At 71.8% G+C, this 56599-nt stretch carries 56 protein-coding genes and 1 pseudogene (2 of these 57 only partly in view); 28 read left to right on the top strand and 29 right to left on the bottom strand.

The window, feature by feature from the left end; genetic code table 11:
• The 3 genes in view from ABD295_RS13290 to ABD295_RS13280 are tightly spaced (at most 30 nt apart) and all read right to left on the bottom strand, a layout consistent with a single transcriptional unit that may run on beyond the window.
• Nucleotides 1-376 carry the beginning of a M4 family metallopeptidase gene (locus ABD295_RS13290; protein ID WP_344304231.1) on the bottom strand. The gene continues 956 nt to the left of window position 1, outside the view, so only the first 376 of its 1332 coding nucleotides appear in the window; the start codon lies at nt 374-376; its stop codon lies beyond the left edge, outside the window.
• A gap of 30 nt (nt 377-406) precedes the next feature.
• Nucleotides 407-1483 carry a PqqD family protein gene (locus tag ABD295_RS13285; protein ID WP_344304230.1) on the bottom strand — a complete coding sequence of 359 codons (1077 nt, stop codon included), beginning with the start codon at nt 1481-1483 and terminating at the stop codon, nt 407-409.
• Nucleotides 1467-2174, bottom strand: coding sequence for a nitroreductase family protein (locus ABD295_RS13280; protein WP_344304229.1), 708 nt, complete (start codon nt 2172-2174; stop codon nt 1467-1469). The genes ABD295_RS13285 and ABD295_RS13280 overlap by 17 nt, the downstream gene beginning before the upstream one ends.
• A gap of 315 nt (nt 2175-2489) precedes the next feature.
• On the opposite strand from ABD295_RS13280, the gene typA reads away from it, so the two are divergent.
• Nucleotides 2490-4388, top strand: a complete 1899-nt coding sequence (gene typA / locus ABD295_RS13275; RefSeq protein WP_344304228.1) for a translational GTPase TypA — start codon at nt 2490-2492, stop codon at nt 4386-4388.
• Nucleotide 4389: 1 nt separating this feature from the next.
• Here typA and ABD295_RS13270 read toward each other — a convergent pair whose 3' ends face one another.
• Entirely contained in the window at nt 4390-5019 is a 630-nt protein-coding gene (locus tag ABD295_RS13270; protein WP_344304227.1) for a hypothetical protein, read from the bottom strand.
• A 122-nt stretch (nt 5020-5141) separates the two neighbouring features.
• Between ABD295_RS13270 and ABD295_RS13265 the strand changes: the two genes are divergently transcribed.
• Together ABD295_RS13265 and ABD295_RS13260 are read left to right on the top strand one after the other, a co-directional pair.
• Complete coding sequence (locus ABD295_RS13265; RefSeq protein ID WP_344304226.1) at nt 5142-6314, top strand: acyl-CoA dehydrogenase family protein; 1173 nt, start codon at nt 5142-5144, stop codon at nt 6312-6314.
• Nucleotides 6311-7321 (top strand): MauE/DoxX family redox-associated membrane protein, encoded by a 1011-nt coding sequence (locus tag ABD295_RS13260; RefSeq protein ID WP_344304225.1) that lies wholly within the window; start codon nt 6311-6313, stop codon nt 7319-7321. The genes ABD295_RS13265 and ABD295_RS13260 overlap by 4 nt, the downstream gene beginning before the upstream one ends.
• Before the next feature lie 16 nt (nt 7322-7337).
• On the opposite strand, the gene ABD295_RS13255 is transcribed toward ABD295_RS13260, so the two are convergent.
• On the bottom strand, nt 7338-8450 hold the full coding sequence (locus ABD295_RS13255) for a glycosyltransferase WbsX family protein (protein WP_344304224.1): 1113 nt from the start codon (nt 8448-8450) through the stop codon (nt 7338-7340).
• A 103-nt stretch (nt 8451-8553) separates the two neighbouring features.
• Between ABD295_RS13255 and ABD295_RS13250 the strand changes: the two genes are divergently transcribed.
• Nucleotides 8554-9267, top strand: coding sequence for a polysaccharide deacetylase family protein (locus tag ABD295_RS13250; protein WP_344304223.1), 714 nt, complete (start codon nt 8554-8556; stop codon nt 9265-9267).
• 66 nt (nt 9268-9333) lie between these two features.
• Here the strand turns inward: ABD295_RS13250 and ABD295_RS13245 are convergent, their stop codons facing one another.
• A complete protein-coding gene (locus tag ABD295_RS13245) occupies nt 9334-10290 on the bottom strand; it encodes a class I SAM-dependent methyltransferase (protein ID WP_344304222.1) in 957 nt (318 codons plus the stop codon).
• Nucleotides 10291-10378: 88 nt separating this feature from the next.
• On the opposite strand from ABD295_RS13245, the gene ABD295_RS13240 reads away from it, so the two are divergent.
• Entirely contained in the window at nt 10379-11449 is a 1071-nt protein-coding gene (locus tag ABD295_RS13240; protein ID WP_344304221.1) for a glycosyltransferase family protein, read from the top strand.
• Nucleotides 11450-11476: 27 nt separating this feature from the next.
• Nucleotides 11477-12991 carry a lipopolysaccharide biosynthesis protein gene (locus tag ABD295_RS13235; RefSeq protein WP_344304220.1) on the top strand — a complete coding sequence of 505 codons (1515 nt, stop codon included), beginning with the start codon at nt 11477-11479 and terminating at the stop codon, nt 12989-12991.
• Here the strand turns inward: ABD295_RS13235 and ABD295_RS13230 are convergent.
• The 5 genes and pseudogenes from ABD295_RS13230 to ABD295_RS13215 form a co-directional block, all read right to left on the bottom strand.
• A complete protein-coding gene (locus ABD295_RS13230; RefSeq protein ID WP_344304219.1) occupies nt 12988-14094 on the bottom strand; it encodes a DegT/DnrJ/EryC1/StrS family aminotransferase in 1107 nt (368 codons plus the stop codon). The two genes, ABD295_RS13235 and ABD295_RS13230, sit on opposite strands and share 4 nt — an antisense overlap.
• Complete coding sequence (locus ABD295_RS13225; RefSeq protein ID WP_344304218.1) at nt 14091-15062, bottom strand: glycosyltransferase family 2 protein; 972 nt, start codon at nt 15060-15062, stop codon at nt 14091-14093. The genes ABD295_RS13230 and ABD295_RS13225 overlap by 4 nt, the downstream gene beginning before the upstream one ends.
• Complete coding sequence (locus tag ABD295_RS21210; RefSeq protein WP_425574080.1) at nt 15055-15429, bottom strand: sugar 3,4-ketoisomerase; 375 nt, start codon at nt 15427-15429, stop codon at nt 15055-15057. Before ABD295_RS21210 ends, ABD295_RS13225 begins: the two co-directional genes overlap by 8 nt.
• An 87-nt stretch (nt 15430-15516) precedes the next feature.
• Nucleotides 15517-15615: pseudogene (locus tag ABD295_RS21205) on the bottom strand (sugar O-acetyltransferase); the annotation flags it as partial.
• A gap of 381 nt (nt 15616-15996) precedes the next feature.
• Nucleotides 15997-17052, bottom strand: a complete 1056-nt coding sequence (locus ABD295_RS13215) for an acyltransferase family protein (protein ID WP_344304216.1) — start codon at nt 17050-17052, stop codon at nt 15997-15999.
• A 95-nt stretch (nt 17053-17147) separates the two neighbouring features.
• Here ABD295_RS13215 and ABD295_RS13210 point away from each other — a divergent pair, with 95 nt between their 5' ends.
• From ABD295_RS13210 to ABD295_RS13160, 11 genes are all read left to right on the top strand, one after another.
• Nucleotides 17148-18230: an acyltransferase family protein gene (locus tag ABD295_RS13210; protein WP_344304215.1), complete on the top strand. Its 1083-nt coding sequence runs from the start codon at nt 17148-17150 to the stop codon at nt 18228-18230.
• Between the two features lie 9 nt (nt 18231-18239).
• Nucleotides 18240-19256 (top strand): CgeB family protein, encoded by a 1017-nt coding sequence (locus ABD295_RS13205; protein WP_344304214.1) that lies wholly within the window; start codon nt 18240-18242, stop codon nt 19254-19256.
• Nucleotides 19247-20263, top strand: a complete 1017-nt coding sequence (locus ABD295_RS13200) for a prephenate dehydrogenase (protein ID WP_344304213.1) — start codon at nt 19247-19249, stop codon at nt 20261-20263. The genes ABD295_RS13205 and ABD295_RS13200 overlap by 10 nt, the downstream gene beginning before the upstream one ends.
• The gene (locus ABD295_RS13195; protein WP_344304212.1) at nt 20260-20946 is read left to right on the top strand and encodes an acylneuraminate cytidylyltransferase family protein; all 687 of its coding nucleotides are present in this window, start codon (nt 20260-20262) and stop codon (nt 20944-20946) included. The genes ABD295_RS13200 and ABD295_RS13195 overlap by 4 nt, the downstream gene beginning before the upstream one ends.
• A gap of 43 nt (nt 20947-20989) precedes the next feature.
• Entirely contained in the window at nt 20990-23245 is a 2256-nt protein-coding gene (locus ABD295_RS13190) for an N-acetylneuraminate synthase family protein (protein ID WP_344304211.1), read from the top strand.
• A 41-nt stretch (nt 23246-23286) separates the two neighbouring features.
• Nucleotides 23287-24312: a glycosyltransferase family 4 protein gene (locus ABD295_RS13185; RefSeq protein WP_344304210.1), complete on the top strand. Its 1026-nt coding sequence runs from the start codon at nt 23287-23289 to the stop codon at nt 24310-24312.
• Entirely contained in the window at nt 24309-25490 is a 1182-nt protein-coding gene (locus ABD295_RS13180; RefSeq protein ID WP_344304209.1) for an O-antigen ligase family protein, read from the top strand. Before ABD295_RS13185 ends, ABD295_RS13180 begins: the two co-directional genes overlap by 4 nt.
• Nucleotides 25487-26530, top strand: coding sequence for a glycosyltransferase family 4 protein (locus tag ABD295_RS13175; protein WP_344304208.1), 1044 nt, complete (start codon nt 25487-25489; stop codon nt 26528-26530). The genes ABD295_RS13180 and ABD295_RS13175 overlap by 4 nt, the downstream gene beginning before the upstream one ends.
• Nucleotides 26527-27477 carry a glycosyltransferase family 2 protein gene (locus ABD295_RS13170; protein ID WP_344304207.1) on the top strand — a complete coding sequence of 317 codons (951 nt, stop codon included), beginning with the start codon at nt 26527-26529 and terminating at the stop codon, nt 27475-27477. Before ABD295_RS13175 ends, ABD295_RS13170 begins: the two co-directional genes overlap by 4 nt.
• Complete coding sequence (locus ABD295_RS13165) at nt 27477-28598, top strand: glycosyltransferase (RefSeq protein WP_344304206.1); 1122 nt, start codon at nt 27477-27479, stop codon at nt 28596-28598. The genes ABD295_RS13170 and ABD295_RS13165 overlap by 1 nt, the downstream gene beginning before the upstream one ends.
• A gap of 243 nt (nt 28599-28841) precedes the next feature.
• Nucleotides 28842-30206 carry a sugar transferase gene (locus ABD295_RS13160; protein WP_344304205.1) on the top strand — a complete coding sequence of 455 codons (1365 nt, stop codon included), beginning with the start codon at nt 28842-28844 and terminating at the stop codon, nt 30204-30206.
• Nucleotides 30207-30256: 50 nt separating this feature from the next.
• On the opposite strand, the gene ABD295_RS13155 is transcribed toward ABD295_RS13160, so the two are convergent.
• Both ABD295_RS13155 and ABD295_RS13150 read right to left on the bottom strand, forming a co-directional pair.
• Nucleotides 30257-31144, bottom strand: coding sequence for a hypothetical protein (locus ABD295_RS13155; RefSeq protein WP_344304204.1), 888 nt, complete (start codon nt 31142-31144; stop codon nt 30257-30259).
• A complete protein-coding gene (locus ABD295_RS13150; protein WP_344304203.1) occupies nt 31141-32715 on the bottom strand; it encodes a tyrosine-protein kinase domain-containing protein in 1575 nt (524 codons plus the stop codon). The genes ABD295_RS13155 and ABD295_RS13150 overlap by 4 nt, the downstream gene beginning before the upstream one ends.
• A 49-nt stretch (nt 32716-32764) precedes the next feature.
• On the opposite strand from ABD295_RS13150, the gene ABD295_RS13145 reads away from it, so the two are divergent.
• The 3 genes from ABD295_RS13145 to ABD295_RS13135 are packed head-to-tail and all read left to right on the top strand — an operon-like array spanning nt 32765 to nt 35036.
• The gene (locus ABD295_RS13145) at nt 32765-33649 is read left to right on the top strand and encodes a nucleotidyltransferase family protein (protein WP_344304202.1); all 885 of its coding nucleotides are present in this window, start codon (nt 32765-32767) and stop codon (nt 33647-33649) included.
• Entirely contained in the window at nt 33646-33945 is a 300-nt protein-coding gene (locus ABD295_RS13140) for a PqqD family protein (RefSeq protein ID WP_344304201.1), read from the top strand. Before ABD295_RS13145 ends, ABD295_RS13140 begins: the two co-directional genes overlap by 4 nt.
• A complete protein-coding gene (locus tag ABD295_RS13135; RefSeq protein ID WP_344304200.1) occupies nt 33942-35036 on the top strand; it encodes a hypothetical protein in 1095 nt (364 codons plus the stop codon). Before ABD295_RS13140 ends, ABD295_RS13135 begins: the two co-directional genes overlap by 4 nt.
• Nucleotides 35037-35075: 39 nt before the next feature.
• Here ABD295_RS13135 and ABD295_RS13130 read toward each other — a convergent pair whose 3' ends face one another.
• From ABD295_RS13130 to galE, 7 genes are read right to left on the bottom strand one after another with little or no spacing between them, the layout of a single operon-like run.
• Nucleotides 35076-35486, bottom strand: coding sequence for a VanZ family protein (locus tag ABD295_RS13130; RefSeq protein ID WP_344304199.1), 411 nt, complete (start codon nt 35484-35486; stop codon nt 35076-35078).
• Between the two features lie 29 nt (nt 35487-35515).
• A complete protein-coding gene (locus ABD295_RS13125; protein WP_344304198.1) occupies nt 35516-36178 on the bottom strand; it encodes a dihydrofolate reductase family protein in 663 nt (220 codons plus the stop codon).
• Complete coding sequence (locus ABD295_RS13120) at nt 36175-36678, bottom strand: class III extradiol ring-cleavage dioxygenase family protein (RefSeq protein ID WP_344304197.1); 504 nt, start codon at nt 36676-36678, stop codon at nt 36175-36177. Before ABD295_RS13120 ends, ABD295_RS13125 begins: the two co-directional genes overlap by 4 nt.
• Nucleotides 36675-37562 carry a dihydropteroate synthase gene (gene folP / locus ABD295_RS13115; protein WP_344304196.1) on the bottom strand — a complete coding sequence of 296 codons (888 nt, stop codon included), beginning with the start codon at nt 37560-37562 and terminating at the stop codon, nt 36675-36677. Before folP ends, ABD295_RS13120 begins: the two co-directional genes overlap by 4 nt.
• Nucleotides 37562-38419, bottom strand: coding sequence for a glucosyl-3-phosphoglycerate synthase (locus ABD295_RS13110; RefSeq protein ID WP_344304195.1), 858 nt, complete (start codon nt 38417-38419; stop codon nt 37562-37564). Before ABD295_RS13110 ends, folP begins: the two co-directional genes overlap by 1 nt.
• Nucleotides 38420-38423: 4 nt before the next feature.
• The gene (locus tag ABD295_RS13105) at nt 38424-39644 is read right to left on the bottom strand and encodes an acyl-CoA dehydrogenase family protein (RefSeq protein WP_344304194.1); all 1221 of its coding nucleotides are present in this window, start codon (nt 39642-39644) and stop codon (nt 38424-38426) included.
• A 28-nt stretch (nt 39645-39672) separates the two neighbouring features.
• Complete coding sequence (gene galE, locus ABD295_RS13100) at nt 39673-40713, bottom strand: UDP-glucose 4-epimerase GalE (protein WP_344304193.1); 1041 nt, start codon at nt 40711-40713, stop codon at nt 39673-39675.
• A 62-nt stretch (nt 40714-40775) separates the two neighbouring features.
• Here galE and gmd point away from each other — a divergent pair, with 62 nt between their 5' ends.
• Both gmd and ABD295_RS13090 read left to right on the top strand, forming a co-directional pair.
• Entirely contained in the window at nt 40776-41756 is a 981-nt protein-coding gene (gmd, locus tag ABD295_RS13095; protein WP_344304192.1) for a GDP-mannose 4,6-dehydratase, read from the top strand.
• Between the two features lie 19 nt (nt 41757-41775).
• Nucleotides 41776-42711: a GDP-mannose 4,6-dehydratase gene (locus ABD295_RS13090; protein ID WP_344304191.1), complete on the top strand. Its 936-nt coding sequence runs from the start codon at nt 41776-41778 to the stop codon at nt 42709-42711.
• A gap of 15 nt (nt 42712-42726) precedes the next feature.
• Here ABD295_RS13090 and rfbA read toward each other — a convergent pair whose 3' ends face one another.
• On the bottom strand, nt 42727-43611 hold the full coding sequence (gene rfbA, locus ABD295_RS13085; RefSeq protein ID WP_344304189.1) for a glucose-1-phosphate thymidylyltransferase RfbA: 885 nt from the start codon (nt 43609-43611) through the stop codon (nt 42727-42729).
• Nucleotides 43612-43687: 76 nt separating this feature from the next.
• On the opposite strand from rfbA, the gene ABD295_RS13080 reads away from it, so the two are divergent.
• Nucleotides 43688-45121 (top strand): sugar nucleotide-binding protein, encoded by a 1434-nt coding sequence (locus ABD295_RS13080; protein ID WP_344304188.1) that lies wholly within the window; start codon nt 43688-43690, stop codon nt 45119-45121.
• Here ABD295_RS13080 and ABD295_RS13075 read toward each other — a convergent pair.
• The 6 genes from ABD295_RS13075 to ABD295_RS13050 all read right to left on the bottom strand — a co-directional run bounded on the left by ABD295_RS13075 (nt 45091) and on the right by ABD295_RS13050 (nt 48566).
• Nucleotides 45091-45444, bottom strand: coding sequence for a phosphomannose isomerase type II C-terminal cupin domain (locus ABD295_RS13075; RefSeq protein ID WP_344304187.1), 354 nt, complete (start codon nt 45442-45444; stop codon nt 45091-45093). The genes ABD295_RS13080 and ABD295_RS13075 overlap by 31 nt on opposite strands.
• A gap of 156 nt (nt 45445-45600) precedes the next feature.
• Nucleotides 45601-45891, bottom strand: a complete 291-nt coding sequence (locus ABD295_RS13070; RefSeq protein WP_344304186.1) for a DUF2516 family protein — start codon at nt 45889-45891, stop codon at nt 45601-45603.
• Between the two features lie 121 nt (nt 45892-46012).
• Nucleotides 46013-46648 carry a hypothetical protein gene (locus ABD295_RS13065; protein WP_344304185.1) on the bottom strand — a complete coding sequence of 212 codons (636 nt, stop codon included), beginning with the start codon at nt 46646-46648 and terminating at the stop codon, nt 46013-46015.
• 27 nt (nt 46649-46675) lie between these two features.
• Nucleotides 46676-47083, bottom strand: a complete 408-nt coding sequence (locus tag ABD295_RS13060) for a helix-turn-helix domain-containing protein (protein ID WP_344304184.1) — start codon at nt 47081-47083, stop codon at nt 46676-46678.
• Between the two features lie 38 nt (nt 47084-47121).
• Nucleotides 47122-47586: a VanZ family protein gene (locus ABD295_RS13055; RefSeq protein ID WP_344304183.1), complete on the bottom strand. Its 465-nt coding sequence runs from the start codon at nt 47584-47586 to the stop codon at nt 47122-47124.
• Complete coding sequence (locus ABD295_RS13050) at nt 47577-48566, bottom strand: asparaginase (RefSeq protein ID WP_344304182.1); 990 nt, start codon at nt 48564-48566, stop codon at nt 47577-47579. The genes ABD295_RS13055 and ABD295_RS13050 overlap by 10 nt, the downstream gene beginning before the upstream one ends.
• Before the next feature lie 42 nt (nt 48567-48608).
• On the opposite strand from ABD295_RS13050, the gene cysC reads away from it, so the two are divergent.
• Both cysC and ABD295_RS13040 read left to right on the top strand, forming a co-directional pair.
• Complete coding sequence (gene cysC / locus ABD295_RS13045) at nt 48609-50489, top strand: adenylyl-sulfate kinase (protein ID WP_344304181.1); 1881 nt, start codon at nt 48609-48611, stop codon at nt 50487-50489.
• 13 nt (nt 50490-50502) lie between these two features.
• On the top strand, nt 50503-51507 hold the full coding sequence (locus ABD295_RS13040) for a sulfite exporter TauE/SafE family protein (RefSeq protein ID WP_344304180.1): 1005 nt from the start codon (nt 50503-50505) through the stop codon (nt 51505-51507).
• Here the strand turns inward: ABD295_RS13040 and ABD295_RS13035 are convergent.
• Both ABD295_RS13035 and ABD295_RS13030 read right to left on the bottom strand, forming a co-directional pair.
• Entirely contained in the window at nt 51504-53411 is a 1908-nt protein-coding gene (locus ABD295_RS13035) for a DUF4012 domain-containing protein (protein WP_344304179.1), read from the bottom strand. The two genes, ABD295_RS13040 and ABD295_RS13035, sit on opposite strands and share 4 nt — an antisense overlap.
• On the bottom strand, nt 53404-54261 hold the full coding sequence (locus tag ABD295_RS13030; protein WP_344304178.1) for a beta-keto acid cleavage family enzyme: 858 nt from the start codon (nt 54259-54261) through the stop codon (nt 53404-53406). Before ABD295_RS13030 ends, ABD295_RS13035 begins: the two co-directional genes overlap by 8 nt.
• Nucleotides 54262-54301: 40 nt before the next feature.
• Between ABD295_RS13030 and dtd the strand changes: the two genes are divergently transcribed.
• The 3 genes from dtd to ABD295_RS13015 all read left to right on the top strand — a co-directional run.
• Nucleotides 54302-54739, top strand: coding sequence for a D-aminoacyl-tRNA deacylase (gene dtd / locus ABD295_RS13025; RefSeq protein ID WP_344304177.1), 438 nt, complete (start codon nt 54302-54304; stop codon nt 54737-54739).
• Between the two features lie 88 nt (nt 54740-54827).
• Nucleotides 54828-55748, top strand: coding sequence for a sulfate adenylyltransferase subunit CysD (gene cysD, locus ABD295_RS13020; protein ID WP_344304176.1), 921 nt, complete (start codon nt 54828-54830; stop codon nt 55746-55748).
• Nucleotides 55748-56599, top strand: partial view of a sulfate adenylyltransferase subunit 1 gene (locus ABD295_RS13015; protein WP_344304175.1) — the 5' portion only. 471 nt of this gene lie beyond the right edge of the window; the window shows 852 of its 1323 coding nt (coding positions 1-852); the start codon lies at nt 55748-55750; its stop codon lies beyond the right edge, outside the window. The genes cysD and ABD295_RS13015 overlap by 1 nt, the downstream gene beginning before the upstream one ends.

Genomic DNA, 56599 nt, shown 5'->3' with positions numbered 1-56599 from the left:
TCGCCCGGACCGTGCCCCCGCCGCCGTCGTAGGACGCCCGGCCGAGGTCGGCGGCCAGCGCGAGCGAGGCCTCGAGGCCCGCCGCCGCCTCGTCGACCGCGACGTCGCCGGACGTGGGCTCTTCCGACGAGCGCACGCGGTGTCCAGGCAGGGTCTCCCGGTTGTCTGCCGAGAACACCACCCATGCTTCAGCCGCCGCCCCTGCCTGCGTGGGACCCGGCGTTCTCGGCAGCCGTCCCGCCCGGGCGTCGCGCAACCGGTGGTCGAGCTCCAGGGTGCGGGCGCACCCGGGATCCGACGCAGCCAGGTGCCGCAGCAGGTAGGGCGGGACGAACCCGCAGGTGGCTGCGCGTGCGGAGGTGTCCCGAGAGGCCATGGTGCCGAGCCTACGACTGACGGCCGACGGTCACTCGACCTTGATGAGCCCGCACGAGGCCAGGTCGTCGAGGGCGGCCGAGACCAGCTTGCGTGCGTCTGGGTGATGCCCGACCCGGCCGGCCACAGCCGCCACGAGGTCGTCGAAGGCGACGCCACCGAGCGCCGCCCGCCAGACCTCCGCACCGACGCCGGCCAGGTGGACCTGGCCGTGCTCCGAGAAATCGGCGAGGCCGCCGTCCACCGCCAGCGCGTCGCGCACCGGGGAGGCGAACACGCGCAGCGAGGACGGTGCCAGACATGGCGCCGGTGCGAAGTCATGGGCGAGAAGTCCCTCCAACACAGGAGCTGCCTCCTCAATCTCTGCATAGCGCAACCTGCGCAGGCCGCCCACGGCGAACAGCGTTGACTCCAGCCTGCGCAGCGGAGTGGGCAATCGCCACAGCGAGCTCGACTGTCCGACGAGCAGCGTGATCGCCTCGGCCGTCGACATCGGGAGCAGCTCGGACCTGGAGCAGGACGGATCGCGCTCAAGGGCGACGAGCCGGGTCAGCCGGAGCTGACCGGCGAAGCGGCCGAGCCCCAGGTCGTCTGGTCCGCGCAACCGCTTGGGCCCACCCCATGGGTCCACCAGCGCGAGCGGCTTGGGCCACGGGCGCACCCGGAGATCCGCGCCGATCGCCAAGGTCTCGTCGGTGACGTAGCCGAACCCGTTGGTGGACAAGTGGATCGCGGCGGTGGTCTTGCCCGTGCCGCTGGGTGCGACCAACCCGAGCACGGAGCCGTCGGCGGCCGCCAGTCCGGCGGCGTGCAGCAGCACGTGATCGGTGGCCGCGTGGGCGATGCCGGCCAGGTTGACCCGCTCGGTGAGCCGCTGCTCCATCTCCGGGCTCAACGGCAGGTCCGTCTGCGGCAGCGTCACCTCATCGACATGGACCGCCCCCGTCTCAGGACGGCAGCGTGCCCACCGTTCGTCGAGCGTCGCTCCGGCAGCTGCGCCCAGCACCACCCGGACGCGTGCCCCCAGCACGCCCAGCTCGACGGTCGTGCGGGTCGCAGACGGGAGGACGGGGCCCGGGAGCGCCTCGACGTCAGTCGCCGGAGCCACTGAGCACGGCACTGGCGGCCATCGACTTCGACCCGCCGCCGCTGCAGGAGTCGAAGTTCACGTTGGCTGGCCCGGAACCGTCGTTGCGACGAATCCAGCCGGATCGGCTGATCTGCACCACGTCGGTCCAGGGGCCCGAAGCCGACGGGCCGGTCTGCAGCGTGAAGTAGAGAGTCACGTCGGACTTGTCGGACTTCGACCTGGCCTTGGAAGTGCGGTAGGTCAGGTTGAAGCGCTGGCAGCCGCCGGTGCTGCCGAAGCCCTTGAGGAAAACCGGGTTGCGCCAGCCGGCCGCGGGGCTGTTCTGGTCGATGTGCACGCCGTCGACCTCGATCTGGAACTCGCTGAGGCTGTCGGTCTCGCGCCAGCGGTACCACGCGTCCGCGTTCTGGCAGTTGCAGATCTCGAGGTAGGGCGGAAGCGAGCTGGTGGCGTAGTTCTGGTAGATCGTCCCCGGGTTCAGCCACTGCGACTGCGCATCGCAGATCGCCCGCACGTTCATCGTGATGTTCGGCGCGAGCTGGATGGAGCCCTCGACCGTGCAGGTGCTGACGCCGGCGTGTGCCGCAGGCGCGGTCATGGCCACGGCCGGCACCGACCAGGCAGCACCGAGGGCGACCGTGCGGCGGCGTACGTGCGGCAGAGTGGGAGTGGCGCCTTCTGGGCGCGCGACAGTGTCGTTCGTGTGCATGAGACCCCCCGGTCTTCGGCCACCGCGTGACGGCGGGACCTGGCGTTTAGTAGAAAGCGACAACCCGCATCCCCCCGCGAATGTCGCTTTCCCGACGCTAACGTCACTTAAGTCGCGCGACGATCGTCCCTGGGCTACTTCACCCGCCGACGACAGTCACAGCGACAATTTTTACCTTGCAGCCGGCCGCGAGGAACGAGCAAGCGACACCAGCGTCGCCGAATCGGCGTCCCGACACCACGGCTCCTAGACTTCTCGAGGCCCGGAAGGGTCCTCCACCTCCCCGACAGGGGATCCCCGACTGGAAGCAGCCGCATGTCCTCCGAAGGCCCCAAGACCCGCTCCGACCTGCGCAACGTCGCCATCGTCGCGCACGTCGACCACGGCAAGACCACGCTGGTCGACGCCATGCTGCGTCAGGCAGGGGCGTTCACCGCTCACCAGGCCGAAAGCGTCGCGGACCGGGTCATGGACTCGGGCGACCTGGAGCGTGAGAAGGGCATCACGATCCTGGCGAAGAACACCGCGGTCCACTACGCCGGTCCCGCCGGCGGCGGTCTCCCGATGACGATCAACATCATCGACACCCCCGGCCACGCCGACTTCGGCGGCGAGGTCGAGCGCGGCCTCTCCATGGTCGACGGGATCGTGCTGCTGGTGGACGCGTCGGAGGGGCCGCTGCCGCAGACCCGCTTCGTGCTCCGCAAGGCCCTCAACGCCGACATGCCCGTGGTCCTCGTGGTCAACAAGGTCGACCGGAGTGACGCCCGCATCGCCGAGGTCGTCGACGAGACCTACGAGCTGTTCCTCGACCTGCTCGACGAGCACCACGCCCAGGACGCTCTCGACTTCCCCGTCGTCTACGCCTCGGCGCGCGCCGGGCGCGCGTCGCTCGAGGTGCCCGACAACGGCGGGATGCCCGACTCACCCGACCTCGAGCCGCTCTTCAAGACGATCCTCGAGACGATCCCCGCTCCGACGTACGTCGAGGGCGCTCCCCTGCAGGCACACGTCACCAACCTCGACGCCTCGCCCTTCCTCGGTCGCCTGGCCCTGCTCCGCGTCCACCAGGGCCACCTGCGCAAGGGCCAGCAGGTCGCGTGGATGAAGCGCGACGGCACCGTCCGCAACGTCAAGGTCACCGAGCTGCTCGTCACCGAGGGTCTCGAGCGCAAGCCCGGCGAGGAAGCCGGCCCCGGCGACATCTGCGCGGTCGCCGGCATCCCCGACATCACCATCGGCGAGACCCTCGCCGACCCCGAGAACCCTGTCGCCCTGCCGCTCATCCACGTGGACGAGCCGGCGATCTCGATGACCATCGGGACCAACACCTCGCCGCTCGTGGGCCGGGTGAAGGGCGCGAAGGTCACCGCCCGCCTGGTGAAGGACCGCCTGGACTCCGAGCTGGTCGGCAACGTGTCGCTGCGCATCCTCCCCACCGAGCGTCCCGACGCGTGGGAGGTGCAGGGCCGCGGCGAGCTGGCTCTGGCCATCCTGGTCGAGCAGATGCGCCGCGAGGGCTTCGAGCTGACCGTGGGAAAGCCGCAGGTGGTCACCAAGGAGATCGACGGCAAGGTGCACGAGCCGGTCGAGCGGCTGACCATCGACGCGCCCGAGGAGTACCTCGGGACGATCACCGAGCTCCTCGCCTCCCGCAGGGGCAGGATGGAGCAGATGACCAACCACGGCACGGGCTGGGTCCGGATGGAGTTCCTGGTGCCGGCGCGCGGCCTGATCGGCTTCCGCACCGAGTTCCTGACCGACACCCGTGGCACCGGCATCGCCCACCACATCTCCGAGGGCTACGAGCCCTGGGCCGGCGAGATCCGCTCGCGCAGCAATGGCTCCCTGGTGGCCGACCGCGCGGGTGCGGCCACGGCGTACGCCATGACGAACCTGCAGGAGCGCGGCACCATGTTCGTCGAGCCCGCGACCGAGGTCTACGAGGGGATGATCATCGGCGAGAACTCACGCGCCGACGACATGGACGTCAACATCACCAAGGAGAAGCAGCAGACCAACATCCGGTCCGCCACCTCCGACAACTTCGAGAAGCTGGTGCCGCCGCGCAGGCTGTCCCTCGAGCAGTGCCTGGAGTTCTGCCGCGACGACGAGTGCGTCGAGGTGACTCCGGACTCAGTGCGGATCCGCAAGGTCGTGCTCGACCAGAACGCGCGCGCCAAGACCGCGTCGCGCGCCCGCAAGTCCGGCTGACCTACCTGCTCAGCGCGACGGGTCGCTGCGAGACCTCGTTGGCCGCGACCGCGATGCCGCAGAGGCCTGCGGCCAGCAGCACGGACGGCACGTTCTGCACGGACTCCGGCGCGAACGGCACCACCACGGCGGAGAGCACGTGCAGCACCATCACCACGGACACCCAGCGAGGGACGGCCGGCTCCCACGCCGCCGCGATGGCCAGCAGCAGCTCACCGAGGTAGAACGAGCCGAGCAGGATCCCCAGGAAGACCGCGATGCCGACATCGCCGGTCACGTCGTCCACGGGACCCGCCAGGGCGTCGGTCAGGACGAGGGCCCGGTAGAAGACCAGCAGCATCGCGTAGCCGCACAACGCGATCGTGCCGATGGCGAAGACCCCCACCGCCAGGAGCCCGAAGCGCGGCGAGCGCCGACGCATGAGCAGGTACGCCGCCGGCAGACCGAGCGTCAGCGAGAAGGACGCGAACAGGTACATCACGCAGGCCAGCAACCACCGGCCGCCGCTCTCCTCGACCACTTGCAGCGTCTCCGCAGCCTCGCCGGTGGGCGTCAGGAGTGCGCCGAGGAGCAGCGCGAGGGCGCCGGTCGCCAAGAGGCCGGCGGAGTAGGGCACCCAGCGCACCTCCATGGGCACATGCTAGAGGTCTGGATCGCCGTTCGTGGGTCATCGGGGAAGCCTCACCCGTCGCCAACTGCGGGCCGCGCGCCCGTATCATCCGAGGGGCCAACCGTCGTCTGCGAAAGATCTCCGTGCCTGCCACCCGTGTCCTGCCCAGCGACGAAGCCGTCGACCTCCTCCGACTCGTCCGGCAGGTGGCCACGCAGGAGCTGCTGCCCCTGGCCGCCGAGGCGGAGGCCGAGGGCGTCTTCCCCCGCGAGGTCTTCCGCCTGCTCGGTCGCACCGGCCTGCTCGGGCTGCCCTACGACGAGGAGCTGGGCGGCGGCGGCCAGCCCTACGTCGTCTACCTCCAGGTTCTGGAGGAGATCGCCTCGGTCTGGGCCAGCGTCGGCGTGGGCACCAGCGTCCACGTGCTGTCGTGCTTCGGGCTCGCGACCGCGGGCACCGACGAGCAGCGTCGTCGCTGGCTGCCCGACATGCTGGCCGGCGACCTGCTCGGCGCCTACTGCCTCTCCGAGGCGCACGCCGGCTCCGACCCGGCAGCGATGCGCACGACCGCGCGGCGCGAGGGCGACGACTACGTCATCAACGGCGCCAAGGCGTGGACCACGCACGGCGGTGCCGCCGACTTCTACAAGGTGATGGCCCGCACCAGCGACGACCGCAGCGGGATCTCGTGCTTCCTGGTGCCGGCCGACAGCGAGGGCCTGGTGGCCGATCCGCCCGAGCGGAAGATGGGCCTCACCGGATCGGTCACGGCCACCATGCGGTTCGACGGCGTGAGAGTGCCTGTGGAACGCCGCCTCGGTGCTGAGGGCGACGGGCTGCGCATCGCGCTGGCCGGGCTCGACAGCGGCCGGCTCGGCATCGCCGCCGTGGCCACCGGCCTGGCGCAGGCGGCTCTCGACCAGGCGATCGCCTACGCGCGCGAGCGCGAGACGTTCGGCAAGGCGATCATCGACCACCAGGGGCTGGCCTTCCTGCTCGCCGACATGGAGGCCGCGGTGGCGTCGGCCCGGGCAACGTTGCTCCACGCCGCACGGCTCCGGGACCAGGGCCTGCCGTTCTCGCGAGAGGCGGCGGTCGCCAAGCTGGTCGCGACCGACAACGCGATGCGGGTCACCACGGACGCCGTCCAGGTCCTCGGTGGCTACGGCTACACCCGCGACTTCCCAGTGGAACGGTTCATGCGGGAGGCAAAGGTCATGCAGATCTTCGAGGGCACCAACCAGATCCAACGGCTCGTCATCTCCCGGTCGCTCGCGAAGGGCGACGGGGGCGGTCTCGTGCGGGAGGCACCGTGAGCGGATCGCTCGTCCTGGTCGACCTCGTCCTCGCCGCCGTGCTGCTCCTCAGCGGCGCAGCGAAGCTGGGCGACCGCCGGACCACCGAGGACATGTTCGTCTCCCTGCGCGTGCCGCTGGTCCCCCGAGCCGTCGGTGCCAGGCTGCTTCCGTGGGGGGAGCTCCTCCTCGGCTTGCTGCTCCTGGTCGCCCCGCCGGTGCTGCTGGTGGTGACGGCCGCGCTGGTGCTGGCGCTGTTCCTCGCGTATCTCGCGCTGATCGCTCGCGCGACCCGCTTCGACCCTCCCGTCACCTGCGCGTGCTTCGGCAAGCTGGGCGGCCACCGGGTCGGCGCGACGACCGTCGTACGCAACGCACTCCTGGTGGCCCTGGCCGGCGTCGCGCTGGCGGGGGCGCTCGACGGCCACTGGCTGCCAGGTGGGGTGACCGATCTCGACCGGGGTGGCGTCGCCTGGTTGTTCACCGCGCTCGCGACGGCCGCACTCGCCTGGCTCATCGGTAGGAGCGACACGCCCCCCGGGGCTGCTGACGAGGAGCTCGACTACCTCCGGCTCGAGATCCCTTACGGCGTGCTCCGCGACGCCGCCGGTGTGACACAGAGCCTGCGGGAGCTCGCGGCGACGCGCGCTCGGATCCTCTTCTTCCTCAGCCCTGGGTGCGGCGCGTGCGAGCGGACGGCGCAGCGTCTCGACGAGTGGTCCGCGGCGTTCGCCGGCAGGGTCGCGGTGCACGCCGTCTACACCGCCCCGCTCGAGGCCCTCCCCGACCCGCCGCACGATCCAGCGCTCTCGTTCCACGAGCCCGAGCAGAACGTCACGCGCACCTTCGGGATGCTCACCACGCCCTCGGCGGTCGTGCTCGGCACGGACGGACTGCTCGCAGGCGGTCCGGTGATCGGCGAGAGCGCCGTCGCCGACATGGTCGGCGAGCTGCTCGAGGAGCTGGCCGGCACCGCCTCGGAGCCGTCCCCGGAATCGGCCCAGGAGTCGTCGGCGCCAGTCTCCTGACGACTCCGCGGAGCCGTCAGGTCGTCGGCTCGCGCAGGACCGCCGCGGCCGCGTCGATCATGCCGGTGCCGTGCTCGAGCGAGGGTTCGAGGGTCATGCCCTCGCCCCACTCGTTCCAGGCGTTGATGGCGACCAGCCGTCGTGCCGCGGCTCCCGAACCGAGGGCAGGCGCCTGCGCGGCCGCGTCGCGCAGCGCCTGCTCGAAGGCAGCAGGAGTGGCGTTGGTCGCCGAGCCCCGCCGAACCCGTCGCCCGATGTTGTTCCACGACGACACGACGAGTGGGACGGTCGGCGCCGGGAAATCGGCGTGCGTGTCGCGGAACGTGCCGGTCAGTTCGTCGTAGGACCAGTAGATGTCGCGGTAGCGAGCGAAGCGGGCCGCCTGGGTCGGCGAACGCAGGGCGCGCAGTGCGCGCCGCCGGCGGTTCATGGCGCCGAAGACGTAGCTGGTGCCCTGCACCCACGCGTCCATGCCTGCGGCCGTCGGGTCGCCCACCCCGTGCACGGGCGCGTTGCCGAGCAGCATCAGGTTGTGGCCCCGCCTCGAGCCGACCTCGCGCCACCGGTCGAACACGCGCCTGTGGTCGGTCACGTGGGTGGGGTTGTAGACGAAGAGGAGCGGCCGACCGTCGACGCGGTAGTAGCGCGGATCGTCGACGGACTCGAGCAGCAGCTCGATGTGAGCGTCTGAGGTGTGCTCGTCGTACTGCTGGGCCGAGATGACCTCGTCGGCGCGGCCCTTCCACGCGAGCGTCCAGTCGTGGTTGGCCCACCCGTGGAAGAACGGCACGTCGGGCTCCCCGTCGGCGAGGATCGCGTCCTCGACCACGGGAAGCAGACGGTGTCCGGCGCTGTAGTAGTGGTAGATGCACAGCGCCGTGATGCCAGAGGCGCGCACGAGCGCGGCCTGCCGGGCGCGCACCTCCCGGTCGCGCAGGTCGTAGAAGCCCAGCTCGCCCGGGCTCAACACCGAACCTGCTGGCGAGCGCCAGCCGCGGTGCGCCCGCAGCACCGAGGTCCACTCGGTGAAGCCCTCGCCCCACCAGCGGGAGTTCAGGTCGATGGGGTAGAACTGCGGCAGGTAGTAGGCGAAAGCCTCCAACGGGGGGCGCGCGGGCGATTCCAGCACGCTGGGAAGGGTCCCACAGGAGGACCCGGCACGACGGACATTGCGCACCTGCCGACGCGCCGATCGGGTGTCGCCCGCCCCGTCAGTCACTTAGGGTCAGGTGATGACGAGCCCGCGGCGGGTGGCGGCTCACCTGCTCACCCCACTCCTCGGATCCGGTGTCGCCGTGGCACCGCACGGTGATGCCGTGGTGCTGACGTTCGACGACGGGCCCACGCCCGGGGAGACCGACCGCATCCTGCCCGTCCTGGCCGACCGCGGAGCGACGGCGACCTTCTTCGTGCTGGTCAACCGGGCCCGCCGGGAGCCCGCCCTGCTCCGCGAGGTGCTCGCCGCCGGTCACGAGGTGGCGCTGCACGGGCCGGACCACCGACGGATCACCGGCTTCCGTGCCGACCAGGTGGGCCGACGCACGCGCGGCGCCACACGGGAGCTGGAGGACCTGGCCGGGGTGGGCGTGCGGTGGTTCCGACCGCCGTACGGCCGGCAACGCATGAGCGATGTCCTCGCAGTCCGCGCGGGCGGCGTCGTGCCGGTGCTGTGGGAAGCGGGCATGTACGACTGGGCGGACCTCCCCGACGACGAACGCTTGGAGAAGGGTCTGGGCGAGGCCGGGCCGGGCAGCGTGGTGCTCATGCATGACGGGTTCGCCGGGCCGGACGACGGGGTCGACGACGGGCCCGAGCCCGAGGTGGACCGGCCACTCCTCGTGAGCCGCACGCTCGATCGGCTGGCCGACCGCGGGCTCAGCGCACACTCGCTGCGGGCTGGCCTGACCCGCGGTGACCTGGTCAAGCGTCTGCGCTTCGGACGCTGAGACCCTGCGGTGCCCGCCGAGCCCCGCCGCCGCGCGACTCGCGGAGCCGTTCCCCAGAGGGCGAGCTCAGCGCAGCGGCTCGAGCACGTACCCGGCCTGGTCGCCCCGCCCCTCGGCGTTGAGCCGCGCGGCACGCTGCTCCCACCCGGCCAGCCGGTCCGGATCGACGTCCTGGGCCGCGGCGTCGGCGAACGGAATGCCCCGACGCACCATGTCGGACCACACGAACTGGTAGGCGTGCGAGTCGAAGAACGTGCGGACGACCCGGAAGCCCTCCTCCTCGAAGAGCCGCCGCGCGCCGTCGAGCGTGTACACAACAAGGTGGCGCGGCGGGTCGAGCTGGGCCCAGTCGACGCCGTACTCGTCCCAGGCCTCCTGGCCCATGACGGGCATCCGGACCAGGAGGGACCCACCCTCGGCGAGCACGCGGCGGACGCTCCGCAACGTCGCGCGCGGGTCGGGGACGTGCTCGAAGGCGTGGTGCATGACGACGAGGTCGTAGCGGCTGTCGACGGGCAGGTCCTGGTGGTAGGCCTTGACGATGCGCACCCCGTTGATCGTCTTCTCCGGCACGTCGAGGAAGGGGTCGGCCCCCTCGAGCCGGCGGAAGCCGAGCTTGCGCATCCGCGAGAGCTCGTGGCCGTCCCCGCATCCCAGGTCGAGCACCCGGTCGCCCTGCTTCGCCCCTGCCTCGCGCAGCCAGGGCATGCCGGTGCCGGCCAGGCCGGTCGCCAGGTGCACGCGGCCCCGCAGCGCCCACAGCGCCCGCACCGTTCGTGAGCCCTGCCAGCGCGGTCCGATGACGTCAGGGACGTTGAACGAGCTGTAGAGGCCGGGATCATAGTGCCGGGCCAGGTCCTCGGGCACCACGTCGATCTGCATCGACCCGCAGACGTCGCACCTGTGGTAGTCGAAGCGCTCGCCGCTTCCGAACATCGACTCGGTGAGGACGAAGGGTGTGCTGGGCGCCTCAGGCCCACAGACGACGCAGCCGCCTGCGGACGCGGCGATCTCGTCGGGCATGGCCGCGAGCCTAGAAGACCTCGGGCCGCCGAGGGTGGCTTTGTGGAAGCATGGACGAGGCACCGACGGCGCAGGTCTGGAGGAACGCGTGGGCGATCACGTCCGTTCGCTGGTCCTCACCGACGCCGATCTCGAGCAGTACGCCGCCGAGCACGCGGCTGGCGAGCGCCCTGGCCTTCGTCCGTACGGCATGGAGCGGCTCGAGGACCTGGGGCACCGGCTGCGCAGCGTCCCGATGCGGGCGGGAGGCCGTCTCGTTGAGGCTCTGGAGCACCGGACCGGCCGCCGGTTCGGGCGTGCGCTCCGCGCTGCTCCCGTCGCTCGCGACTCCGACCTGGTGCTGGCCGTGCTCGAGCAGTGGGCCTGGGCGCCCGGGGTGCTGGCCAGGGTGCCGAGAAGTCCCTACTGGCGCCTCCCCCTGGTGTCGGTCGTCTGCTGGGCCGCCGAGGACCTGCGGACCCGTCCCGAGCGTGAGCGCCGCCGCGTGCGGGCGCTTCTCGCCCGCAGCGACCTGGTCGGCTACTGGAGCCGCAACCAGACCGAGACCTATGTCGCGCACGGCATCGAGCCCGACCGCCTGGTCCCGCTGACCTTCGGTGTCGAGACCGCCTTCTTCGACGGAGACCCCGACCGAGAGCGCGACATCGAGGTCCTCTCCGTCGGCGTCGATCGGGGACGCGACTACGCCACGCTGGCCGCCGCGATGAGAGGCAGCACCGTGCAGGTCCAGGTGCTCTCCCGGCCGGCCAACCTGGCTGGTCTCGACCTGCCACCCAACGTGCGCGCCATCGGCACGGTGCCCCAGCGGGAGTACGCCGCCCTGCTGCGCCGCGCCCGCGTCGTCGTGGTCGCGACCCACGACCTGGCGTACCCGACGGGACAGACCGTGGCCCTGGAGGCGGCAGCTGCGGGGGCAGCGGTCGTGGTCACGTGGACGCAGGCCATGTCCGAGTACTTCTCCGACGGCGAGACGGCGCTGATGCCGCCGGTCGGCGACCCGCTCGCCCTGCGCGGCTCGGTCGAACGCCTGGTCGCCGACGACGGCCTCCGGCGGCGGTTGGGGCACGCGGGCCGCGAGCACGTGCTCCGTGGCCACGACTCGGCGCGGATGTGGGACGAGCTGGACCGGGCGCTCGTGGAGCGCGAACTGCGTCGCTAGCACGTCCGCGTCCCTACGATGGCTCGCATGGAGCCACCGGGCGAGGCGGCGCCGAGCCTCGCCGGCACGGCGGTACGCGGCGTCGCCGTGACGACCGCGTCGCAGCTGGGGCGGATGCTCACCCAGGTCGTCTCCGTCATCATCCTGGCCAGGCTGCTCACCCCGACCGACTACGGCCTCGTGGCCATGGTGCTCTCGGTGATCGGCGTCGGCGAGCTGGTCCGTGACCTCGGCCTCTCCCCTGCGGCGATCAGGGCCGAGTGTCTGGATCGGGCCTTGCGCGACAACCTCTTCTGGGTCAACACCGGGCTCGGCGTGCTGCTGGCCCTCGTCGTCGCCGCGGCCTCGCCGCTGATCGCGAGCGCGTTCGGCCGCGACGAGCTCGTGCCCATCACCCTCGCCCTCGCGCCGACCTTCGTGCTCTCGGGGTTGATGACGCAGTACCGCGTGGACCTCACCCGTCGCTACGCCTTCGGCCGCCTGGCGGCGATCGACCTGTCGTGCAGCGTGCTGCCCCTGATGATCGGCATCGTGGCGGCCTCCCTCGGCGCGGCGTACTGGGCCCTGGTGCTGCAGCAGGTCGTCTCGGGCGTGCTCGGCGTGGCCCTGCTGGCCTGGTCCTGCCGCTGGACGCCGGGTCGCTACGACCGCTCCGCCTCGGTTATGCCGTTCGTCCGTCTGGGCTCGTCCTTCCTGCTGGGTGGTCTCCTCGGCTACGTCATGCGCAACGCCGACGCCGTCGTGGTGGGCCGGGCCTTCGGCGCGGACGCCCTGGGCATCTACAACCGCTCGGTCCAGCTCGTGCGGACGCCGCTGACGCAGGTGCAGGCACCCTTCGGGAGCGTGACCTTGCCCGTGCTGGCTGCCGCGCGCGACGACGACGAGCGCCTGCTCCGGGCCGCCGCCCGGGCGCAGGTCGCGTTCACCTACCCCGTCCTCGTCGGCGTCGCCTGGATCGTGGCCGCGTCCGAGGAGGTCGTCCGGATCACGCTCGGTTCCGCCTGGACGGACGCCGCGCCGGTCATGCGGTTCGTCGCCATCGCCGGCGGTGCCGGGTGCCTCGCGTACGTCGTCCTCTGGATCTTCGCGGCGCGTGCCCTCGCCAGCCGGATGAACCTTTTCAACGTGACCTCCGCGGTCCTGGTCGTCGCGGGCATCCTGGTCGGGAGCCGGTTCGGGGTCGAGGGAGTCGCCGCCGGCATCGCCGCGGCGACCGTCGCCGGCTGGCCGCTGGCGCTCACGGTGCTGGGCTGGCGGGGCTACCTCCGGGTCGCCCCCCTCGCCTGGGCGGGAGTGCGCGCAGCCGCCGTCGCCGCGCTGGGGGCACTCGCCGCCGACCTGGTGCTGGCGACGGTCCCGTTCGACGCGGCGCTGCCGCGCGCCGGCGCCGCATTGCTCACCGTCCTCGCCGTCGCGGCGCTGGCCGCCCTGGTGACCCCGGTGCGTCGCGACTACGCCGAGGTGACCGGCATGCTCAGGCTGCTGCGCGGCCGAGGTGTCAAGGCCACGGCCGACCTCACGGTCGAGCGCCCGAGCGACTAGCCCTCGTAGGAGCCGAGGGCCCGGCACACCGCGTCAACCTCGTCGTCGCGGAGCTCGGGGAAGCACGGCAGGCTGAGGATCCTCCCCACCAGGCCATCGGTGACGGGCAGATGGACCGCGGGCTGCGCCCAGGCCGGCTGGCGGTGGTCGGGCACGGGGTAGTGCACGTCGGTGCCGACGCCGTGCGCGTCGAGGTGGCGACGCAGCCCTGCGGCGTCGGCGGTCTCCACCACCGCGAGGTGGGCCGAGTGCCACTCACCGTCCGCGGGCAGCAGCCGTACGCCGTCGGGCGCGGCGGCGGAGTACCGCCCGATGACCGCGCGCCGGCGTTCGTTGAACCCGTCCAGCATCGGCAGGCGGACCCGCAGCAGGGCGGCCTGCACCTCGTCGAGGCGCGAGTTGGTGCCGAGGTCGAGGCGCACGTCGTACTTGGTGCCCCAGCCGTACTGCCGGAGCTGCCGCACCCGTTCGGCCAGCTCGGCCGAACGGGTGGCGACCGCACCGCCGTCGCCGAGCGCGCCGAGGTTCTTCGTGGGATAGAAGCTGAACGTGGCGAGGTCGCCGGTCGCGCCTGCGGCCACGCCGTCACGTCGGGCGCCCACCGCCTGGGCGCAGTCCTCGACCAGCAGGATCCCGCGTTCACGGCAGAGATCGGCGATCTCCGGTAGCTCCGCCTGGTGGCCGTAGAGATGGGTCACCACCACTGCGGAGACCTCGTCGCCACTGATCTCGTCGAGCAGCTCGGCGAGGGCGCCCCCGTCGAGCACGTGAGTCTCCGGGTCGACGTCGCAGTAGTGCACCGACGCGCCCACGAGCCGCGCCGCGACCGAGGTGTACCCGCCCGCGTTGGCGGCGGTCACGACCTGGCCGGGGCGCACCTGCTGGGCAGCGCGCAGCGCCAGCGCCAGCGCGTCCGTGCCGCTGGCGACGCCAAGCACCTCCGGGACCCCGAGGTACGCCGCGAGCTCGCCCTCGAAAGCACGGTGGTGCGGTCCGTGCACGAGCCACCCCGACGCGACGACGTCCTCGAACGCCGCCCGGAGCAGGTCCGCCTGGGTCTGCAGGGCTCGACCGAGGTCGTTGAACGGCACCCGCGTCGTCATCGGGCTCCTCTCGTGCGTCGGCGACCGAGCAGGTGTCCGGGCACTCGCAGCGACGAGGCCGTCGCCAGCGCCAGCGTGGCCGGGGTCGGACGGTGCCGCGCGACCGTTCGGAGGGCCGGGGCCAGCGTCGCCGCGGCGACCCCGCTCAGGTAGGCGTGCCGGAGCTTGCCCTCGGCCTCGTCGAGGATCACCCGATCGGCGTCGCGGTCGATGCCGAGATTCTTCACCCGGGCGCGGGTGAGGTCCACGCCCATCGTCATCGACGCGCTGAGCCCCGCGGTCGCCTGACCGGCAGAGACCCGGTACTCCACCAGCGGTTCAGGAGCCAGGACGAAGTGGTGCCGCCGGCTCAGCCGGAGCCAGAGGTCGTAGTCCTCGAACGACAGCGACTCGTCGTACCCGCCCACGTCGCGGACGGCAGACGTGCGAAGCAGCACCGACGGCGCGGGGATCCAGTTGCCGTGGCAGAGCTCCCCGAAGATCGGACCCTCAGGCATCGCCCGCCCGGCGAAGCGGTAGGAGTCGGAGAAGCGACCACCGGTCCGCCGCCCGTGCTCGTCGATGAGCCAGGCGTCGGAGTACGCCGCTACGGCGTCCGGGCCAGCGGAGCGGAGGAGCTCGACCTGCACCGCGAGCCGATCGGGCAGCATCCGGTCGTCGGCCGACATGACGGTGTAGAACGGTGTCCGCACGAGGGCCAGGGCCTCGTTGAAGGTCCGGCAGATCCCCGCGTTGTGCTCGTGGAAGACCGTCCGGGCTGCGCGGCCGGTCTCGGCGAGCCAGGCGGTGGCGACCTCCGCCGATCCGTCCCTCGAGGCGTCGTCGGTGACGACGAGCGCCACCTGTTCCAGGGTCTGCGCTGCGACCGAGTCGAGCGCCTTCCTCAGGAGCCCGGCGTGGTTGTAGGCGGCGACGACGACGGTCACCTCCACCGTCGTCCCTCCGGCGGGCCCGGGGGGCTCAGCCACCATCGCCTGCCAGCCGGACCTCGGCGAGGAACTGCTGGTAGTCGCGGATGTAGTCGTCCGGGTCGTAGGGGTGTGAGGCGAACACCGCGAGGACCGCGTCCGGGGAGTAGTTGAACTGCGACCCCCAGCTCATCGGCGGCACGTGCAGGCCGGTTCCGGGATCGTCGAGCACGACGGTGCGCCGGTCGGTCCCGTCGTCGACGAGGCAGGACACCGACCCGGCGAGCGCCACGAGGTACTGGTGGCACTGGCGGTGCGCGTGCTCACCGCGCACCTTGCGGGAGGGGACGTCGTAGACGCAGAAGAACCGGCGCGGCGTGAACGGCAGCTGCGTGTCCAGCTCGAGAGCCATCAGCGACCCCCGCATGTCACGGGCCAGGGTCGGTCCGGCCGCGTCGGCAGGCGCCGAGACCTCTCCGGGCGCCGCGACGCGTGAACCGGCGCCGCCGTCGAGGTAGCGCACGATGCGCGCCGGGTTGCCGACCACGACTGCGTGCGGAGGCACGTCGTCGGTGACGACGGCGCCCGCGCCGACCATGGCGCCGGTGCCGATCGTGAGACCCGGCAGGATCACCGCTCCCCCGCCGATCGACGCGGCGCGCTCGACGGTCGTGGTGGAGAACTCCTCGGGATAGGCCTTGCTCCGGGGGAACGGGTCGTTGGTGAAGGTGACGTTGGGTCCGATGAAGACGTCGTCCTCCACACGGAGGCCGTCCCACAACTGCACGCCGCACTTGATCGTGACGCGGTCGCCGACGACCACGTCGTTCTCGACGAACACGTGGTCGCAGACGTTCACGTCCGCGCCGAGACGCGCACCCGGCAGCACGTGCGCGAAGGCCCACACGCGGGTGCCCTCGCCGACCGAGGACGACTCGCAGAGACCCTGCTCATGGACGAAGACCACGCCCGAAGGGTACTGGCCGGTCGCGCCTCAGACCGACGGTTCGGGCATCCTCGCCCGGCGTGCAGGTCTCGACCGGGCCCACCTGAGCACCCGGCGCTCGAGCAGCAGCCAGCTCGCGGTCGCTGCCGCACCTGTGAGCAGCAGGACCAGCGCCAGGTAGACCGGCCACGGCTCCTCAAGCCCGGCTACGGCGAGTGCCTGCGAGAACGGGAAGGCGTAGATGTACACGCCGTAGGAGATGTCGTGCCGCCTGATCACGGCAGGCGACGGCAGCACCCGGGAGAGGCCGAGGAGCGCAACGGCCAGCAGCGGTGCCGCCAGCTGGCTGCCCCAGCGCGGGTCGAGCAGCTCGAGGCCGACGAAACCTGTCGCCGCGACCGCCGACAGCGCCGCGGTCATCCGCTCCATGGGGAGGACGAACTGGACGACCACCCCGCCGAAGAAGTACGGCGCCAGCCTGGCGAACTGGCTCAGCAGCAGCGGCGGCTCCGCGATGACGTGCGGGAGGGCGACGAGGGCGAGCACCGAGCCCAGCCAGACGGCGAGGAACACGAGGCGCGCGCGATGCCGCGGCGTCAGCACGGCCACCGCGCCCAGCACCAGGTAGCACGCCATCTCGTGCGCGAGCGTCCAGAGCGACGCGTTCCACTCGCCGGGATAGGCGATCCCTGACGGGGTGCCGGCGATCCCGCCCTGCTGCTGGACCAGGAACGCGTTGCTGCCGGCGTACCGCAGGGCGCCGCTGACCAGCTCTCCCAGAGGCAACGTGCCCGCGAAGCAGGTGATCGCCAGCAGCCCGGTCACCACGAGGCAGACCCAGTAGGCAGGCATGATCCGAGCGAAACGGTGGAGAAGGTAGGTCCCCAGTGGAAGTCGGTACCTCGACTCGGCGATCAGGTAGCCGGACACCACGAAGAAGCAGGCGACCGCCCAGGCGCCGACCGAGTCGCCTCGGATGACGGGCTCCTCGAGGCCGGCGGTGATGCGCGCGTGCGACACGAGCACCGCCGTCGCGAGCACGAGGCGCACCAGGTTGAGCGAGTTGGCGTGCCGCCCTCGCGTCGCCGTCGTCGCCTGGTCCACCTCACGAGGCTAGCCGCGCGCGCCGCTGGGCGCGGCCGTTCGGCCCACGTCCGGTTTCGGGTACCAGACGCTGCAGGGGCGCCTATCCTCCAGAAGTGCGCGCATCCGTCCCGTTCGCGCAGGTCCTGTCCGGCGGCGACAACGCGCTGAACTTCCTGCGCCTCGTCCTCGCCTCCGGCGTGGTCGTCGGCCACGCCTGGCCCTTCGTCACCGGCGCGGACGGACCGATGCCCGGCGGCATGTCCCTGGGCGTGTGGTGCGTGTCGGGGTTCTTCGGCATCTCGGGCTATCTCGTGACCGGAAGCCGGATGCGCCTCCCGTTCCTCGACTACCTCGGCCGCCGGGCGCTTCGGATCCTGCCGGCGTTCTGGGTCTGCCTGGTCGTCACTGCGGTCGTCTTCGCCCCGCTCTCGGCGATGCTGGCCGGCGACCCCGTGCAGATCGTCGACGCCGGCTCCGCGGCGTCGTACGTCGGGGCCAACGGAGGCCTGTGGATCTTCCAGGCCGGCATCGACGGCACCCTGACCCACGTGCAGATCCCCGGTGACTGGAACGGGTCGCTGTGGACGCTGTCCTACGAGTTCGCGGCGTACCTCGCGATCGGAGCGCTGTTCGGCCTCGTGCGCGGCGAACAGGGTCGCCGACGCGTCTGCCTGGTCCTGGCAGGCGTGCTCGTGGTGGGGAACCTGCTCGGAGAGGTGCGTGGCGTCGCCGCAGGAGTGTTCGTCTACACGGTCTGGCTGGGCGGCGCGTTCCTGTGCGGCGCCGTCATCCGCACGTGGCGAGACCGGGTCCCCTGCGACGCGCGCCTGGCGGCCGGGGCGGCTGCGGTGCTCGTGGTCGCCTGCCTGCTCGACCTGCCGCGCACGTTGGGTGCCCCCGCGCTGACGTACCTGTTGCTCTGGGCCGGCGCCACGTTGCCGATCCGGCTGGGTCGACGCCACGACGTGTCCTACGGCATCTACATCTACGCCTTCCCGGTGAGCCAGCTCCTCGGCTCCTCCGCGCTGGACCCGCACCTCGGTGTGCCGGCCCAGGCGACGTTGACCTTCCTCCTCTGCCTGCCGCTCGCCTGGGCGTCGTGGCTGCTGGTCGAGAGCCCGGCGATGCGCCACCACGCCGCCCTGACCCGGTTCCATGACCGAGCGGCCACGGCACCCGCCGAGCGATCTCAATAGGCTGGCGACGTGACCCAACCCGTCAGGCGGCTGCTGCTCGTGACGCCGGCGTTCCACGGGTACGGCCGGTCACTGGCCGAGGCGCTCGAGCGCAGTGGGTACGACGTGACCTGGTTCCCGTACGACGCGCACCCGGGGGTCCGGGGCAAGCTCGACTTCGCGGTGCGGCACCGCATCCCCACCGCACTGCGGCTCCACGCCGTCGCCGAGCGGTACGTCGAGGAGGTGACCCGCTCCGCGGTGCAGGCGCTGACCGACGCGGACCCCGACATCGTCGTCACCATCAAGGGAGAGGGTCTCGGGCGGGGCTACTGGCAGGCTCTGGACGGCTCGTCGCGGCGCCAGGTCCTGTGGCTGTACGACGAGATCGACCGTTGGTGCCCCGACCCGGCGCTCCTCGCCTCCCGCCCTCTGGTCGTGTCGTACTCCCGCTCGGACACCGAGCGCCTCCGGGCCGAGGGTCTGGACGCGCACTACGTGCCCAACGCCTTCGACCAGACCATCCCGTGGACGCCCCGGTCGAGCAACGAGGTCGTCTTCGTGGGTGCTCGTTACCCCGACCGCACCGACCTCCTCACCGCCCTGGTCGGGCGTGGCGTCCCCGTCCGCGCCTACGGGCGCCAGTGGTCGCGACACGTGCTCGACCGGGTGCGCACCGGCGAGGCGGGGCGGCCGGACGTCCCTGCCGCGCGCGACGTCTCGCGGTCCGAGGCCTACGGCATCACCGCTGGGAGCGTCGCCGCACTCAGCCCGCACACCGGGCAGGGCGGCTTCACGATGCGCACGTTCGAGCTGCCGGGCACGACGTCTCTCCAGCTCATCGACCGTCACGACGTCGAGGAGTTCTACGAGCCGGGTACGGAGGTGGCGGTCTACGACGGCATCGACGAGCTGGTCGACCTGTGCCACCGTGCCGCGAGCGACCGGGCCTGGGCTCGCAGGGTCGGCGAGCGGGGCCGGGCCAGGACCCTCGCCGAGCACACCTTCGACCACCGCGTGCCGTTGCTGGAGCAGCTGTGGGCCTGACCCATCCCCGCGACCTCGACGCCTGGCGGGCCTGGCAGGCGCGGCACGAGCCGTGGCCCAGGAGGCTGCGCCGAATGTGGGGCGGTCGGCTGGTGCGCCGACCGACCCCGGCGCCGGTGCTGACGCTCACCCCCGGTGCCGCAGGGGCGCCGGTGCTGGTCGTGCTCGACAGCCGCACCCCGACGAGCCGGATGGCGCTGCTGGACCCGGTTCGGCACCTCGCGACGAGCCCCGCCGTCCTGGAGGTCGGCGGGACGGGCCGCGTCGTGGAGCCCGGCGCTCTCGGTGCGGACCCCGACCTGGACTCGGTGCGCGTGGTCGTCGCCCTCGGCAGCTATCTCCCAGCGGGCGCGGCCGGCCAGGCGTTCGCACGGTCACGGGGCCTTCCCTTCGTGGTGGTGCAGCACGGCCTGCTCACCCCCCACATGGCACCGCTGCCGTCCGCCGCCCACCTGTTGGCCTGGAGCGACGCCGACGCCGCGTTCTGGTCCGAGGGGCGCCCGGACGTGGTCACCACGACCGTCGGCTCGCAGCTTCTCTGGCAGGCTCGCCGTGGGCCGTCGCGCACGGCGGCACCAGGCGCGGCACCAGTCTTCCTCGGTCAGCTGCACGCGGCAGAGCTCGGGAGGCGCGAGATCACCCGCGCCTCGGTCTCCTTCTGCCGCCGCCACGGCGCCGACTACCGCCCGCACCCCGCCGAGCGGGACAAGCTCTCGCGGCTGCAGCACGCGTGGTGGCAGCGCCGCGGCATCCACGTCTCCCATGACGACACCCCGGTGTCCGGGATCGCCGCTCCGGTGGTGAGCATCTTCTCGACCGGCGTGCTGGAGGCGGCCGCCCACGGACTGCCCGCCTGGACGTGGTTCCCCGATCCGCCTCCCTGGCTCAGCGAGTTCTGGCACCGTTACGACCTGCGTCACTGGGGCGGGCCTCCGACACCTGCCCCGGCCGTCCCCGACCTCGAGCCCGCTGCGGCCGTGGCGGCCTACCTCGAGGAGCTGTCGTGACTCGCACCCTGTGCGTCATCCCGGCCCGGGGCGGGTCGAAGGGCATCCCCCGCAAGAACCTCGCCGACTGCGCGGGCAAGCCGCTGATCGCGTGGACGATCGAGCAGGCGCTCGCCGTCCCGGAGCTCGACGTCGTGGTCTCCACCGAGGACGCCGAGATCGGTACGGTCGCGGCGGACCACGGGGCCGGGGTGCTGTGGCGGCCCCCCGAGCTTGCCGAGGACACCACCGCCACGGAGCCGGTCGTGGAGCACGCCGTCCTGACCAGGATCGAGGAGGGCCGACGGCCCGACCGGGTGATGCTCCTGCAGGCGACGTCGCCCGTACGCCGTCCCGGCACCCTCGCCCGCGCGCTGGCCGAGCTCGACGCCAGCGGCGCCGACTCGCTGGTGGGCGTGGTGCCCCAGGCGCCGTTCCTCTGGTGGGCACCCCGGACCGCCGACGACTCTCCGCGCGCCGACTACGACGTGGACGCGCGGCCTCGACGCCAGGACCTGACGCCGCAGACCTACCGCTACCGCGAGACCGGCTCCCTCTACGTCACGCGCACCGAGGTGTACCTCGAGCACCACAACAGGCTCGGCGGACGCATCCACCTGTTCGTGATGGACGAGGTCGAGGGTGTCGACATCGACACCCCCCATGACCTCGAAGTGGCAGCACACCTGCTGACGACCCCGTAGCGTTGGACGTTGCAGTCACGGGCACGGGACGGGGTAGACCGAGATGATCATCGAGCGGCAGCTGGCGGCGTACGTCGTCTACTCCGAGGACCCCGTGATCCGGGCCCTGGAGAAGATCACCGCCAACAAGGCGCGGCTGATCTTCTGCGTCGACTCCTCCGGCCATCTCGACGCGGCCCTCTCCGACGGCGACTTCCGCCGCTGGGTCAGCAGCACCACCGACCTCGACCTGCAGACAGGGGTCGTCGAGGTGGCCAACCGCGAGGTGCGCAGCCTGCCGGTGAGCACCCCGCCGGCCCAGATCGAGCAGCACTTCGCGCCCGGCATCGACCTGATCCCGCTCGTCGACGAGCGGCACCACCTGGTCGCCGTCGCCATCAACCGCCGCGACGAGCTGCGGGTCGGCCGCCACGTCGTCGACGAGGACTCCCCCGCGCTGCTGATCAGCGAGATCGGCATCAACCACCAGGGCTCGGTCGACCTCGCCAAGCAGCTGGTCGACCTGTCCGTCGACGCGGGCGCCGACGTGGTGAAGTTCCAGCTGCGCGACATGGCCGCCCTCTACCGCCAGTCTTCCGGGTCCAGCGCCGGCGAGGACCTCGGCCCGCAGTACACCCTCGACCTGCTCGCCAAGTTCAACCTCACCGCTGACCAGCTCTTCGAGGTCTTCGACCACTGCAAGGACGTCGGCATCGAGGTGATGTGCACGGCCTGGGACCCGCCCAGCGTCGACCAGCTCGCGGCGTACGGCGTCCCGGCGCTCAAGGTCGCCAGCGCCGACCTCACGAACCACGCGCTGCTGACCCACATGGCCCGCACCGGCATCCCGATGGTGGTCTCCACTGGCATGTCCACCGAGGGCGAGATCCGCGAGTCGGTCGACCTGATGCGCGGTCATGGCGCGGCGTTCGCGCTGCTGCACTGCCAGTCGACCTACCCGGCGCCGTTCAAGGACGTCAACCTCCGCTATCTCCAGCGGCTGGCCGAGCTCGGCCGCTGCCCGGTCGGCTACTCCGGCCACGAGCGCGGCTATCACGTGCCGATCGCGGCCGTCGGCCTCGGCGCCAAGATTATCGAGAAGCACTTCACCCTCGATCGCGACCTGGAGGGCAACGACCACAAGGTCAGCCTGCTCCCGGGTGAGTTCAAGGAGATGGTCGAGCGGGTCCGCGAGGTCGAGGCGGCCCTCGGGTCCGCGTCGCCACGCGCGGTCTCCACGGGCGAGATGATGAACCGCGTCAACCTCGCCAAGAGCCTGGTGGCGGCCCGCCGCATCGAGGCGGGCGAGCTGATCACCGCCGACGCGGTCGACATCAAGAGCCCCGGACGGGGGCTTCAGCCCAACGCCTACGACCGCCTGGTCGGCCGCACCGCCCAGCACCCCTTCGAGGCCGGCGACTTCTTCTACGCCACCGACCTCGGTGCCGCGGCGCCCACCGGACGCCAGTACGACTTCCGCCGGCCCTGGGGACTCCCGGTCCGCTACCACGACGTCGCGGCGATGACGCGCGACTGCACGCCGGACTTCCTGGAGTTCCACTTCTCCTACAAGGACCTCGAGCTCGACCTGGCCGACGTCTTCGCCCCCTTCGAGACGCCGCTTCCGATGGGCTACGCCTGCCACAGCCCCGACCTCTTCACCGGCGACTTCCTGCTCAACCTCGCCAGCGACGACGACGACCACTGGGAGCGGTCGATCACCGAGCTCCAGCGGGTCGTCGACCTGACCCGGTCGATGCGGCCGTACTTCGCGGTTGACGCTCCTGACCCGGTCGTCATCGCGAGCCTCGGCGGGTTCACCCACAGTGCGCACGCGACGCCCGACCTGCTGCCGGCGATGTACGCGCGGGTGGCTGCCGGGCTCGACCGGATCGACGACAGCGGCGTACGCCTCTGCGCGCAGACCCTGCCGCCGTTCCCGTGGTACATGGGCGGCCAGCTCTTCTGCAACCTCTTCGTCGGCGCCGCCGACACGGCCGAGTGGGCCGAGAAGTACGACCGACGGCTCTGTCTCGACGTGTCCCACTCGAAGCTCGCGGCGAACTTCGGGCAGCAGCCGTTCTCGGAGGCGATCGACCTGCTGGCGCCGCACGCCGACCACCTGCACCTCGTCGACGCCACCGGCGTCGACGGCGAGGGGGTCCAGGTGGGCGACGGCGAGGTCGACTGGGCGCTGCTGGCCCAGCAGCTCGACACCCACTGCCCGACCGCGGGCTTCATCCCCGAGATCTGGCAGGGCCACGTCAACGACGGCGAGGGCTTCTGGATCGCGCTCGAGCGCCTGGAGCAATGGTTCTAGGCGCTGCCCCCGGCACCCGGCGGGCTCTCTGGGTGGTCCCGGTGAGCGACCTGGGCGGGGTGGCGCGCCACGTGCTCGACGTCGCCGGCCACGGGCTGCCGGGATGGGACGTCGTCTTCCTGTGCCCGCCCGGACCGCTTGCGGACCGGCTGCGCGAGCAGGATGTCGAGGTCGTCGTCGCACCGTTCGGCCCGGAGCACGGCCTCCGCGCCTCGGTGCGCACGATGCGCTCGGTGCTGCGCCGGCTGCGGCCGGCCGTGGTCCACGCGCACCTGTCGTACGCCGACGTCGTCGCGGCCCTCGTCAAGCCACGCGGCTCCGTCCTGGTCACGACCGAGCACGGGATCGCAGCCGACGACGCCGTCTACCACGGCACGACCGGCCGAGCCCGGGTGATGGCCCTGGTCCACCGAGCGCGGCTGCGTCGGGTCGACGTGGTCCTGGCCGTCTCCCGCGCCACCGCTCAGGCGATGAAGAGCAAGTGGGGGGCCGGAAGGGTGTCGGTGGTGCGCAACGGCATCGACCGCCCGGCGACCGACCCCGCACCGGGGTCCGCGCCGGCGAGCGGGCTGCGGCTGCTGTCGCTCGCCCGGCTGGCGCCCGAGAAGAGGCTGCCCGACCTCATTGACGCCTTCGCGCTCGTCGCTGCCGACCACGCCGACGCCCGCCTGACGATCGCGGGCGTGGGCGAGCTGGAGGGAGCCCTGCGACGACAGTCGGCGGCGCTCGGCCTGTCCGACCGGATCGACCTGCCCGGCTTCCTGGATCCGGCCAAGGCGATGGCCGACCATGATGTGGTGGCGATGCTGTCGGTCTGGGAGAACTGCTCCTACACCCTCCTCGACGCGGCTGCGCACGGACTCGGCGTCGTGGCGTCCGCGGTCGGCGGCAACCCGGAGATCCTGCCGGAGCGCTGCCTCGTCGACGCCGACGACCCGCGGGCGGTCGCGGCCGCCCTGGTCACCCAGGCGCGTGACCTCGCGGCGCGGCCCGGCCTCGGTGCGTGGCCCGACGTGGCTGAGATGTGCACTGCCATCGCTGCCAGCTATTCGGGACCGGCCCGATGAGAAGCCAGAACATCGCCTGGGACCTCGAGCCCGAGGAGACCCCGGACGAGCGTGCGGAGCGGGAGACGAGGATCAGCGACTTCGCGCTGGCGGGTCTCCTGCCCCTGTCCGCCGTGCCCATCCCCGCGCTCGGGCTGCCCTTCAACGAGGTCGCGGCGCTGGCGCTGGTGGCCCTCGGCTGCCTGCGTCAACCCGCCAAGGGACGAAGCGTCCCTCTCTGGCTGGTGGTGATGATGGGCAGCCTCCTCGCCCTGCTGGTGCTGTCGGCGCGACTCAACGGCATCGACGGGAGCCGCCGCCTGATCCACATGGTCGGGTACGTCGGCCTCGCCTGGGTCATTGCGTCCGGGAGGGTCTCCCGGCGGTCGGTCGCGCGCGGGCTGACCATCTCGCTGGCGCTGACCGTGGCCTACGGCGGTGCGACACTGCCGACGAGCTCCTACGCCGGCCGCCTGACGGGCGTGCTGGCCGATCCCAACGTCGCGGCCTTCCTGCTCGTCACCCTCGGGCTGGTCTCGATCCCGCACGTGCAGCATCGCGTCGTGCGCCGCCTCGCCATGCTCACGGTGCTGGCGGGGGTGCTGCTCACGTTCTCGCGCACCGGGCTCCTGGCGTTGATCCTGGTGTGCCTGTGGTTGCTGCTCGGCCGACGGATCCGGTTGGTCGGCGGCGTGCTGGTGATGGGCGCCCTGGTGTGGCTGGTGACCACCATCCCGGACGACCTGCGCCTGTTCGGACCCTTCTCCGACCGCAGCGGCAGCGACGCGTTGCGCGCCCGGATCATCGCCGCGGAGTACGAGAGCCTGGCCAACATGCCCTGGTACGGCCACGGACCCGGCACGGCCGGCGTGTTCGTCCAGGACGAGATCTTCTTCTTCCACAACAGCTACCTCGCCACCCGGCAGGAAGGCGGCTGGCTGGCCCTGGTGCTCGTCGTCGGCATGCTCGTCGCCGCCTTCGTCGGCCTCGATGCCAAGGTCCGCTCCGGCGTTCCCGAGGCGCTGTGGATGCAGGGCGGCGTGATCGCGGTCCTCGTCATGGCCTCGACCCTGGGCGAGGTCCTCCTCGACCTGCCGACCGCGGTGGTCATCGGCTTCGCCGTGGCCACGGCCTCGAGGGTGGAACCACCGGAGCCGGCGGTGCCACCCCCGACCACGACCGCCCAGGTGCCGGCATGACCGCGCTCCACCTCGTCGCCAACCAGGGCCAGGTGAGCGGGGGGGAGGAGATGCTCCTGCGCTGCGCCGACGCCGCACGCGATCTCGGCCACGAAGTCGTCGTCGTGGCTCCCGCACAGCCGGACGAGGCCCTCCAGCGAGCTCGCGAGGCGTCGTACCCGACCGTGGCGATCCCTGGCGCCGACCGGGCCGCCTACGCCCGAGCGCTGCGGCGGTGGGACCGCGACCGGGCCGGGGTCCTCTGGTGCCACGGCCTGCTCCCGGCCCTGGCGACCGCGGGCAGGCCGGACCGGGTCGTGCACCTGCACCAGCTCCCGCGTGGCGCCGCACAGCAGCTCGCCCTCCGGGTCGCCGCCCGTGGCGTCCGTGCCGTCGTCGCGCCGTCGCGCCACATGGCCTCCCGGGTGCCCGGGGCGCTGGCGCTGCCCAACTGGTCCGAGCGGGTCTCGGCCACCCGCCGAGGGGCCGACGCGGGGCCGCCGGTCGTGGGGTTCCTCGGGCGGCTCTCCAGCGACAAGGGCGCCGACGTCCTCGCGGACGCCATGCACAGGCTGCCCTCGTCCGGCGGGCGCCCGGCGCCTGTGCTGCTGGTCGCCGGTGACAGCAGGTTCGTGCCGGACGACCAACGACGGGCGGTCGAGGCCGCCCTGGACCGCCTGGGCGACCGCGTCCGGAGGGCCGGCTGGGTCACCCGCGAGGAGTTCTTCTCGCAGGTCGACGTCGCGGTGTTCCCGAGCGTCTGGTCCGAGCCGTTCGGCCTGGGCGCGGTCGAGGCGATGTCGGCCGGGGTGCCGGTCGTGGTCAGCGATGCCGGCGCCCTTCCCGAGGTGGTCGGTCCCGACCACCCGTGGGTCGCGATGGCCGGCGACCCGGAAGCCCTCGCCACGGTCGTCGCCGCCGCCCTCGACGCCGGCGCGAGCGACCCCGTGACCACGGCGGCACGGCTGCGCTGGCAGACGGAGTTCTCTCCCGATGCGGGCCGTGCGCGCGTCGCCGGCCTGCTCGACCGACTCGGCATCGTCACCAGGGCCGGCCGGTGACGTCGGTCTCGGTGGTGGTGCCGACCCGTGGCGGCGCCCGCACCCTGCCGCTGCTGCTCACCAGCCTCCGGGAGCAGACCCACCCCGACTGGGAGGCGGTGGTCGTCGTCGACGGCGACGTCGACGGCAGCGCCGACCTCGTCGCCCGCGAGGCCAGGGACCTGCCCGTCCGGACGCTCGTCCTCCCCGAGAACCGGGGCCGCTCGGCAGCACTCAACGCCGGCTTCAGCCTCGCCGAGGGCGACGTGCTGGTCCGCAGCGACGACGACCTGGGGTTCGGGCCCGCACACCTCGCCCGGCACGCCGCGCACCACGAGGCGGCGGCCGCGCCGATCGGTTTGGTGGGCCTGTGTCGCAACGTCTACCCGGACGGGGGCTCCTACGCCCGCGCCTACGGAGTGCCGACCGACGCCCGCTTCCGCGCGGCGGCGTACGCGGCTCCCGCCGACCGCACCTGGCGCTACTGGGCGGCCAACGTGTCCGTGACTTCGGAGACTTGGCGCACGATCGGGCCCTACGACGAGAGCTACCGCGCCTACGGGTGGGAGGACGTCGACTGGGGATACCGCCTGCGTCGCGCGGGCATACCGGTCGAGATCCACGCCGACGTCGAGGCCGAGCACCACGGCGCGGCCGCGACGACCGAGGACCGCGCGCTGCGCGCGTTCTACTCCGGTGCCGCTCGCCAGCACTTCCTACGCACGCACGACCTCGGGGACGGCGCGGCGCTCCTCGGCGACACCGGGGCCGGCGACGGGCTGTGGGGACGCGCCGTGCTCTCCGTCGCCGCGATCACCGACGAGCGGCGGCTTCGGCGCCTCGGCGACGTGGTCGACCGGATCAACCGCGCCCTGCCGCGTCCGGCCGCGGAGAAGCTCGTGGCCTTGCTCGTCGAAGGTGCCGCCGTCGCGGGACACCGCGCCGGGCGGACGGCCGGGGCGATCTGATGCCGGGATCCCGGCCGGGTCGTCCGGCGGTGGCGATCGCCCACGACTACCTCACCCAGCGCGGCGGCGCCGAACGCGTCGTCCTCACTCTGCTCGAGGCGTTCCCCGACGCGGTCGTGCACACCACCTTGTACGACGCCGAGGGCACCTACCCGCAGTTCCGCGACGCGCGCATCGTCACCTCACCGCTGAACCGGGTCGGACCCCTGCGCCGGCACCACCGCGCCGCGCTGCCGCTGCTGGCCCCCGCGGCGAGCCGGCTCCGCGTGGACGCCGACGTGACCGTGGTGTCGTCCAGCGGGTGGGCGCACGGCTTCGACATCCGCGGCCGCCGGCTCGTCTACTGCTACTCGCCGGCGCGGTGGCTCTACCAGACCGACGACTACCTCGGCGCCGGGCGCCGTGGCCCTGCCGGCCTGGCAGTGGGCGCCCTGCGCCGGCCACTGGTGGCCTGGGACCAGCGTGCGGCGCGGGCGGCCGACCGCTACCTCGCCATCTCTCGCGTCGTCCAGGACCGGATCCGGTCGACCTACGGCATCGAGGCGGACGTGGTGCCCGCCCCGCACAGCATGGACGCAGCGGGCGAGGCGGACCCAGTGCCCGAGCTCGCCGACTGGGCCGCGGAGGGCTACCTGCTGCTGGTGTCGCGGCTGCTGCCGTACAAGAACGTCGACAAGGTCGTGGATGCCGTCGCGACCACCGGCCACCGCCTCGTCGTGGTCGGCCGCGGCCCGGAGGAGGCCGCGCTCCGCGCCCGATCCGGCCCCGGTGTGCGCTTCCTGTCCGGCCTCTCCGACGCGCAGCTGCGATGGATCTATGCCCACGCCCGGCTGCTGGTCGCGCCCAGCGTCGAGGACTTCGGCCTCACCCCGCTCGAGGCCGCGACCTTCGGCGTCCCGACGGTCGCGTTGCGCGGCGGTGGCTACCTCGACACGATCGTCGAGCACCGCACCGGCGAGTTCTTCGACGACAGTCAGCCCGCCGCCATCCGGGCCGCGGTACGCCGGGCCGAGGAGGCCACCTGGTCGCGCGAGGCCCTGCAGCTGCACGCGTCGGCGTTCACCGCCGGACCCTTCGTCGAACGGATCCGGGAAGAGGTCGCCCAGCTGTCCAGCAACTAGGACGCAAACGGGGGTCCTGAGCGTCAGCTGACCAGACCATTCGCAAAATCTCGGCCGATCTTTCGGGGCTGGTCATGTGACGCGATACGATCTGCGGGACTCATGTGGAGAGCCGGGGGGTTCTCTTCCAGTGGGTTGAATCCGGGGGGGTTCATGTCCAAGACGTTTGCATCCGTGCGCGTCGACGGAGCAGTCCGTCGCACGCGCCGTTCCACGCTTCAGCTCAGCACCGCTGCGGCGGACTTGCTGACCATTCTGCTGGTCACGGTCGTCGCGGCCGTCGGCCGCAACACGCTGCCCTTCTTCGAGTCCGTGGGGGACATCCCGGAGAACGTCAGTGCCTCGGCCGTCTTCATCGTGGCCGGCTGGCTGGCCGCGCTGGCCCTGTCCGGTGCCTACGCGGAGTCACACTTCGCCGTCGGCACCGAGGAGTACCGCCGGGTCTTCATGGCCTCGCTCGCCGCGGCCGGCCTCGTCGGCATCGGCTGCTACCTCGCCCAGTTCCCGCTCTCGCGCGGATTCTTCGTGCTGCTCTTCACGCTCGGCATCCCGATGCTGATGCTCAGCCGCTTCCTCGGCCGCCGTGTCATCCAGCGGTTGCGCCGCGGCGGCCGGCTGACCCGCCAGATCCTGATCGCCGGTGCTCCGCAGCACGTCGAGGCGCTGGCCGACGTGCTGATGCGCGAGTCGTGGTTGGGCTACTCCATCATCGGCTGCCTCACCGCCGACGGCCCGCCGCCGTCGGAGACCCTGACCGGCATCCCGGTCCTGGGCCGCACCCGTGACGCGGAGCGCATCGTCGGGTCGCGCGACGTGGACACCCTCCTGATCGCGGAGGGCGCCTTCGAGGAGGGCGCGAGCCTGCGCCAGATGGCCTGGGACCTCGAGAAGCACAAGGACCTGGAGATCGCAGTCGCGCCGAGCCTGACCGACGTGGCCGCGGGCCGAGTGGAGATCCGGCCGGTCGCCGGGCTGCCGCTGGTCTACATCGGGCACACCCGCGCCCAGGACTCCGCCCATTGGGCCAAGCGCCTCTTCGACATCGTCGGCTCCGTGAGCCTCCTGCTCGCCTCCTTCCCGTTCTGGGCGTGGGCGGCGCTGCGCATCAAGCTCCACGACGGCGGGCCGGTGCTCTTCCGGCAGACCCGGGTGGGCCTGGACGGCCGGACCTTCGAGTGCCTCAAGTTCCGCACCATGGTCATCGGCGCCGAGAGCATGCTGCCCACGATGCAGGGTGACGACGCGGACCACGTCCTGTTCAAGATGCAGCATGACCCGCGGGTGACCAAGGCCGGCCGCCTCCTGCGCCGCTACTCGCTCGACGAGCTGCCCCAGCTGCTCAACGTCCTGCGTGGCGACATGAGCCTGGTCGGCCCGCGTCCGCCGCTGCCCTCCGAGGTCGAGCGCTACGAGGACGTCGCCAACCGGCGGCTCCGCGTCCGCCCCGGTCTCACCGGCCTGTGGCAGATCTCCGGCCGCTCGTCGCTGTCGTGGGACGACACCATCCGGCTCGACCTCTACTACGTGGACAACTGGTCGATGGTGCAGGACCTCGTGATCCTGGCCAAGACGGCCTCGGCCGTCATGGCCGCCCGCGGCGCCTACTGACCCTCGCGGGCGGGCCCTCCTCGGCCCGCCCTGGGGGCAGGCCTCCGGGCTCAGCCGCGCTCCACCCACGTGCCACTGCTGTCGTCCAGGAGGGCATAGCCGATCTGGGCGGCGAGGTCCTCGCCGATCCAGGTCACCCCGAGGGCGAAGCGGTCGTTGCCGAAGCACTCCTGACGACTCTCGACCGGCTTGCCTTCGTCCAGCACCTCGAGCCGCGCCCTGCACGTGGGTGTGTTGTACAGCACCGCGACCAGACCGTCCGGCCCTACGGCCGCGGCAGTCACGCCCGTGTCGACACCGCTCTCGATGAGGTCGGAGTCGAGCGACGCCTGGAGCAGCCGGTCGTCGGTGCAGACGACGTAGTAGTGGTCGGCCGCCGGGTGGACGCTCTCCGCGTCGCATTCGGCGCCCACCTTCACCGCACGGCCGCCGGCGGCGTGGACGAGCCGGGGGTCGACCGGGTCGAGGTACCACGCCCGCGCCGGGACGGCGCTGCGCGACCAGGTCGTGCCGTCGGGCCCCGCCGCGGTCCACGCGGTGACCTTGCAGTCGGTGTCGGTGCCGACCACCCACCAGCCGTCGGCGGTGAGCCCGGTCGCCAGGGTCTGGGTCAAGCCGTCGATCTCCACGACCACGGGAGCGGCTTCGGCCGGCGAGATCCACGCGACGGGGAGCTGGCGCGGGTCGTCCTGGTTGCCCTCCGTCCCGCAGTCGCCGGGGGACAACCGGAGCACGGCTCCGTCCGGGCGCCCCTTCAGGAAGACCGACCCTTGGAGCGGGTTCACGGGGTCGGCCGGCGCGGACTCGTCGCCCGACGGCGTTGTCCACGCGGGCTCGGGTGAGCGCGCCGTGCTCAGGTAGTCGCGCAGCACGGCGTACGCCCCGAAGTTGGCGACCACGCAGGCCACGGCCAGGCCGGCCGCGACGCCGCGGTTCACTTGCGGGCGGCCCGCGGCTCGGCCACGGAGGACGTGGGCCCCTCGTCCGCGACCGTCTGGGAGCGACGCCCGGCAGCCGGCACCACCGGGACGTCGATGTGCTCGGTCAGGTCGAGGGGGTCCTTGGACCCGGTCCGCGGACGCCACGGCAGCCGGAACCGGCTGGTGTCGGAGGCCGCGCGCTTCGACGACTCCCCGTAGCCCTGGTCGAAGTCGCTCTTGCCGTAGCCGTAGCCGTACACGACGCTGCCGAGTCCCCGGCGGGGCGCCATGTTGAGCACCGCGCCGAGCAGCCGGCCACCCACCTGGTCGAGCACCTTGCGGCACAGCTCGACGTGCTCGACTGCGGTCCGGCCGACGGCCACGACGAGCAGGGCGCCGTCGCAGGTCGCGGTGAGCAGGCCGGCGTCGGTCACGGGGAGAAGAGGTGGGGCGTCCAGGATCACCGTGAACTCGCGGGAGAGGTCCTCCACCAGCGCGTGCATGCGCTGGGATCCCAGCAGCTCGCTGGGGTTGGGCGGGATCCGCCCGGCGGTGATGACCTGCAGGTTCGGGGTGTTGGTTGCCTGGAGCACGTCGGAGGCGGTCAGGTCGCCGACGAGGACCTGGGTGAGGCCGACCGACGGGTCGAGGTCGAAGCTGGAGGCCAGGCTCGGTCGGCGCAGGTCGGCGTCGATGAGCAACGTGGGCTGCCCCGCGGCCGCCATCATCCGGGCCAGGTTGGCCGAGACCGTCGACTTGCCCTCGTGGGCGTTGGCGCTGGTGATCACGATGCTGCGCGGCGGCTTGTCGACGTCGACGAAGCGGAGGTTGGTGCGCAGCGAGCGGAACGCCTCCGAGACGACGCCGAGGTTCTCCTGGACGCCGCGGTGGCCCTGCGACAGCGGGTCGGCGATCGGGATGATGCCGACGACAGCGGAGACTCCGGCCTCCTCGACGTTCTTGACGGTGCGCACCTTGCGGTCGACCGAGCGACGCAGCAGGGCGACGCCGTAGCCCAGGATGAGTCCGGCCAGAGCGCCGTAGAGCAGGTTCTTCTGGTAGTTCGGCGACGACGGCGCAGCGGGCAGGAGCGCTTCGTCGAGCGGCTCGAGCTTGATCAGCCCGAGCGGCTTCTGACCCTCCTTGAGGCCGGCGTTCTCGAGCGACTGGACCTGCTCACCGAGCGCCAACACCGCGGCGTTGGCCATTGCGCGCGCCAGCTTCGGTGACTCCGCCGACGCCCAGATGGTGACCTGGCCGCTGTTCTCGACCGGGGCCGCCGTCAGGCGTCCCGCGATCGCCTCGGGCGGCAGGTCCATGCCCAGCCGCTCAGCGACGCTCTCGGCGACTGCCCGGTCGGTGATCAGGGTTGCGTATGTGACCGCCTTCTCCTGCTGGGTGTTGAGGTTCTGCAGGATCTCGCCCGGGGTCGCCGCGGCGCCGATCACGACGTAGCCCTGCGAGGTCGCGGTGTAGATGACAGGCTGACGCAGCGTCCACCCGAACATGATCAGCACGCCAAGGGTCACGCAACCCAGGATGACCAGGAAGTTGACCCGCGTGAGCCGAACGAAGTCGAGGAACGTCACGACGGTTGAGTCTACGTGAGCGCACCGCTCGCAATGGGAGGATTGAGGCATGCCCGACGCGCTCTCTGACGCGCCGTTGCCGACGGCCGTGCGCGTGCACCTCGCGCACGCGGTCGTCCAGCGCATCGCCGACGATGCCGCCGTCGACCTGCTGCACCTCAAGGGACCCGCCCTGCTTCCCGGTCTGCGCCCGCCCGGCCGCAAGAGCAGCGACGTCGACGTGCTCGTCCGACCCGCGCACTACGCGCGCCTCGAGGAGGCGCTGGCGCGCCGCGGGTGGGAGGCCCACACCCATCTGCAGACCGGGTCCGCGTTCGCCCACGCGGCGAACTGGTGGCACTCCGACTGGGGCTACGCCGACCTGCACGCGCGCTGGCCTGGCGCCATGGTCAGCCCGGAGGACACCTTCGACGCGCTCGCCGAGCACGCCTTCGACCACGACATCGCCCACGTGCCGTGCCGGGTCCCTGGGAAAGTCGCCCAGGTGCTGGTGCTGCTCCTGCACGCGGCCCGGACGACGGGCAGCACCGACGCCCGCTACGTGTGGGACACCCAGACCCTCGAGGAGCAGGCGGCGGTGACGGCCCTGGCCCAGCGGCTGCAGGCGCAGGTCGGCCTCGCGTCGGCGCTCGGAGACCTCGACTCCTACCGCGACGACCCGTCGTACGCGCTCTGGCGCTACTACGCCGAAGGCGGGAGCCGCATCGACGAGTGGCGGGCCCGGTACGCCGCCGCGGGCGGGCGCGCGGAGCGCTGGCAGGTCGTGCGCTCCGCACTGACCGTGAACCCGGACCACCTCCACACCACGCTGGGGCGGGCGCCGACGACGGCTGAGCTCAGGCGGGCGCAGCTCACCAGGGTGACCACCCTGCTCGGCGACGTCCGCAGGGCCGTCACGTTGCGGTGGCGGGCGCGCAGGGGGTCCACCCGATGACCGAGGTGACCTTCGCCGTCGCCCGCGATGTCGCGTGGGTGGACGCCGAGGCCGCGGGCGGCACCGGCGCACACGTCTTCCTGGCCAAGCTGCCCGACGGTCCGCCGCGCGTCCTCAGCGGCCCCGCGTGGGCGATCTGGATGGCCCTCGCCGAGACCGCCGGCAGCGTGGACCAGATCGTGACGGTCACCTCCGAGCTCACCGGCCAGGATCCCGAGGGGATCCGCAGCGACATCGAGTCGTTCCTCGCTCGGCTGCTCACCGAGGGCCTCGCCGTCCGGTCGGGGCGACCGTGAGGAGCGAGACGGCGGCGGCCGTGCCAGGAGCAGTCGCTCCGCTCGTGATCGACGCCTTCGGCGTACCCGTCGGGGTCCAGGCGCCGGACCTGTCCACCAGGGAACGGTGGGAGCGGCTGTGGTCCCGCGCGCTCGGTGAAGGCCAGGAGCCCGCCGTCGTCATCGAGAAGAGCCACCTCCAGCCGGACGCCGAGCACGACCAGGTCGACTACACGCTGACCTCGCGCGTCACGGCGGCCGCCCTCGCCGAGACCAAGGGCAGACGGTGGAACTTCCACGCCTGCGGGTTGACCGACGACGAGGGCCGCGTGCTCGCCATGGTCGCTGGCGCCGGGACCGGCAAGACGACGGCCTCGAGCACGCTCGGGCGACGGTTGGGCTACCTCAGCGACGAGACCGTGTCGGTCGGCGCCTCGCTCGACGTGCTGCCGTACGCCAAGCCCCTCTCCGTGGTCGTGTCGCCCGACGAGCCCTATCGCAAGACCCAGCGCAGCCCCGACTCGCTGGGGCTCCTGCCGGCGACCCTGCCGGCTCGGTTGCACCGCCTCGTGCAGCTGGACCGGTCGACGGGCCCCGGCCGCACCGGGCTCGACCCGCTGTCACTGTCGGAGAGCCTGGCGGCGTTCCTGCCGCAGAGCTCGTTCCTTGGGTCGTTCCCCTGGCCGCTGGTGAGGTTCGTGGAGCTCTTCGAGGCCGTCGGCGGTGCTTGGCGGCTGCGCTACCGCGAGATCGGTGACCACGCCGGCGAGCTGCTGGACCTGTTGGCGGCGGACACGCCGGCCCCGGCAACCGAGTGGGCGCACGTCGCGCCGCCCGCCACCCCGCCCACCCCCCGGCGGGGGCAGGTGGTCCGTGCGCGGTGGGACGACGCCCTCGACCTGGGCGACGCCGTCGCCGTGCTGATCAGTGGCACGCTCTACCAGCTCGATGGGCTCGGGAAGACCATCTGGACGGCCAGCGCCGAGCCCACCGACGACGAGGGCCTGCTGCGCGCCGCACAGGAGGTGCACGGTGACCACGGGGACGCCCCGGAGCTGCTTCGCGAAGCCGTCACCAAGCTCGAGATGGCGGGCCTGCTGCACCGCTCCTGACCGCGACTCCGCGTCGGGGTCGACGTCACGGCTGGTGGGTCAGCGGAGCCGGTCGCGGCTGTCCTCCGCACGCTGTGCGACGAGGGTGCCGAGCATCGCACCGAACGACGCCGCCAGGACTTCGACCACCGAGCCACGCCGGTCGAGGAGCGCGACCTGGGCGAACTCGGCCATCACCACCGCCCACACGCACCCGACGGCCACCCACGACATCGGCCTCCTCGTGGCGCGCAGGGCGAGCCAGCCCAGCGGGATGAAGAGCAGCACGTAGAGGGCCAGCTCATAGTGCGCAGGACGAACCGCCGTCGGCATCCCTTCCCCGAGCGCGGTGTAGACGTCCACGGCGATCCTGCGCAGGAAGCGCTTGTCGGCGGCGAAGAGGATCCAGCCCAGCAGCGCGACGTACGCCGCGGTGAGCAGCCACACGAGCGCACCCCGACCCCGTCCCACGCGGTCAATCTAAGGTCTTGCAGGCTCGCTCACCGCTGAACGCGCCAACGGGCCAGCAGCGTGCCGTCGTCCTCGATCAACCCCACCAGGTCGAGGGCAACGTCGACCGCGTCACCCACGGTCAGCCGCAGGTGGTCGCCGGCGACGAGCCGCGGCACGGTCGTGACGCAGAGCTCGTCGACCACGCCGGCAGCGAGCAGGTCGCGGGCCAGGCTGGGGCCCCCCTCGCAGAGGAGGTGCGTCAGGCCGCGCGCCTCGAGGGCCGCGCGCAGGTGGGCGAGGTCGACCTCATCGGCGCCCAGCGCCATCACGTGGTCGGCGCCGATGGCGGCGCTGCTGTCGTCGATCCCCTCCGCCCTCTGCGGGCAGACCAGGAGCACCGACCCGTCGTCGGCCTCCGCCAGCAGCGGCGGCACCCGGCCCGACCGGCTCACCACCACGGTCGGCAGGCCCGCCGGCCGGTAGCCCTCGGTGCGGGCGGTGCCCGCGCCGACCACCACGGCGTCGGCCAGGCTGCGCATGGTGTCGAACGCGCGCTTGTCGGCCGCGTTGTTGATGCCGCCGCTCTTGCCGTCGGCCCCCTGCACCGCTCCGTCGACGGTGGAGACGAAGTTGAGCCGCAGCCAGGACTCCTGCGGGGGCGCGTAGTGGACGGCGAGCTCGTCGGTCGCCGGCCCCACCAGCACCTTCACCACTCCCACCTCAGCACCCAGTAGCGGACCCCGAAGGGATCGTCGTCGTAGTCCACCGTCACCGGCTCGCCGAAGGGCCCCAGGGTCTCGGCTGCGGCGTGCAGCCCGCGCAGCTCGGCCAGCAGCTCGGCCCCGAGGTCCCGGTCCGGCGCCGGTCCGCGACCGGTCAACCACGCATGCAGGTCGTCGTCGTACGCCGCGGCGCGCTCGTCGAGGTGGCCGGGCGCCTTCTCGCTGCGCCGGGCGGTGCCGTTGCCGACCACGAGGTACGACGGCGCCGCACCGGACCTCGCGGGCGCGGCGTCGAGCAGCGACCGGGCGATCCGGTCGCCCTGGGGGTAGCCGAGGACGGTCACGTCGCGGGTGAGCCAGCCGACCGCGTCCAGGCAGGCCGCACGGAGGTCCGCGACCGGGTCCTCGAGGCCGGCGTACTCCGGCAGCAGGGCGAGGACGCCCGGCACGAGCACGATCTTTCGGTGGTCGAGCTTGTCGAGACTCACTGGAGTCCCCGGATGGCTCGCGCGGGCGGCCGCAGCCCCGCGATCGAGCGGACCATGTCGACGACCTGCCGGGTCTCGGCGACCTCGTGGACGCGGTAGATGCGCGCGCCCGCCAGCGCGCACACCGCGGTGGCGGCGAGCGTGCCCGTCAGCCGCTCCCCCACGGGCAGGTCAAGGGTCTCCCCGACGAAGTCCTTGTTGGACAGCGACACGAGCACCGGCCAGCCCGTCGCGACCAGCTCGCCGAGACGCCGGGTGACCTCCAGGGAGTGGAAGGTGTTCTTGCCGAAGTCGTGGGCCGGGTCGATGACGATCCCGTCGGGATCGACCCCGGCGGCCACGGCCCGCTCGGCGTACGCGACGCAGTCGGCGACGGCCGCGGCGACGACGTCGTCGTACTCGATCCGGTAGGGGCGGGTGCGCACCTCGACGCCGCCGGTGTGCGTGCAGATGATGCCCACGTCGTGCTTGGCGGCCACGTCGACCAGCGCCGGGTCGGCGCCGCCCCACGCGTCGTTGAGCACGTCGGCCCCCTCGGCGCAGACCGCATCGGCGACCTCGGCGCGCCAGGTGTCCACCGAGATCACCAGCCCGGGGTGTTCCGCCCGGACCCGGCCCACGAACGACGCGACCCGGCGGATCTCCTCGGCGGCGTCGATCTCGGCACCGGGCGCGGCCTTGATGCCGCCGACGTCGACGATCTCGGCACCCTCGTCGACGACGTGCCGCACCCGCTCGAGGGCCTTGTCCTCGGCCCAGGTCGCGCCCTTGTCGTAGAAGGAATCAGGCGTGCGGTTGACGATGGCCATCATCAACGTCGCGTCGTCGGCGAAGGTGTGCCGGCCGAGAGTGAGTCCTCTGGGCCTTCTGGCGTCTGCGGCCATCACGCAGCCTCCACCGCGGGCGGCCGCTCTTCGGTGGCCGGCGCAGCACGGTCGACCGGAAGACCGGCGCGGGCGAGGGCGGCAGCGAGGATCTGCTCCGACATGCCGCCGAGGTCGCGCAGCGACTGGTGGCGGTGCGCGCGGGTGCCGAGGTCGACCTGGGCCAGCGCCTGCGTCCCGTGGGCGCGCACGGTGTCGATCAGGGCGGCCAGCTCGACGGCGTACCCGGTGGGGACGGAGAGCTGCGTGAACCACGAACGGCGCACCGCCCACTCCCCCGCCAACGGCTGGTGCACACCGGCGAGGTCGGGGAAGAGCAGCCGGATCAGCGGCCGCGCGACGAGCTCGGTCACCCGGCCTCCCTCGAACGGGACCGCCTGGTAGCCGTCAGGGCCGGCCGACACCATCGGCCGCTCGTAGAACCCCTTCACCAGCTGCACCTGCGCGCTGGTGAGGAGGGGGCCGAGCAGGCCCGGCACGAAGTGCGTGTCCCAGTCGAGCAGGTCGGCGTCCATGAACACGATGACCTCGCCGCGGGTGACGAAGAGCGACTTCCACATCGCCTCGCCCTTGCCGGGCACGCTGCCGAGGTCGGGCCGGATCTCCGCCGAGCGGTGCACCGTGGCACCGGCGTCGGTCGCGACGTCGTACGTCGTGTCCGTCGAGTCGCTGTCGATCACGACGATCTCGTCGAGGAGCTCGACGGTGTCGACCAGGGCCTCGCGCACGCGGGTGACGACGTCGCCGACGGTGGCCGCCTCGTTGCGGGCGGGGACGACGAGGCTGACAGGGGTTCGTCCCTTGGCCGCGAGGAGGTCGTCGAGGGACCAGTCGTCCCAGTGGTGGGTCCGGATCAAGGGGTCACACCTCGAACTGCGGCGCTCGGGTCAGCTCTGCGCGGGCGAGCGTCGCGAGGTGCACCTCGTCGGGGCCGTCGAAGAGCCGCATCGCCCGGTGCCAGCCCCACAGCATCGCCAACGGGACGTCGTTGGTGACCCCGAGCCCGCCGTGCACCTGGATGGCCCGGTCGATCACCTCGAGCACGGCGCGCGGCACGGCCACCTTCGCCTCCGCGACGAGGTGCCGAGCCGCCTTGTTGCCCTCGCTGTCGACGACGTACGCCGCGTGGTGGCACAGCGCCCGGGCCTGGTCGAGGGCGATCCGCGACTCGGCGATGCGTTCGCGCACCGCACCTTGGTCGGCCAGCGGCTTGCCGAACGCGACCCGCTCCTGGACGCGCGAGACCGTCATCGCCAGCGCCCGCTCACCCGCGCCCAGTGCGCGCATGACGTGGTGGATGCGGCCCGGACCCAGGCGAGCCTGGGCCGCGGCGAACCCGCCGCCCTCCTCACCGAGCAGGTTGGCGACGGGCACGCGGACGTCGACGAAGTCGGTGACCGTGTGGCCGTGCTGGTCCCACTGGCCGAACACCGGGACGTTGCGCCCGACGGTGACGCCCGGTGTGTCGCGGGGCACGATGACCATGGACTGCTGGCGGTGGACCGCCGCGCCGGGATCGGTCTTGCCCATCACGACGAACACCGCACAGCGCGGGTCGGACGCGCCGCTGGTGAACCACTTGCGCCCGTTGATGACGTAGTCGTCGCCGTCGCGCTCGATGCGCGTCTCGATGTTGGTCGCGTCGGAGCTCGCGACCGCGGGCTCGGTCATCGCGAAGCCGGACCTGATCGTCCCGTCGAGCAGCGGCTCGAGCCAGCGCTCCTTCTGCTCCGCGGTGCCGACCAGGTGGAGGAGCTCCATGTTGCCGGTGTCCGGCGCTGCGCAGTTGGTCGCCTCGGGTGCGAGGTGCAGGCTCCAGCCCGTCAGCTCGGCCAGCGGGGCGTACTCCAGCTGCGTCAGCCTCGACTCCGACGGCAGGAAGAGGTTCCACAGCCCGAGCTCACGAGCGCTCTTCTTCAGCTCGTCCACCACCGGCGGCAAGGTGTGGTCGTCCGGCCCGGCCGCTGCGCGGTACGCGTCGTATGCCGCCTCCGCAGGCAGCACGTGCTCGGCCAGGAACCGCCGCATCAGCCCCTCGAGCTCGACCGCCCGAGCCGATGGCGGCGGATACGCCGGATACATGCCCACGAGCCTAGCCACGCCCGTTGAGTCATTCGTACCCCAGCACGTCCTTGCGCTTGTCGGCCCAGGCCAACGCGGACGCGATCGCGTCCTCGAGCGACAGCTCGGCCTCCCAGCGCAGCAGCCGGCGTGCGAGGTCGACGTTGGCGAAGGCGCCCACGGCGTCGCCCGGACGCGGCGGCGCCTCGTCGACGGGTACGGCGGAGCCGAAGACCGACTCGAAGGCGGAGACGAGCTGGCGGACGGTCACGCCCGCACCGCGGCCGACGTTCATGATCACGCTCCGGGCACCGGCCTCGGCCAGCACGTCGTCGAAGCGCTCGACCGCACGCACGTGCGCGTTGGCGAGGTCCCAGACGTGGACGTAGTCGCGTACTCCCGTGCCGTCCGGCGTCGGGTGGTCGGTGCCCGTGATCGTGAAGGAGTCCTTCTGGCCGCGCGCGGCCAGCACGAGCTGACCGAGGACGTGCGAGGGCTCCTTGACGTAGATGCCCGACTGCAGGTCCGGGTCGGAGCCGATCGGGTTGAAGTAGCGCAGGATGATCGCGCGCAGGTCGGTCGCCGCGGAGATGTCGACGAGGACCTGCTCCATCATCCGCTTCGTCCGGGCGTACGGCGACGGCGGGTCGAGCGGGTCCTCCTCGGTGACCTCGAAGCCGGCCAGCGAGTCGGGCGACGAGCCCGACTTGCCTGAGTCCGGGGTGGCGTACAGCGAGGCGGACGAGGAGAACAGCACCCTGTTCTTGCCCAGCGCGGTCAGCTCGTCGAAGAGCTCGAGCGACTTGGCGACGTTGTCCTTGTAGTACTCGTAGGGATGCTCGACCGACTCGGGCACCACGATCCGCGCCGCCATGTGGATGGTGGCGTCGAGATCGGGGTGTTCGTCGACGATCCGCCGCAGCAGCGCTCGGTCGCCGATGTCCCCCTCGTAGAAGATGCGGTCGCGCACGAACGCGAGAGGGCCGGTGAGCAGCGAGTCGAGGACGACAGGCGTGTGCCCGGCGTCCTCGAGGGCCTTGGCGGTGGTCGAGCCGATGTAGCCGGCGCCGCCGGTGACGAGGACCTTCATGGCGAGCAGCCTAGGCGCCGGTGATGACTGGCGAGCGAGCGGTCACTGGCATGATGCGCGCCATGCCTTCTGCGCTCATCACCGGCATCACCGGTCAGGACGGCCTCTACTTGTCGGAGCTGCTGCTCGCCAAGGGGTACGACGTCCACGGGCTGATCCGCGGCCAGAACAACCCCAAGCTCGACCTGGTCCATGAGCTGCTGCCCGACGTGCAGCTGCACACCGGCGACCTGACCGACATGTCGAGCCTGATCCGGGCGCTGCGCGTCAGCCAGCCCGACGAGGTCTACAACCTCGGTGCGATCTCGTTCGTCGCGTACTCCTGGGAGAACGCCGCGCTGACCACCGACGTGACCGGCAAGGGCGTGCTGACCATGCTGGAGGCGGTCCGCCTGCACGCGGGCGACGACCCGGCGAGCGTGCGCTTCTACCAAGCGTCCAGCTCGGAGATGTTCGGCAAGGTGCAGGAGACCCCGCAGCGGGAGTCGACGCTGCTGTGGCCGCGCTCGCCCTACGGCGTCGCCAAGGTCTTCGGCCACTACATGACCATCAACTACCGCGAGTCCTACGGCATGCACGCCTCGTCGGGGATCCTCTTCAACCACGAGTCGCCGCGGCGCGGGCCCGAGTTCGTCACCCGCAAGATCAGCCAGGCGGTGGCGAGGATCAAGCTCGGCCTCCAGGACGACGTCACGCTCGGCAACCTCGACTCGCGTCGCGACTGGGGCTTCGCCGGCGACTACGTCGAGGCGATGTGGCGGATGCTGCAGCAGGACACCGCCGACGACTTCGTCATCGCCACCGGGGAGACCCACTCCATCAGGGAGTTCCTCGACATCGCGTTCCGTCACGTCGGGATCGACGACTGGGCGTCGTACGTCAAGCAGGACCCGAGGTTCATGCGCCCCGCCGAGGTCGACCTGCTGATCGGTGACGCCACGAAGGCCAACGAGGTGCTCGGCTGGAAGCCGACGGTGACGTTCCCCCAGCTGGTCGCGATGATGGTCGACGCCGACCTGGAAGCCCAGCGGGCCGGCTGGTGAGCGTGCTGGGGGGCACGGCTTGACCCGGGCGTTCATCACCGGGATCACCGGGCAGGACGGCACCTACCTCGCCGAGCGACTGCTCGCCGACGGGGTCGACGTGCACGGTCTGGTCTTCACCGCCGATGCGACGTCGCCCCAGGTGCCCGACGCCGCCGTGCTCCACGAGGGCGACCTGACCGACGTCGGGGCCACCGCGGCCCTGGTGCGGCGGGTTGCTCCCGACCTGGTCTTCAACCTTGCCGCGCTGAGCTCAGTTGCTCGATCGTGGGAGGACCCCGACGCCGCGTCCCGCATCAACAGCACGGCCGCTCTCGGGCTCCTCGAGGCCGTGGCCGCGCTACCGGGCGACGTCCGCTTCGTGCAGGCGTCGAGCGCGGAGATCTTCGGCGAGCCTGCCTCGAGCCCGCAGGACGAGGCGACGCCGATCGCCCCGGTGAATCCTTACGGCATCGCCAAGGCCGAGGTGCACGCGGCCGTCGGCGTACGCCGCGCGGCCGGGCTGCACGCGACCAGCCTCATCCTCTACAACCACGAGTCGCCCCGGCGCCCCACCCGCTTCGTGACCCGCAAGATCACCTCGACCGTCGCGGCGATCGCCCGGGGTGACGCCGACGAGCTGGTGCTGGGCAACCTCGACGCCCGCCGCGACTGGGGCTGGGCCCCCGACTACGTCGACGCCATGGTGCGTGCGGCCAGCGCGGACGTCGCCGACGACTACGTCGTCGCTACCGGCGAGAGCCACTCGGTGCTCGACTTCGTCGCGGCCGCCTTCGCGCGCGCCGGCATCACCGACTGGGAGGGGCTGGTGCGAAGCGACCCGTCGTTCCTGCGGCCGGCCGACGCCACCGAGCTCGTCGGAGACGCGTCGCGGGCCCGTGCGCGGCTGGGCTGGGCGCCGACGGTGGCGTTCGTCGAGATCGTCGGACGGATGGTCGACGCCGACCTCGCCTGACCCCCGGACGCGCCCTCAGGACGAGAAGATGCCGCGCGCTTCCTCGACCAGACCCTGGAGGTAGACGCCGTACCCGCTCTTGAGCAGCGGCTCTGCGCGGGCCAGGAGCTCGTCGTCGGACAGGAAGCCCATCCGCCACGCGACCTCCTCCGGGGCGCCGATCTTGGTGCCCTGCCGGCCCTCGATGGTGCGCACGAAGTTGCTGGCGTCGTTGAGCGAGTCGAAGGTCCCCGTGTCCAGCCAGGCGGTGCCGCGCGGGAGCACCTCGACCTGGAGCCGGCCCTCCTCGAGGTAGCGCTGGTTGAGGTCGGTGATCTCCAGCTCGCCGCGCGCGGACGGCGCGAGCTCGTGGGCGTAGCCCACCACGTCGTTGGAGTAGAAGTAGAGGCCCGGGACGGCGTAGGGCGAGCGCGGCCGCGCCGGCTTCTCCTCGAGGCTCAGCGCGCGCCCGGACTCGTCGAACTCCACGACGCCGTACGCCGTGGGGTCGGACACGTGGTAGCCGAAGACCGCGGCGCCGTCGACGTCGGCGAACTTGAGCAGCTGGTGCCCGAGACCGGTGCCGTAGAAGATGTTGTCGCCGAGGACCAGCGAGACCTTCTCGGAGCCGATGTGCTGCTCGCCGATGATGAAGGCCTGCGCCAGACCGTCGGGGCTCGGCTGCTGCGCGTAGGACACCGAGACACCGAGCTGCGACCCGTCGCCGAGGAGGCGCTCGAACGCGCTCGCCTCGTGAGGCGTGGTGATCACGAGGATGTCGCGGATCCCGGCGAGCATCAGGGTCGACAGCGGGTAGTAGATCATCGGCTTGTCGTAGACCGGCATCAGCTGCTTGCTGATGCCTTGCGTGATCGGGTGCAACCGGGAGCCCGTTCCGCCTGCCAGGATGATGCCGCGCATGGCCCTCACCCTAGGACGTGGCTCCGGGGTTCATAGGATCGCGGGCATGACCCATGTGCAGCGGGAGCGCTGACCGATGGCCGACCTCACGCTGGAGACGACGCCGATCCCCGGCCTCGTCGTGCTGCGGCTCCCCCTCCACGAAGACCCCCGTGGCTGGTTCAAGGAGAACTGGCAGCGCGAGAAGATGGTCGCGCTCGGCCTGCCCGACTTCGGGCCCGTGCAGAACAACGTCTCGTTCAACACCTCGCGCGGCGCGACGCGCGGCATCCACACCGAGCCGTGGGACAAGTTCGTCACGCTTGCCACCGGCCGGGCCTTCGGCGCCTGGGTCGACATGCGGGAGGGCGCGTCGTTCGGCACGACGTTCACCGTCGGGCTCGACCCGTCGGTAGCGGTGTTCGTGCCGCGAGGCGTGGGCAACAGCTACCAGGTGCTCGAGGACTCGACCGCCTACACCTACCTCGTCAACGAGCACTGGCGCGCGGGCGTCGCCTACCCAGCGCTCGCCCTCGACGACCCGACCGTCGCCATCGACTGGCCGATCCCGCTGGCCGAGGCCGAGATCAGCGAGAAGGACCAACGGCAGCCCACCCTCGACGCGGTCGTCCCCATGGCACCCAAGAAGACCCTGATCATCGGCGCCCTCGGCCAGCTGGGCCGCGCCCTGCGGAAGGACTTCCCGCGCGCCGACCTGGTCGACCTGATCGAGTCACCGGACCACCCCGACGTACGGCGCCTCGACGTGTCCGACGCGGCCGCGCTGGCCGCTTGGCCCTGGCACGAGTACGCCGTGGTGCTCAACGCCGCGGCGTACACCGCGGTCGACGCCGCCGAGACACCCGAGGGCCGGGTGAGCGCCTGGGCGGCCAACGCGACCGCGCCGGCCGCTCTCGCCCGGATCGCTGCGGAGCACCGGCTGACGCTCGTGCACTTCTCGTCCGAGTACGTCTTCGACGGCACCGCAGCGCTCGACCCCGGCCACACCGAGGACGAGCCGCTGTCGCCCCTGGGGGTCTACGCGCAGTCGAAGGCGGCCGGGGACCTGGCGGTCGGCACCACGCCGCGCCACTACCTGCTGCGCACGTCGTGGGTGATCGGCGACGGCCACAACTTCGTGCGCACCATGGCGTCCCTGGCCGAGAAGGGCGTCAGCCCCAGCGTGGTCGACGACCAGATCGGCCGGCTCACCTTCGCGACCGAGCTCTCCCGCGCGACCCGCCACCTCGTCGACTCGGGAGCGGCGTACGGCACCTACAACGTGTCCAACGAAGGCCCGGCCACCTCGTGGGCCGACCTGGCGAGGGCGGTGTTCGAGATCTGCGGCCGCGACCCCGGCGACGTCACCCCCGTCAGCACCGAGGACTACCTCGCCGGCAAGACCGGGATCTCGCCACGGCCGCACCACAGCACCATGTCGTTGACCAAGATCCGCGCAACCGGCTTCGAGCCCGAGGACGCGCAGAAGGCCCTGAGGAACTACCTCGCGCCGGCTTCGTTGCGCCCGTAGTCGTCCTGGAGCCGGACGATGTCGTCCTCACCGAGGTAGGGCCCGCGCTGCACCTCAATGATGACCAGCTCGTCGTCGTGCACGTTGGCGATCCGGTGTGCGTGCTGCACCCCGACGTCGACGGAGCCGCCGGCCCGGACGACGACGGTCTCGCCCTCGATGGTGCAGGTCGCGGTCCCGGTGACCACCACCCAGTGCTCGGAGCGGTGCTCGTGGGTCTGGTAGGAGAGGCGCGCGTGCGGCTTCACCACGATGCGCTTGACCTTGTAGCCGTCGCCGACCTCGACGACGTGCCAGGAGCCCCAAGGGCGTTCCTCCGACATGCCGACCTCGTCGTCACAACCAGGCGTCTCTTGTCCCACGTGTCCCACGGTAACCCGCCTCAGGGGGCGACGTGGCAACTTCGGCGGAGCGCAGCCGGTCCCGTGTGGCCAAGGTCTCGGCCGCGCCTGCTCCGGACGCTCGCGCTCCAGACGTGGTCAGCGGCGCCGGGTGAGCTCGGCGAGCGCCGGCCGGACGTCGAAGAGGTAGACCAGCGCCGCGATGGTGAAAGCCAGGTGGATGATGTTCAGCGGCGAGGACATCAGCAGGAGCTGCGCGGCCAGACCGAGCCCCAAGATGGCGCACCATGCCGGTTTAGTGAGCTTGTCGGCGGCGCTGTAGGCCTCGGCGGAGTACATCAGCGAGCTCACGAAGCAGAACGCCTTGATCACGATCAGCAACATCGAGATCGCGAACGAGATCGCCCCCTCGACCTCGAAGACAGTCACGCACGCATCGTAGGCGATGCACGGCAAGACCCCCGGACCGTGCGGTCCGGGGGCCTTGTCGATGCGAACGGCCGGGATCGGCCAGGGTGAGCCGGGGTCAGCCGGGGTCGGCCGGGGTCGGTCAGTCGCCGGCCTTCGACGCCGCGTCCGCGACGGCCTTGGTCGCGGAGGAAGCGGTCTTCCTGGCTGCGGTCGTCGTGGCCTTGGCGCTGCTCCGCGGGGCGGTGGAGCGCTTCTTGGCCGTGGTCGTGGTCTTCTTGGCCGTGGCCTTGGTCGCCGACTGCGCTGCCTTGGTCGCCGTCTTGGTCGTCGCCTTGGCCGACTTCGTGGTCTGCGTCTTCGTGGTCTTGGCCTTCGCGACCGTGGTCTCGGCCGACTTCACGGTGTCCTGAGTGGACTTCTGGCGACGGATGCGGCCGACGAGGGACTCGCCGCGCTTCACGAGGTCGCCGTAGGTGCCCTCGAGCAGCGCGACGTTGTCGTCGACGAGGTTCTGGACGCGGGCCGGGGCCTTGCGGGCCTCGCCCTGCAGGCCGGCGACGCGGGTGGTCACGACCGTGACGGCCGAGTCGCGCAGGGTGCGCGGCTGGAGGTCGATCGAGGCGACGCTCCTCTGCACCTCGGAGACGTAGTCGCGGACGGCCTCGACGGCGAGGTCGGTCACGCCGACGGTGGCGTAGAACGGCTTCTCAGCAACGCTCTGCAGCACGTGGACGCGCTTGGTGTCGATCTTGAGGGTGGGGATGCGGGTTGCCATGGGGCTTCTCCTTCGGGTTGGTCAGGTTCAGGACTCGTCGTCGCGCCCGGTGCCGGAGACCCCGTTGGGGCCGCCGTTGAGAGCGAGGAACGACGCGTAGACGTCCAGCAGCGACTGCTTCTGGCGCTCCGAGAGCCCCGGGTCGGCGAGGACGGCCAGCTCGACCGACCTCTCGCCCCGGTCCTGCAGGTCCTCGGGGCTGAGGATCCCGGCGCGCACGTAGAGCTGCTCGGCGGAGATGCGCAGTGCCTTGGCGATCTGCTGGAGGACGTCGGCCGAGGGCTTGCGCAGACCACGCTCGATCTGGCTGAGGTAGGGGTTGGACACGCCGGCCTGGTCGGCGAGCTGCCGCAGGGAGAGACGGGACGAGACCCGCTGCTCCTTGAGGTAGTCACCGAGCGACTCGACGGTCTGCCCGACCTTGCTCTTGGCCATGCCACAAGAGTGCTAGCTAGAGCAAGCAAATTGCAAACTCAGACAGCGTGAGGTGGCTCACCGTCCGTCGGTGCGGGCCGGAGCGCGCGACGGGCGGCATGGACACCGGCCGCCACGAGGGCGCCGGCGAAGGCACCTGTGGTGTTCGCGACGACGTCGGAGTACGTCGCGCTGCGGGTGGCGAACGCCACGCCCTGCCAGGTCTCCGCGGCGAGGGACAGCACGAACGCGTAGGCCGTCCAGTCTCGCCAGCTCAGGGACGTCCAGATCAGGCTGCCCATCGCTGGCAGCGGCGCCAGGAGCACCACGTTGAGGGCGACCTCCAGCCGGTCCGTGGTGACCCGGTCGGGTGGGAGGCCCAGCCGCATCGCGACGCGGTAGGCGAGGTCGACGCTCTCGGATCCCGGCGCCGGCGACGGGCCGAGCAGGATGATCGCCAGCGCGACGACGTACGCGACGAACGCGGCCATCACCAGCAGTCGCCACGGCCGGGTCACAGGCACGCGCGGATCTCGCCCACGATCTCGCCGCCTCCCAGCAGGTCGGCGACGCCCGTGCGGCGCACCGCGGCGGTGTCGACGCCCGGCTCGGTGTCGACGCCGCTGCGCCTGAGGGCGGCGGCCATGAGCACCGGGCGCACGCGGGGCGCTCCGTCATCGGTCTTGAGGGCGAACGCCCGCCCGTCGGCGAGAGCGACGGCGTAGCAGGACTCTGCACCCGCCTTGCCGATCGCCCCCGGGATCGCGCGCAGCAGCGCCGCCTCGTCGCGGGCCGTGCCCGACACGTGCTCGGGGTGGGCCCGGATCGCCTCGGCCACGCCGCGGGCCGCGGCGTCGTCGCGGGCCGCGCCGTCCTGGCCGAGCGCGAGGCGCCGGAACGCCGTCGCCAGCCCGACCAGCGAGGTGCTGAAGAGCGGTGCGCCGCAGCCGTCCACCGCCACGGTGCCGACCGGCTCCCCCGTCATCTCGGCGAACGCTTCGCGCAGCGCGACCTGGAGCGGGTGCTCCGGGTGGTGGTAGGTCGTGATGTCCCAGCCGTTGACGACGCAGGTGGCCAGCATCGCGGCGTGCTTGCCCGAGCAGTTCATCTGGACCGGCGAGCGGCCACCACCCGCCCGGATCACCACCTCGCGGGCGGCGTCGTCGAGGGGGTAGTCGGGAGGCGTCTGCAGGGCGGACTCGTCGAGCCCGGCGAGGCCGAGGATCCGGCGCGCGCCCTCGACGTGGAAGGGCTCCCCCGAGTGCGAGGCGCAGGCCAGGGCAAGCAGCTCCTGCGGCAGCTCGAGCCCGGCGCGCACCATCCCCATCGCCTGGACCGGCTTGTTGCACGACCGGGGCAGGATCGGCGTCTCGACGGCCCCCACCGACCAGTCGACGCTGCCGTCGGCGGCGAGCGCCACGACCGAGCCGTAGTGGTGGCCCTCCACGAAGCCCGAGCGCACGATCTCCGCCACGATCACTGGTAGCGGCCCCGGTCCCGTCATGCGAAGCAGGCTATCCACCCACCCGATGGCAGGATTCACGGTGTGTCGACGCGCCAGCACCACCCGAGCCCGACCGAGCTCGACGACCTCGAGCTCCTCCTCAGTGGAGCTGCGTCCCCGGTGGTCCGGTTCAACGAGCCCGGGAGTCCGCTGACGCTCGAGCTGCCGGACGATCTCGCGGACGCCGACCAGGTCGAGCTGGTGGACCCTGAGGGTCTGCCGCTGGCCGTGGTGCGGCCAGGCGACCCCGACGGATGGCCGGTGGAGGCGCTGACGCATGCCCAGCACGGTCCTTTCCGGAGGTTGTACCTGACCCCGCAGGAGGTGCGCGAGCAGCACGCCGGGCACACCTTCGTCCCAGTGGTCGACGCGCTCACCAACACCCAGCTGGAGGACCTCCGCGGACGCGGTCCGGTCGTGCTGCTGGCCCTCGCCGGCACCGGCACCCCCGAGCTGTCGCCGGTGGCTCTCCTCCGCGCAACGCTCGTCGCGGCCGCGTCGATCGAGGGCGCCGCGGTCGTCGCCGTACCTCTTGCGTCCCACGGGGACGCCGACCTCGACCACGCGCTCGGCGCCCAGGTCGTGGCGACGTACGCCGCGGGCGACCCCGTGCACGGGCTGGTCGACCGGGTGGGCGGGGCGGGAGACGACGGCGACCTCCCGGACGAGATCGCCGACATCGTCCGTCGCGACCGACCCGAGCCCGCCGAGCAGGGACTGGTGCTCTTCTTCACCGGGCTCTCGGGCAGTGGCAAGTCGACGCTCGCGCAGGCGCTCACCGACCGGATCCTGGAGCGGGCCGAGCGTTCGGTGACGAGCCTCGACGGCGACGTGGTGCGCCGCAACCTGTCCGCGGGGCTGACGTTCTCGAAGGCCGACCGCGAGACCAACATCCGCCGGATCGGCTGGGTCGCGGCTGAGATCTCGAGGCACGGGGGGATCGCGGTGTGCAGCCCGATCGCGCCCTTCGACGAGACCCGGCAGCAAGTACGCGAGATGGTCGAGGCCGCCGGCGGCGCGTTCTTCCTCGTTCACGTGGCCACGCCGCTGGAGGAGTGCGAGAGGCGTGACCGCAAGGGCCTGTACGCCAAGGCCAGACGCGGCGAGATCCCGGAGTTCACCGGGATCTCCTCGCCCTACGAGGAGCCTGAGGACGCCGCCGTACGCGTCGACACCACCGGGCGGACGATCGACGACGCGTTGGGCGACGTGCTCGTCGCGCTGCGCGACGAGGGCTACGTCGATCTTGTCTCGACAGTCGGCAGCGAGGATCGAGCTGCCGACGTGGGTCGAGGCAGGTTGAGCAGCCCCGCGACAGAGCCTGCGAGGTCGCGTGAGGGCGTGTCGAAACCCGGTGACGTCGCCGCCGACGATGAGTCGGCAGCTCCCCTCAAGGTGCTCTTCGTCTGCACCGCCAACATCTGCCGCTCGCCCTACATGGAGCTGGCGACCCGGCGGCTGCTCGGCTCCGACACCTCGGTCGTGGTGTCGAGCGCCGGCACCCACGGCTTCGACGCGGCGCCGATGAGCGAGGAGCTGATCGCAGGCTACGAAGAGGACGCCGAGTCGTTCCGTAGTCGCCGCGCCACCCGCGAGCTGGTCGAAGAGGCCGACGTGGTGCTGACCGCGGAGACGACGCACCGGGCGTACCTCCTCGAGGAGGCGCCCGCTGCCTTCCGCAAGATCTTCACCCTCGGGCAGCTCGCCCAGGCCGTGCAGGCTTACGCCGACCTGCCGGGGCCGCCGCACGGGCGTGAGCTGCTGGCCGAGCTGAGCAGGCATCCGCGCGCGGCCGACCCCTCGTTGAACATCGCCGACCCGTACCGACGGGGGCCCGAGGCGTCGCGGGCCGCCGCCGAACGGATCGACGAGCTGCTCGCCGTCGTGGTGCCGGCACTTCGACAAACCCAGCCAACTCAGTAGGCTCACGCGGGTTATGGACGCGCTCACCGCCACCTTCTTCGCGATCCTCGCCGCCGGCTTCTTCGTCGGTGTCGTGGTCGGCCTCACCGGCATGGGCGGCGGCGCCCTGATGACGCCGGCGCTGATCTTCCTCGGGGTCGGGGAGGCGGCGACGGTCGTGACCGCCGACCTGACCGCCGCGGCGGTCTACAAGACCGGTGGCGCGATCGTGCACAAGCGCGAGGGCTCGCCCAACATGAAGCTCGCGAAGTGGCTGGTGCTGGGCTCGGTCCCGATGGCCCTGCTCGGGCCCTACCTCGTCAGCTGGATCGCGCCGCCGGGTGACCTCGACCGCGTGCTCAAGCTCTGCATCGGCTTCGCCCTGCTCTTCGCGGCGCTGACGTACGCCGCGCGGCTCTACATCAACCTGCGCCGCGTCCGCTCCGGCCGCCACGTCGAGAACGACAACCCGGCCATCCGCCCGCTCGCGACCCTGCTCGTGGGCGCCCTGGGCGGCCTGCTCGTGGGCATCACGAGCGTCGGGTCCGGCTCGGTCATCATGATCGCGCTGCTGATGCTCTACCCCGGCCTGTCCGCGGTGAAGCTCGTCGGCACCGACCTCGTCCAGGCGGTCCCGCTGGTGCTGGCCGCGGCGATCTCCAACATCACCCTTCACGGCCTCGACTGGGGGGTGACGATCCCGCTCGTCCTCGGCTCGGTGCCTGGCACCATCCTCGGCAGCATGATCGCGCCGCGCGTCCCGCAGTCCGTCATCCGCCGCGGCATCGTGGTCGTGCTGACCATGTCCGGCGTGGCGTTGCTCGACAAGGCCGGGTGGGCGCCGCTGGGCGCCGGCGAGGACGAGACGCACCCGTTGCTCATCGCGGGCGTCGGGCTGGCCATGCTCGTGCTGGTGCCGCTCGTGTGGGGGCTGGTCCGGCGGACGCAGGGGTTGCCGATGTTCGGGTCGCCCACCGTGGCCGAGCTCGAGGACCCGGCGTACCGACCGGGCGTCATCGGGATGAAACGCACGGACTAGCCGCGCGGCTCCATCACGACCTCCCAGGACGACGAGGGCAGCAGTGGGGCGGTCGGCAGCTGCGCCGCGCCGCGGTCCTTCACCCACCCGTCGGGGACAGCCGCTACGCGGTAGCCCTCGGGTGCGCTCACCGTGACGCCTACTTGTGGCGTGACGACCATGCCCTGCGGGTCCGCGTCGAGCCGATAGACCAGGGAGCCGTCGTCGCGGACCTCGGCAGCGTTCGGCACGCGGTAGCGCACCTTCATCACCGTCGTCTCCTGCGGCGGGAACCACATCGTCTGGGTGAGGTAGGGCCGCACGTTGGCCCGCTCGATGAAGGGCTCGAGCCTGGAGCCGTCCGGCCGGGTGAACTCCGCGGTCTCGACACCCTGCGGGAGCATCACGGCCATGGCGGACTCCGACCAACGCGTCCAGTAGCCCGTCTTCGGGTCGGGCGGCGCCTGCGGCGACAGCTCGAAGGGGGGCGCGTCGTTAAAGGTCGACACCGTCAGCTCCACGTCCGCGGACCCGTCGTCGTTCACCGACACCTCGGAGGTGACGGTGCGCTCGAGCCAGTAGTCGGCCTTGCTGACGTTGGTGTTCTGGGAGAACACGCCGAGGTAGTCGTTGTCGGTGTCCGAGAGGTCGCCGTCGACCCCGAGGTCCCGGACGATCTCCTGCACGTCGGGGTCGCGGAAGTACACCGCGAAGTGGCGCCGCTCCGCCTGCTCGCCCAGCGTCTGGAACTTCTCGACGAACTGGCCACCCGCGAAGAGCTTCTCGCGGAAGATCGGGATGAGCTCGCGGTTCAGCGCCCGGCGCTGGACGATGTCGGCGTAGGTGTCATAGCTGCCGACGAGCGTCTTGGTGAGGTTGGAGCCGTCGAGGGTGATGCCGGCCGCGGTGGACTCGAACGGACCCGTGAGGTCGACCAGCGAAGCGATCGCCGGGACGTCGATGGCGACGAAGCCGTCGTACTCCTCCCGGCTCGCCTTCGCCCACGCGCGCAGGATCTCCTCGCCCGAGACCGACCAGTAGGGCGACCAGGTGGCGCTCTGGATGCGCAGCGCCCGACGTGGGTGGAAGGTGTTGCCGGGCACCTTCGGCCAGTAGAGCTTGCGTGAGGTCCCGGCGGCGGCCGCCAGGTTGCCGATGTCGTCGAAGCTCGCCACGCCGTCGTCGACCTTCACCACCGCCAGTGCAGTGTTGGCGCCGCCGGAGTAGCGCAGCTCGGCGGGGTTGAGGATCGCGACGAGGTAGTTCTGCTCCTCCTCAGCGCCGAGCATGCCGGGCAGGACGTCGAGGAACGGCTCCGCACGGTCGAGCAACGCCGTCACCGGCTCGAGAGCAGTCTGGGCCTCGTCGCGCGCGGCGGCGACACGGCCCCCCACGACAGGTGCGGTCCCCTTCACCTCGGCGAGCACTGTCTCGGCGTGCCGGGCATGGGCCGTCGCCTGGGCGCCGGCGTCGAGGACCGTGTCGAGCGTGTCCATGTCGACGGTGAGGTCCTTGACGATCTGGGCGTCGTCGCCCAGCACCTCGGGGTAGATCTCGACCCCGATCTCGGCGATCGAGGTCGCGTCGTCGAGCGCCTCGACCAGGTGGCGCACGTCACGGACGCCGCTCCCCGCCACCGGCACGAACTGCCACAGGTCGCCGCCGAGGCCGTGCGTCGCCGAGCGCGCGTTGTCGACGTGCTCACGGGCGCTGGTGACGTGCTCTTCCGCCGCAGACATGTCGCCGTCGCGGATCGCCTGGGCGGCGACGTCGAGGTCCGCCTTCGCCGCGTCCGCCTCGGGCTGCACGTCGCGGAAGGGCAGCGCCAGCACGACGAGGCCGATCAGGACGAGGAAGAAGAGCAGGAACGCGAGGGCGACCCAGCGCCCCCAACGGCGACGAGGACGCGGCGCGGCGTCAGTCACCGACGGTCCCGGCGGGGACGGCCGTCGAGGTCCCCAGCAGCTCGCGGCACTCGGCTGGTGTCATCGGGGTGCGCTGGACGATCCGGCCCAGCTCCACGACACGCTCGACCAGCTGGCGGTTGCTCTCCACCGGCACGCCACGGCTGAGGGTGAGCACGTCCTCCATGCCGACCCGAAGGTGACCGCCCTTGGAGAGCGCGGCGAGGGCGACGGCCAGCGTCGAGCGGCCGATGCCGGTGGCCGACCAGCTCGTGGTGACGTCCGGGAGAGCGGCGACGGCGGCGACGAGCGAGTCGGCCGTCCCGTTCATGCCGCCGGGGACGCCCATCACGAGGTCGCAGTGGACCTTGCCGCCGGCGGGAAGGCCGTACTTGTCCAGGAGACGGTGCAGCGCGTGCACCTGCCCGAGGTCGAACAGCTCGAACTCCGGCACCACGCCGCGCTCCTGGCTGAGCTGGTAGAGCTCACAGACGAACGGCCATGGGTTCAGGAACACGTCGTCGCCGAAGTTGGTCGTGCCCATCGTGAGGCTGCACGAGTCGGGCTCGGCGTCGAGCACCTTGAGCCTGGCGTCGAGAGGGTCGTGCACCGAGCCGCCGGTCGAGAGCTGCACGACCAGCTCGGTCGCCTCGCGAATGCCGTCGACGGCGTCCTTGAGCCTGGCGAGCTCGAGCGTCGGCCGGTGCTCGTCGTCGCGGATGTGCAGGTGGATCATGGCCGCCCCGGCGGCCTGGCACTCCACGGCGGTGGCCACCTGCTCCTCCAGCGTGGTCGGCAGCTGCGGGCAGTCGGCCTTGGCCGTCTCCGCCCCGGTGGGCGCGACGGTGATCAGCAGGCGGTCGTCAGGCACGCGCACATGGTGACATGGCACGCCTGGGAGAGTGAGGTTCATGCGCGCTGTCGTACAACGGGTCGTCGGGGCCCACGTCGAGGTCGACGGAGAGGTCGTGGGCGAGGTCCGGGGCCCGGGTCTGCTGGTCTACCTCGGGGTCGCGCACGCCGACGGGCCGGACGAGGTCGCCTGGATGGCCCGCAAGATCTGGGACCTGCGGATCCTGCGCGACGAGCAGTCCGCGTCCGACGTGGCGGCGCCGGTCCTCGTGGTGAGCCAGTTCACGCTGTACGGCGACGCCCGCAAGGGCCGTCGGCCCACCTGGCAGGCCGCCGCCCCCGGGGAGGTCTCCGAGCCGGCGTACGACGCCGTGTGCGCCGAGCTGCGCCGGTTGGGCGCGCACGTCGAGCGCGGCGTGTTCGGTGCGGACATGCAGGTCCACTCGGTCAACGACGGACCTGTGACACTGGTGCTCGAACGCATCCCCTCGCCGTGATCGTCGCGATGCGGCAAACCGTAGTGAACTGGTTAGGATGGGCCGTTGCTGTCCCATTCAGGGCAAGACGAGAGGCAACCTTTCCCGCATGAGCGCTCCACCCACTCACGTCGACTACCAGCTGAGCCAGCTGGACCAGCTCGAGGCGGAGTCGATCCACATCTTCCGTGAGGTCGCCGCCGAGTTCGAGAAGCCGGTGCTGATGTTCTCCGGCGGCAAGGACTCGATCGTCATGATGCGGCTGGCGGAGAAGGCGTTCTACCCCGCCAAGATCCCGTTCCCGGTGCTGCAGGTCGACACCGGCTACGACTTCCCCGAGGTGCTGGAGACCCGCGACAACTGGGTGAACCGGCTCGGGGTCAAGCTCATCGTGGCCAGCGTCGAGGAGGCGCTCGCCAACGGCATCGTCGTCGACGACGGCAAGACCAGCCGCAACCGTCACCAGATCGGCACCCTGCTCAACGCCCTCGAGGAGCACGGCTTCACCGCGGCGTTCGGCGGCGGCCGCCGCGACGAGGAGAAGGCCCGCGCCAAGGAGCGCGTCTACTCCCACCGCGACGAGTTCGGCCAGTGGGACCCCAAGATGCAGCGTCCCGAGCTCTGGAGCCTCTACAACGGGCGCCTCCACGAGGGCGAGCACATGCGCATCTTCCCGATCTCCAACTGGACCGAGCTGGACATCTGGGACTACATCGGCCGCGAGGGCATCGAGATCCCCTCGATCTACTTCTCGCACACCCGACGCGTCTTCAAGCGTGACGGGATGTGGCTCTCGGAGAGCGAGCACAACCCGACCAAGGCCAACGAGACGGTCGAGGAGAAGGTCGTCCGGTTCCGCACCGTCGGCGACCTCACGCTGACCGGCTGCGTGGAGTCCGAAGCCGACACGATCGAGAAGATCATCGCGGAGGTCGCGGTCGCCACCGTGACCGAGCGCGGCGCGACCCGCGGTGACGACCGGTTCTCCGAAGCCGCGATGGAGGACCGGAAGAAGGAGGGCTACTTCTGATGGCCACCACCGAAGACACCGCCCAGCCCGACCAGCCCGTCGAGCCAGTTCGGGGCCTCGCGGGCCGCAACGCCGACCTGCTGCGCTTCGCGACCGCGGGCTCGGTGGACGACGGCAAGTCGACCCTCATCGGGCGACTGCTGCTCGACTCGAAGTCGATCTTCTCCGACCAGCTCGAGGCCGTCGAGGCGTCCTCGGTGTCGAAGGGCTACGACTACACCGACCTGGCGCTGCTGACCGACGGGCTGCGCTCGGAGCGCGAGCAGGGCATCACCATCGACGTGGCCTACCGCTACTTCGCGACACCCAACCGCAAGTTCATCATCGCCGACACCCCGGGCCACATCCAATACACCCGCAACATGGTCACCGGCGCCTCGACCGCCGACCTGGGTCTGGTCCTCGTCGACGCACGCCAGGGCCTGACCGAGCAGTCGCGCCGGCACGCGGTGCTGCTGTCGCTGCTGCGGGTGCCGCACCTCGTCCTCGCGGTCAACAAGATGGACCTCGTCGACTGGTCCGAGGAGGTCTACGAGCGGATCCACGACGAGTTCCGCAAGTTCGCCACCAAGCTCAGCATCCCCGACCTCGAGGTCATCCCGATCTCCGCGCTCAAGGGCGATAACGTCGTCGAGCGGTCCGAGAACACGCCGTGGTACCACGGCCCGACGCTGATGCACCATCTCGAGCACGTCCACGTCGCCTCCGACCGCGACCTCGTCGACACCCGCTTCCCCGTGCAGTACGTCGTCCGTCCCAAGAGCGACGCCCACCACGACTACCGCGGCTACGCCGGCCAGGTCGCCGGTGGCGTGCTCAAGCGCGGTGACGAGGTCATCGTGCTGCCGTCG

Source organism: Nocardioides bigeumensis (assembly GCF_039531755.1).
Classification (GTDB): domain Bacteria; phylum Actinomycetota; class Actinomycetes; order Propionibacteriales; family Nocardioidaceae; genus Nocardioides; species Nocardioides bigeumensis.
This window is presented reverse-complemented; position numbering and strand designations above follow the sequence as displayed.

Bases quoted from the DNA above. Each gene is read 5' to 3' on its own strand.
- ABD295_RS13180 (WP_344304209.1), top strand. From the start codon at position 24,309: ATGAGAAGCCAGAACATCGCCTGGGACCTCGAGCCCGAGGAGACCCCG.
- ABD295_RS13145 (WP_344304202.1), top strand. From the start codon at position 32,765: ATGCCCGACGCGCTCTCTGACGCGCCGTTGCCGACGGCCGTGCGCGTG.
- ABD295_RS13080 (WP_344304188.1), top strand. From the start codon at position 43,688: ATGGCCGACCTCACGCTGGAGACGACGCCGATCCCCGGCCTCGTCGTG.
- typA (WP_344304228.1), top strand. From the start codon at position 2,490: ATGTCCTCCGAAGGCCCCAAGACCCGCTCCGACCTGCGCAACGTCGCC.
- ABD295_RS13175 (WP_344304208.1), top strand. From the start codon at position 25,487: ATGACCGCGCTCCACCTCGTCGCCAACCAGGGCCAGGTGAGCGGGGGG.
- ABD295_RS13140 (WP_344304201.1), top strand. From the start codon at position 33,646: ATGACCGAGGTGACCTTCGCCGTCGCCCGCGATGTCGCGTGGGTGGAC.
- galE (WP_344304193.1), bottom strand. From the start codon at position 40,713: ATGAAGGTCCTCGTCACCGGCGGCGCCGGCTACATCGGCTCGACCACC.
- ABD295_RS13105 (WP_344304194.1), bottom strand. From the start codon at position 39,644: ATGTATCCGGCGTATCCGCCGCCATCGGCTCGGGCGGTCGAGCTCGAG.
- ABD295_RS13040 (WP_344304180.1), top strand. From the start codon at position 50,503: ATGGACGCGCTCACCGCCACCTTCTTCGCGATCCTCGCCGCCGGCTTC.
- ABD295_RS21210 (WP_425574080.1), bottom strand. From the start codon at position 15,429: ATGCGGGGGTCGCTGATGGCTCTCGAGCTGGACACGCAGCTGCCGTTC.
- ABD295_RS13245 (WP_344304222.1), bottom strand. From the start codon at position 10,290: ATGCCCGACGAGATCGCCGCGTCCGCAGGCGGCTGCGTCGTCTGTGGG.
- ABD295_RS13060 (WP_344304184.1), bottom strand. From the start codon at position 47,083: ATGGCCAAGAGCAAGGTCGGGCAGACCGTCGAGTCGCTCGGTGACTAC.
- dtd (WP_344304177.1), top strand. From the start codon at position 54,302: ATGCGCGCTGTCGTACAACGGGTCGTCGGGGCCCACGTCGAGGTCGAC.
- ABD295_RS13165 (WP_344304206.1), top strand. From the start codon at position 27,477: ATGCCGGGATCCCGGCCGGGTCGTCCGGCGGTGGCGATCGCCCACGAC.
- ABD295_RS13250 (WP_344304223.1), top strand. From the start codon at position 8,554: ATGACGAGCCCGCGGCGGGTGGCGGCTCACCTGCTCACCCCACTCCTC.
- rfbA (WP_344304189.1), bottom strand. From the start codon at position 43,611: ATGCGCGGCATCATCCTGGCAGGCGGAACGGGCTCCCGGTTGCACCCG.
- ABD295_RS13270 (WP_344304227.1), bottom strand. From the start codon at position 5,019: ATGGAGGTGCGCTGGGTGCCCTACTCCGCCGGCCTCTTGGCGACCGGC.
- folP (WP_344304196.1), bottom strand. From the start codon at position 37,562: ATGGCCGCAGACGCCAGAAGGCCCAGAGGACTCACTCTCGGCCGGCAC.
- ABD295_RS13190 (WP_344304211.1), top strand. From the start codon at position 20,990: ATGATCATCGAGCGGCAGCTGGCGGCGTACGTCGTCTACTCCGAGGAC.
- ABD295_RS13235 (WP_344304220.1), top strand. From the start codon at position 11,477: ATGGAGCCACCGGGCGAGGCGGCGCCGAGCCTCGCCGGCACGGCGGTA.
- ABD295_RS13280 (WP_344304229.1), bottom strand. From the start codon at position 2,174: ATGCACACGAACGACACTGTCGCGCGCCCAGAAGGCGCCACTCCCACT.
- cysD (WP_344304176.1), top strand. From the start codon at position 54,828: ATGAGCGCTCCACCCACTCACGTCGACTACCAGCTGAGCCAGCTGGAC.
- ABD295_RS13230 (WP_344304219.1), bottom strand. From the start codon at position 14,094: ATGACGACGCGGGTGCCGTTCAACGACCTCGGTCGAGCCCTGCAGACC.
- ABD295_RS13065 (WP_344304185.1), bottom strand. From the start codon at position 46,648: ATGGCAACCCGCATCCCCACCCTCAAGATCGACACCAAGCGCGTCCAC.
- ABD295_RS13075 (WP_344304187.1), bottom strand. From the start codon at position 45,444: ATGTCGGAGGAACGCCCTTGGGGCTCCTGGCACGTCGTCGAGGTCGGC.
- ABD295_RS13050 (WP_344304182.1), bottom strand. From the start codon at position 48,566: ATGACGGGACCGGGGCCGCTACCAGTGATCGTGGCGGAGATCGTGCGC.
- gmd (WP_344304192.1), top strand. From the start codon at position 40,776: ATGCCTTCTGCGCTCATCACCGGCATCACCGGTCAGGACGGCCTCTAC.